Here is a 54,657-nt window from a genome sequence, read left to right as displayed (position 1 = left end):
ACCCCTCAGCATGTTGTTGCCCATTGCTGAATCCGCGGCGGCCATGCCGATCCTTCAAGGAATCGAATGATAGCGGTTGGAATTCCCCGAAGCCATATTGCGACTTCAGTTTGTGACATTTCACGCCGGGGGACGTGATGGAACCGGGAAAGGCTGGCTGCACTCACTATGCGTCGTTGCTTCCGGTCGATGTCCCGCCCTGCAACAGACCCGCTTTTCAAAACGGCCGGTTGTTCGCTACGTGACAGGTCGACGCTATGGGGTCTTCAGCAGATGGCAGCCGGCTTGCCGCTTCTGCGCCAGATATTCATCGACAAGCTGGCGGTAGCGCACCTTGCCGAAGCTCGGAAAATGGCCGCCATGCACGACCGAGACATCGAGGTCGCGCATGCGCAGCAATGTTGCGATGTAGTCGTCGATGTCAGAGTGATAGACATCGTCGATCAGAGGGCCGTCGTAGATGATGTCGCCGGAAAGCAGGATGCCGGTTTTCTTCTCGTGGAGCGCGATGCCGCCCGGCGAATGGCCGGGTGTATGGATGACCTCGAAGGCACGATCGCCGAGATCGACGACATCGCCATGCGCGAGCATCCGGCCGGCGGGTGCGGGCCGGATGCTGTAGCGCGCCGTGTCCCATCCTTGCGGCGTGCCGTCGAACATCTCGTCGGTCGCGTAGGTGCCGGCGGCCGTCCATTCGTTGCGCGGGTCGGCTAGGATTTCTGCCTCGGCCGAGTGTACGCATCGATCCGGAAATTCATGGTGGCAGCCGATATGGTCGAAATGCGTGTGGCTGGCGACGCAGGTGAGTTTTCGCTCCGTCACCAACTGCACGTGGCGCTTGAGGCTGAAATGGCCGAGGCCGGTATCGAACAGAAGATCACGATCGCGGCCACGTACATGCCACATGTTGCAGCGGAAGAACGGCTTGATCCATGGCTCGTGGATCAGCGTGATGCCGTCGCTCATGCGGATGGTCTCGTACCAATTGGGAGCGTCGATGACCGGAAGCGTGCCCATGGTTCAATCCGCCAGAAGGATGATGTCGCCAGCGTTGCACGAAACCGCAACGGTGTCGCCCGCCTGGACGGTCGCCGCGGCCGAGGCCTTGGCGATGAAGTGCAGCGCTGGGTCCTTGGTGGACATCGCCAGCACGCGCTTGAAGCTGCCCTGAAAGACCACGTCATTCACCTTGGCCCCCCCCAGCGCGACAGTGCCTGCCGTGGCACCGAAGACAAGATGCTCCGGCCGGATAGCCAGGGCGACCGCGGTGCCAGCCCGCAACGTGCCGGGCAGTGAAACCGGCCCAGCCTGCGTTGCGATGGTGATGATCCCATTCGCTACCTCTGTTACCTTCCCGGCGAGGATGGTGCTTTCACCCATGAAGGTCGCCGAAAAGCGGGTTGCCGGCCGTGCGTAGACGCGCTCGGGCGGCCCTTCGTCCTCGATGCGCCCGTCATTCATCACCACGCAATGGTCGGCCAGCGCCATGGCCTCTTCCTGGTCGTGGGTGACGTGGATGAAGGCGGTGCCGACGCGCTTCTGGATCGCTTTCAGTTCGTCCTGCATCTGCCGGCGCAGTTTCAGGTCGAGCGCGCCGAGCGGTTCGTCGAGCAGCAGCACCGCCGGCTCGACGACAAGAGCGCGCGCCAGCGCCACGCGCTGCCGCTGGCCGCCGGAGAGTTGGTGCGGCTTCTTGTCGAAGGCCGCCGCCAATCCAACCAGCGCCAGCGCCTCACGCGCACGTGCGGCGCGCGAGGTGCCATCGACGCCCCGCATGCGCAGGCCAAAGCCGACATTGCCGCCGACGCTCATATGCGGGAACAGCGCATAGTCCTGGAACACGGTCGTCGTCGGTCGCTTGGCTGGTGGCACCGAAGTGCAGTCCTCACCGCGGATGAACACCTTGCCTTCACTAGGGCTTACGAAGCCGCCGAGGATCGACAGCAGCGTCGTCTTGCCGGAGCCGGATGGCCCGAGCAGGATGGTGTAGCTGCCGGGTTCGATGGCGAGCGAGACATTTTTCAGCGCCGCATGCTGGCCGAAACGATGCGAGACATCGCGGATATCGACAAGGGGGGCGCTCATGCCGTCTTTCTCCGCAAAAGTGTCAGCTCGAACAGCACCACCAGCACGATGGAGACGGCAAAGACCAGCGAGCCGACGGCGTTGGTCTTGGGATTGAGGCCGGAGCGCAGCAGATTCCAAATTTCCACCGGCAGCGTTGTGTCGAAGCGCGTGAGCAGGAAGGAGATCACGAACTCGTCCCAGGAGAATGTCATCGACAGGAAGACGCCGGCGAAGATGGCGGGCGCCATGACAGGCACGGTGATCAGCAGCAGCACTTTCCATTCCGGTGCACCGAGGTCGCGCGCGGCGCGCTCGATGTTGATCTGGTGATCGCCCATCTGGCTGTAGATGATGGCGAAGCACAGCGGCAGGTTGATCACCACGTGGCCGATTCCGGCCGAAACCAGCGACTTCGGCACGCCGGCCCAGTTGAACAGCACCAGCAGTCCCATGCCGATGATGAGGTAGCTGACCGTCAGCGGCAGTGTGATCAATCCACGTAGCAGGCCGGAGCCGGGCAGGACGAAACGCGCGAAACCCCAGGCGGACAGGAAGCCGAGCGTGACGGAGGCAAATGACGAGATGGACGCCACCAGCAATGAGTTGACCAGCGCCGAGGTCAGACGCGTGTCGGACAGAACGGCGTCGTACCAGCGCAGCGACGGGCCGGTGAAAGGTGGGATCGGAAATGACGTCGCCTGCAGCGAGAACAGCACCAGCACGACCACCGGCAGAAAGATGAAGCCGTAGATTGCAAGGGCGTAGAGCCAGGAAGCGAAGCGGATGAGGGCGCGCATGGTCAGGCCCGCTCGATCTTGAGCCAGCGGGCGCATGCCAGATAGGCGACGGTGACGACCGCCATCAGGATGATCGCCAGCGCCGAGGCCAGCGGAAAGTCGCCGCGTCGGCCGATCTGCATCATCACCAGCTGCGGCATCAGAAGCTCGTTGTTGCCGCCGAGAATCTGCGGCGTGATGTAGTCACCGATGCACAGAACGAAGGTGAGGAACGCGCCGACCATGATGCCGGGCAAGGTCAGCGGCAGGACGACATGCAGGAAGGTACGCACCGGTCCGGCGCCGAGATCGGCGGCCGCCTTGCGGTAGCTCGGGCTGAGCTGCTTGAGGTTGGCGAAAATGGTCAGCGTCAAGAGCATGACGAAGAAATGCACGAAGCCGGTGACGGTGGCGAAGCGTGTATTGGCGAGCTGCAGCGGCTCGGTGATCAGGGCGGAACCGGTGAGCGCGCGGTTGATGACGCCGTTCTGCGCCAGCACCAGCAGCCAGGAATAGGAACGCACGACGTAAGAAGTCCAGAACGGCAGCACGGCCAGCATCAGCGCCAGCCGCTGCCAGCGTTCCGGCACCTGTTCGGCGAGGATCCAGGCGAAGGGATAGGCGAGCAGAACCGAGACCACGGTGACGATCGCTGTCACCTGCAGCGAGTTCACCATCGCCTGCCAGTAGGAGGGGTTGGTGAAGAACTGGCTGTAATTGGACAGGGTGAAGCTGCCGCCCTCATGCACTGTCAGGCTGGAGAGCCCCATGGCGATGAAAGGCAGGACGAAGAACAGCAGCGTCCAGCCAAGCGCCGGTGTGACCAGCGCCCAGGGCAGGGCACGCCCGTTGTTTCCAGCCGAGCTCATGAACTGCAATCGCTCACTTCGCCTGCAGCATTTCGGTCCACATGTCCTGCATCTTCTTGTCGAGATCGGCGTTCGGCGCCGGATAGGCCTGGGCGCGGGCGAGGAATTCCGGCTGCTCGTCGAAGCGCAGGACCTTCTTCTGGTCGTCGGTCAGCGCCGCCTTGGTGTTGGACGGCATGCCCCAGTAGCAGGAAGAGGTGGCAAGGCGCGCCTGGCCTTCCGGGCTCATGATATACTGGATGAATTTCAGCGCCATGTCCTTGTTCTTGGAATCCTTGAACATGGCCAGCGACTGCGACCACAGCACAGCACCTTCCTTCGGGATGGAGAAGTCCAGCGCCGGGTTTTCCTTGGCCAGTCCCGCCGTCACCCATTCGCCACCGCCGACCAGTATGTCGACCTCGCCGGTGGCCAGCGCCGTCTGGCTGGCGGTCACTTCGCCGACCAGCTTGGCATTGGCCTTCATCTTGAGAAGTTCGGCCTTGAGGGCGGGCAGGTCGGCTTCGGTCAGGTCCGCCGTCTTCTTGCCGATGGCAAGTGCGGCCATGCCGATGACCGGCAGATAGTAGTCGTAGATGGCGACCTTGCCCTTGTATTTGTCTGATGTCAGCGATGCCAGCGACTGCATGTCGGCCGGATCGACCTTGGTCTTGTTGTAGCCGATCGTGTTGTAGCCGAATTTTTCGGTGATGCCGTAGCGCTTGCCGCCGACGACGGTGGAACCGTCCATCTTCACCTGTGGAAACATGTCGGCCAGCGGCAGCTTGTCTTCCGGCAGCGGCTCGAACAGGCCCTTTTCGACACCGCGCGGAACATCGATGCTGTCGATCACCATCACGTCCCAATCGCCGGGCTGCGACTGTTCGACGATGGCGAGGCCGGCGCCGGTTCCCTCGAATTCCTTGACGTTGACCTTGACGTTGTTGGCCTGCTCGAAGGGCTGCAGCAGCGCCGGGTCGGAATGATCGCACCAGATCAACGCGTTGAGATCGGCGGCCTGGGCAATGCCGCCGGCCGCCAACAGAAGTGCCGTGGCGGCGCAGGCAGTGCGCAACCGGCTCTTCAGGATGGAGAGCGGATTCATGGATGCGGATTTCATGGACATCGAGTGTTCTCCCTTGCCTTTGTGGCTTCTGGCAAAAAATTGAACCAATTCTAAAATTGAGTCAATTCTGTTTTTGTGGCAAGAGGCTGATATGAGCGGATTGCGGGCAAGGCAAAAGGCGGATCGGCACAGGCGCATCATCGAGGCGGCGGCGGCGCTTTTCCGCGATGCCGGCTATGAAGGCGCCAAGATCGAGGCGATCGCGACGCAGGCCGAGGTCTCGATCGGTACGATCTACAACTACTATCAAAACAAGGGTGACATCCTCGGCGCCATCGTCTCGCTGGAAGTCAACGAGGTGCTCAACGCCGGGCGCGGGGTGGTCGCCAACCCGCCGGCCAATGTCGGCGATGCCCTGGATACGCTGGTCGGCATCTACATCGAACACTCCTTGCACTATCTCAGCAAGGAGATGTGGCGGCAGGCGATGGCGATCTCGACGCAGCTGCCCGACAGCCCCTTCGGCCAGGCCTACACCGCGCTCGACCGGTCGCTGACCGAACAGATCAGCGCGCTGATCGCCCGGCTGCAGGCGCTCGGCCTGGTCCGGCAGGATATCGACGGCCAGGCTCTGGGTGAGTTGATCTTCAACAACATGAACATGATGTTCATCGAGTTCGTGAAGCGTGATGAGGCAAGGATCCCGGAATTGCGGCTTGCGATACGCAGGCAGAACCGGATTCTGGTTGCTGCGATTGCGGTGTGAGGACCGGGACTCCGGATGCGGCGTGCAACTGTTCCGCACGATTTGCCGCCGGAACCGACGCGAACATCCAGTGACAGGTGTGCGCTGAAAAGATATTGACTGTATAGTTAGTCATGTTATCCCTATGCCTGTCGATCGGGTTGGACAGCCGGCTTGCCGGTGAATGTCCGCTTAGAAGCGCGAGGGGAATATCTTGGTAGTCATCCGGACTGCCGTTGCGGCGAAAGGCGTCGCCGCCTGCCTTTTCTTCAGCAGGAAACGGACCCTGGGCTGCATTGCCGTCGGGTCCCAACAATGGGAGCAAGTAAGCATGAACTGGAAACTGACCGCGACGGCCGTCGCGCTGTCGCTGCTGTGCGCGGGTACTGCCCGTGCCGAGGGCGAACTCAACATCTACAATTGGGGCAACTACACCAACCCCGATCTCATCAAGAAGTTCGAGGAGATCTACAAGGTCAAGGTCACCGTTACCGACTATGACTCCAACGACACGGCGCTCGCCAAGGTCCGCCAAGGCGCGTCCGGTTATGACATCGTGGTACCGTCGGCCAGCGTTATGCCGGTCTGGATCAGCGAGGGTTTATTGTTGGAGACTGATCCCAACAAGATGGACAACTTCAAGAACGTCGATCCGAGATGGGTTGACGTGCCGTTCGACCCGGGCCGCAAATACACTGTTCCGTGGCAATGGGGTACGACTGGCGTGTCGGTCAACAAGTCGGTCTATTCCGGCGATATCAACACGTCCGCGATCTTCCTTGATCCGCCGCCAGAGCTCGTCGGCAAGATCAACGTCGTCCCAGAAATGGGGGACATCATGTTCCTGGCCATCGCCTACGAAGGTGGCAAATACTGCACCGACGATATGCAGGTGCTGAAGAAGGTCCACGACAAGCTGGTCGAGGCGAAGGGAAAATGGCTTTCCCTCGACTATGCGGCCGTCGACGGCCTGGGCAGGGGTGACATCGCCGCCGGTGTGAACTGGAACGGCATTTCCCTTCGGCAGCGGCTGCAGAATCCCAAGATTGTCTACGGATATCCGAAGGAAGGTTTTCCGATCTGGATGGACAATGTCGCTGTCCTGAAGGACGCCAAGAATGTCGAGAATGCCAAGCTCTTCCAGAACTTCATCATGGACCCGCAGAACGCCGCGTTGATCTCGGCCTTCGCGCACTACGCCAATGGCATCAAGGGGTCGGAAGCCTTCATGCCCGACGACATGAAGAATGCGCCCGAAGTGAACGTTCCAGCTGAATTCGCTGCCAAGGGCCAGTTCATGCAGGCCTGCCCGCCAAATGTGCAGGCGCTCTACACGAAGATCTGGACCGACCTTCAGAAATAGCCTGGCCCCAGGTTTTCTCCGCGCCGCGACCCGCGGCGCGGCCCCCACTCACTTGAGCAAGAACGCGATCCGGCGATCGCAGGAGACTTTCCATGACCGATCTCGACCTTTGCTACATGCCGGCCAGCGAGGCGCTGCGGCTGTTCAAGGCGAAGAAGCTCTCGCCCGTCGAACTGATGCAGGCCACCATCCGCCGCGCCGAAGCAACGAAGCCGACGATCAACTGCTTCACCTTCACCCATTTTGAAGAGGCATTGGATTTGGCAAAAAAAGCCGAAGCCAAATACGCCAAGGGCGTCAGGGCCGGCGTCCTTGAAGGCCTGCCCATCGGCATCAAGGACGAGAGCTACATCAAGGGCAAGCCGACTTCGCATGGCTCGCTTCTGTCGAAGGATGCCATTGGCGGCCATACGTCGACGATGAACGAGCGGATCATGAAGGCCGGGGGCATCGTGCACGCACGCACGGCGACGCCGGAATTCAGCTGCGCCGGCTACACCTGGTCCAGGCGCTGGGGCGTGACACGCAATCCGTGGAATCCGGAATTCACGCCGGGCGGTTCGTCCGGTGGTGCGGCGGCGACGCTGGCCACCGGTACCTCCTCGATCGCGACCGGTTCGGACATTGGCGGCTCCATCCGCATTCCCGCTTCGGCTTGCGGTCTCGTCGGCTTCAAGCCGCCCTATGGCCGAAACCCCGATGAACCGCCCTTCAATCTCGATTTCTACTGCCACACGGGTCCGCTGGCGCGGAATGTGAAGGACGCGATCCTGCTGCAGAACGTCATGGCTGGACCGAGCCCGCTCGACATCGCCACACTACGGCCCAAGCTGCGCTTGCCGCTCGACTACAAGCCGATCAGTGGCTGGAAGATCGGGTTCTCGATGGATCTCGGCTCCTATGAGGTGGATCCGGAGGTGCGCAAGAACACGCTCGCCGCGTGTGACGTCTTCCGTTCGCTGGGGGCTGCGGTCGAGGAGGTTGATCTTGGCTGGGGCGATGAAGTGCTGAAGGCCGGCATGGCCTATCTGGAGCATCTGTTCGGCGCCTCGCTTGTCCAGATGCTGCGGGAGCACGGCAAGGACATGACGAGCTATGCCCGCAAGTTCGCCGAGGACGGGCAAAAGTCGAAGGCCACGGACTTTGTCGCAACCCTGGAGGTGGCGGCCAGGATGTACCAGACGCTCGGGCCATTGCTGGAAAAATACGATGTGCTGATCTGTCCGACCAACGCGATTCCGGCGGTGGCGGCGGAGTTCGATCACTCCAAGGACACCGTCGAGATCAACGGAAAGCACGTGAACCCATCGCTTGGCTGGGTGATGACGACGCCGTTCAACATGATGAGCCGTTGTCCGGTTCTTTCCATACCGTCGGGCAGGGCCGCTAACGGCGTGCCGACGGGCATCCAGATTGTCGGCCGCACCTATTGTGACGCCGATGTGTTTCAGGCAGCTATGGCTTATGAAACGGCACAGGGCCAATGGTACGGGAGCGCTGAAACACGACCGGTGCTTTGATCGTGTATAGGTAGCACCTGCAACGGAATTTTGCGCGCCGGCTCAAGCCAAGGTGAGCCGGCGAAGTATCCACTGCAGGGTTCGAACAGGACTGGACGAAGATGGCGCAACGCAAGGCAGCCGTGGCACCGGAGACACGCAAGGTCGCAAAGGCCGAGGGCAAGGGTTCGAAACCCGCCCCCGGCCTCAGGGATCGTCGGCGCGAACGCGGCGAAGCGAGCATTCAGCGGATCATCGACGCCACGATCGAGCTCATCGCCGAGGAGGGGCTCGCGACCGTCACAATGCAGCGCATTGCCGAGCATGTCGGCTCATCCAACGCGCTGGTCGTCTTCCACTTCCGCAGCAAGGAGAATCTTTTCAGGGCTGTGTTGCAGTATCTCAGCGATCAATACGACGAACTCTGGGCGAGCCTGGTCCGAGCACCGGACCTTTCACCCGTGCAACGCCTGATGGGCGCGCTCGAATGCGCGCAGAGGTTCTCGCGACTGCATCCCAAATGGGTGTCGGTCTTCGTCGTCTTCTCCAGCGATCGCAAGAGCATGCAAATCTACAACGAAATCGGCATGCCGAATGATCTCGCCTACACTGCCGAAGCGCGTGAATTCCTCGTCGAAATCGCTGATATCGGCGGCTACAGCGACGTCGATACGGACACGCTGGCTGAAAGCCTCAACTACCTCGTTCATGGCGCGTGGTTCTGGGATCACCTGAACCCACCGGAAGGCCGATCCGATGTGCTGCGCAAGACGATGCTGATGCTGCTGCATCAGGCGTTTCCACGGCATTTCGATCTGGCCCCGCGTGGTTGATCACAAGCGTTGATCCGACCCCGCGCCGGTTTGCAAACTTACCAGAAAATGGAATTCGGCTCACGCTTCTTCGAAGTGCAGGATGTATAGTTTTCGCGTCTTCTCGTGAATGGTCCACTCGCCCTGCCAGCCCCTTGGCAGGACGAGCATCTCGCCGGGGCCGACGTCCTGGCTCCTGCCATCGGGACCATGCAATGAGACACGGCCCGACACAATGTGGCAGGTTTCGGAATTCGCCTCGCGCGCGGCCGTGAACCGGCCGGGCGTGCACTCCCAGACGCCGACTTCCAGCGTCCCGTCCGGCGAGGTCCATAATGTCCTCGATGCCTCGACCTGATCGCCACTGATCGAGGTCGGCTTGGCCTCGGGTTCACCGAGATCGATGGAGGCGAGGTGGGCGAAGGTCTGGAAGTCGGTCATGGCGGTCTCCGGCAGGCACTGAAATGCTTGTAGGACTTATTCGCGGATTGGCTGGTGCCACAGCGTCCAATCGGATGGCGCTACGGGCTCAATGTCCTGTGATGCGGTCGGCGATCCCCGCCAGCTTCGATGTGTGGTCGAGGCCCGCCTCCTCGCGTTCGTCGGCGATACGGTACAGTTGGTACATCGAGTGGACACCGATCCAGCGCATGGGCTCCGGTTCCCATTTGCTGACCTTGCGGTTGACCCAGGGCAGGCGGGTCAGTTCGGTGTCGCGGCGCAGGATGAGATCGCGCAGCGTCCGCCCTGAAAGATTGGAACTCGAGACCCCGAGCCCGACATAGCCACCGGCCCAGCCAATGCCGGTCTCGGGATCGAGGCCGGCCGTCGTGCACCAGTCGCGCGGCACGCCAAGCACGCCGCACCAGGCGTGATCGATGCGAAGCCCAGCTGTCTGTGGCAAGCGACTGGTGAGGATCGCATGCAGGCTTTCGATCGTCGCCTGTTGGGTCTGGCCACGCACATCCGTTTTTGAACCGTAGCGATAGGGCACGCCCCGGCCGCCCATGGTGATGCGACCTTCGCGGGTGCGCTGCGCATAGCAATAGGCGTGCGCGGCATCGCCCAGCAGTTCGTGGCCCTTCCAGCCGATCTCGTCCCACAGCGATTGCGGCAGCGGCTCGGTAATGATCTGCGCGCTGTTGAGCGCCAGCCAGAGCCGCTCATTGCCGGGAATGCCGGCCGTGAACCCTTCCGTGGCGCGGATGATGGTGGGCGCGCGCACAGTGCCGCGATTGGTCGTGACCTTGCCCTTTTCGATGCCGGTCACCTCAGTCTGTTCATAGATCGGCACGCCGAGGCGCTCGACGGCCGCGGCCAGGCCGCGCACGAGCTTGGCTGGCTGCACGCGTGCCGTGCCGCGATGAATGAAAGCGCCAAGCACATTCTTGATATTGATGCGGGCTTTGGCTTCCTCCTGACCGATCATGGCGATGCGGTCCCGTGGCACGTTCCAGCCGATCGCGTCCTCGTAGGCAGCCTTGATCCGTTCCAGCTGCGGTTTGTTGGTCGCTACCGTCAGATTGTCGACGCGGCGGATGTCGGCGTCGATGCCTTCGGCCTCGGTCACCGCGATCACTTCATCGACCGTGCCATGCATGGCCGTTTCCATGTCGATGACGGCGCCGCGGGTCGACGTCTTCAGATACTTTTCGCGCGACCAGCTGAAGCCGCCGGACAGCCAGCCGCCATTGCGCCCGGACGCGCCGAAGCCGGCGAATTCCCTTTCGACGATCGCAATGCGGATCGAAGGGGCGGCCTTCTTCAGGTAATAGGCCGTCCACAGGCCGGTATAGCCGGCGCCGACGATGCAGACGTCGGCTTCGAGGTCGCCTGGAAGCGGCGCGCGATAGGCCGGCAAGCCGCCAATGTCGGCATACCAGAACGAGACGTTGCCGTTGACCTTGGCATCCATGTTTAAAATCCTGTGGTGGAAAGAGGGGTCAGGTCATCGTCATGTCGGCGCGGTCGTCGTCGGCAAGAAGCTTTGCATCGACGGTCGACCAGCGCAGATCGACTGTGTCGCCAATGGAGAAAGGCTGGGCTTCCAGGGATGCGCGCACGATGGCGACGGAACCATCGCGAAGGGTCACCTGGTATTTCGAACCGGACCCCAGATAGATCGCTTCGCTGACCTGGGCGGTGAGGCTGTTCTGCCCGTCGGCCACAGGCGCGTTCGCGCTGGCAAGCGCCAGTTTCTCCGGCCGCAGCAGGACCACCGGTTTCTGGCCGCTGGCGAGTTTTCCCCGGGCAACGATCCTCTGGCCGGCAACCGTCAGGCTGGTCTCGCTGCCTGACGTTTCGGCGGCGCCGCGTAAACTGGTCGATTCCCCGATGAATTTCGCCACGAACAAGGTCATTGGCTCATCATAGAGCTGGCGGCCTGTTCCCACCTGCTCGATACGCCCCTGGTTGAACACGGCGATGCGATCAGACAGGACCAGCGCCTCCTCCTGGTCATGCGTGACATAGACGAAGGTGGTGCCGAGTTCGCGATGGATGCGCTTGATCTCCAGCTGCAGCCATTCGCGAAGCTTCTTGTCGAGCGCGCCGAGCGGCTCATCCATCAACAGCAGCGGCGGATCGAAGACAATGGCGCGGGCCAGTGCCACGCGCTGTTGCTGGCCGCCTGAAAGCTCGGCTGGATAACGATGCGCGAAGTCGGCCATCTTGACCATGTCGAGCGCCCGCGCGACGTGGCGGTCGCGCGCTTGCTTGTCCATGCCGCGCAGTGTGAGCGGATAGGCGACGTTCTTGCCGACGGTCATGTGCGGAAACAGCGCATAGTGCTGGAAGACCACGCCAATATTGCGCTTGTGCGCCGGCAGCGCGACGATGCTTTTTCCGCCGACGGCGAGGTCGCCGGAGGTCAGGTCCGTAAAGCCCGCCACGACGTTGAGCGTGGTGGTCTTTCCCGATCCGCTGGGGCCTAGCAGCGTCATGAACTCGCCCGGCTCGATATGCAGGCTGACGTCGTCGAGCGCGGTGAAATTGCCGTAACGCTTGGTGGCGCCTTGAATGTCGATGGCCGCGCCGCGTTCTCTGGTGTTGGACGCAGACATCTCAACTCCTCTTCGATCTAGAGCTGATGATCAGCCCGGCGCTGATGATCAGCGTCGTGGCAATGAAGATGATCGTTCCGACGGCTGTCACCGTGGGGTCGGCGTCACGGGTGATGCTTGTGAAGATCTGGACGGGCAAGGTTTTCAGGTATGGGCTGGTGATGAACAGCGCGACGATGATTTCGTCGAAGGAGGTGACGAAGGCAAACAGCAAGCCGGACAGGATGCCGGGCGCGATCAGTGGCAAGGTCACGGTGCGAAACGTGGTGAAGCGGTTGGCACCGAGACTTGCCGCGGCCGTCTCCAGCCGCACGTCGAAGACTTCGAGGCTTGCCGACACGGCGATGATGACGAAGGGGATCGCCAGCATCGTGTGGGCGATGACGAAGCCGGTGGTGGTGCCGACAAGCTGGTAATCGAGATAGACGGCATAGATGCCGATCGCCAGCACCACGCCAGGTACGATCATCGGCGTGATCAGGATGGCGCGCAGCAGGCCGGCGCCGGAATGCTTCATGCGGCTGAGGCCGAGCGCGGCCAGCGTACCGATCACCGTGGCGGCCACGGCAACGAGGCCCGCGACCCTGAGCGAATTGAAGAAACTCGCCAGCCAATCCGGGTTGGTGAAGAAATTCTCGTACCACTGCCAGGAGAAGCCGGATGGCGGGAAGGCCAGCGACTTCTTCTCGTTGAACGACATCGGGATGATGACCAGCGTCGGCATCACCAGCCAGACGGCGACCAGCAGGCAGAACAGGCCGAGTATGATGCGGAACGGCGTCTTCATGATCTGGACGCCTGTTTGTGGCGCTGGCGCATCAGCGGTGCGGCGAGCGCCAGCAGCACGAAGGTTGCGACCAGCAGCACGACGCCCATGGCGCCGCCTCGACCCCAGTTGAGCAGGCTGAGCACCTGGCTCTGCACCAGCGTCGACAGCATCGTGCTGCGTGGCCCGCCAAGCAGCGCCGGGGTGATGTAGAAGCCGAGCGACAGGATGAAGACGATGATGGCGCCGGCGAAGACGCCGGGCAGCGACAGCGGCAGATAGACCTGCAGGAAGGCGCGCGAGGGGCGCGCGCCCAGGCTGCGCGCCGCCTGCACCAGGCGCAGGTCGATGCCGCGCATGACCGAATAGAGCGGCAGGATCATGAACGGCAGCAGCACCTGTGCCATGCCGATGACGACGCCGGTCTGCGTGCGGATAAGCTTCACGCCATCAAAGCCGAGCAGCCTGATGAGCGAATTGATGATGCCTGAATCCTGCAGCAGGATGACCCAGGCCAAGGTGCGCACGACACCGCTGACCCAGAACGGCACCAGGACGCACAGGATGAGGATAAGCCGCATGCGCGGCCCGACCGCGGTCATGAGATAGGCGTAGGGATAGGCGGCGATCACGCAGACGATTGTGACCCAAGCCGCGATGGAAAAAGTGCGCCACAGGACCGTGACGTTCACGGGTGTGGAGAAGAACCAGACGTAGTTCTGCAGGCCCCAGGCGGGGTCCGAGAAACTGCGCAGCGTGACGGTCAGCAGCGGATAGCCCATGGCAGCGATGAGCAGCAGCAAGGCCGGCATCGCCAGCAGCGAAGGATAGGCGGCAAGCCATGGGCGCCGCCGAGAGGCTGGCGCGCCACCCGCCGGCCGGGGATTTTCACCCCCGGCCGTGGATATCTGTGATGTCTGGCTCACGTCTTTGCCTCGCGGTCCCGACGGCTCAATTGCCGGCCATCAGGGCCGTCCACTTGTCGGAAGCGGCAGCGAAATTGGCGACCCAGAACTTGATGTTCTGCTGATAGCCCTGCTTGGCGTGGTCGGGCGAGTTGGTCAGGAAGGCGGCGACGGAAGGATCCACCTTCGGCTGCGACTCGGTGTTGATGGGCGAATAGGAGGTCTGCTCCGTCAGGATCTCCTGCGACTTCTTGCCGAGATAGGCATTGATCAGCGCGTAGGATGCGTCGGTGTCCTTGGCCCCGACCGGGATGGTCAGCTGATCCATGACGACCAGCCAGTCCTTCCACACCGGCGTGTAGGCAGCGCCGTTCTTGACCGCGGTCATGGCGCGGCCCGTCCACATGATGATCATGTCGGCTTCGCCGGATTCGGCGAGCTGCTGGGATTCAGCACCGGTCTTCCAGAAGATCGTGTCCGGGCCGATTGCCTTGATCTTGGCGATGCCCTTGTCGATATCCGCGGCCGTCATGTTCTGGACCGAGCCGCCATCTGCCAGGATGCCTTGTTCGATAAGGCCGCCGACCGGGCTTCCGCTGCCATCAATGGCGCGTATGCCGGGAAATTTCTTGGTGTCGAAGAAATCCTTCCAGTCCTTCGGCGGATTGTCCTTGTAGGTCGAGTTCTTGTACATCAGAACGGCGCCGTAGTTCATCGCCGGCACGCTGCACTCGCCGACCTGACCCGCCGGGATCTTCGAGATGTCGATCTTGGTCAGGTCGAGTTTCTGGAACAGTTTTCCGCAATGGACGAATGGCGGAAGATCGTCGGTATCGACGACATCCCATGTCACATTGCCGGATTCCACCTGTGCCTGGAGCTTGGCGATTTCCGTCGGGCCGTCATTGAGCAGCTTGACGCCGCTCTTGTCGACGAACTCCTTGAGCGCGGCGACCTGGCCATCCTGGTAGATGCCGCCATAGGACACGAAGGTCAGGGTCTTTCCTTTCAGCGACCCGTCGACGACTGTGCCGGCCGGCGGCGCGCTCTGCGCGTAAACACCTCCGGTCGCCATGGCCGCGAGCACTGTTGCGCCGGCAATCTTCGCAAGCGTTGATCTGTATCCCATATTACTCATCCTTCCCAAACTCGCCTTTTGCTTTAGGCAACCCGGCCGCGAGTGGTTTCCGGGCTACATATTCGTCGAGATCGATGGTGCCGCTGGTTGGCGGTGCGATGATCCAAAGCACTTCGGCAGGCGTGCTGCCGACATTGACGGTCTTGTGCGGCGTCGATGTCGGGTATTCGATGCTGTCGCCCTCATCGAGAACGAAGGTCTCGGCGCCGAGCGTCAGTTCGACCCGCCCGCGCAGGACCAGGAACATCTCATGCGCGTTGCCGTGGGTGTAAGGGGCATCTCCGGTCGAGCCGCCAACGTCGAAATGTCCGCAATAGACCTCGACATCGCGAATCGGACGGCGTGACAGCAGCGTCTTGCGATAGCCCTCGCTGACCGGCAGGGCGGGGCGCTCGGCGCGCGTCAGCACCGCGTGCGGCGTCGCCTTGCGTTCATCGAAAAGGTCGGAGAGGCTGATGCCCAGCGCATTGGCGATCAGCATCAGCGTGCTGGTGTTGGCGCCGGAGAGGCCGCGCTCGAGCTGGCTCAGGAAGCTGGCGGTGGTGCCGACGATGTCGCCGAGCTGGCGCAGCGTGAGGCGTCGTGCGGTGCGATAGAACTTGACGCGATCGCCCAATATCGCGGATCGCCGCGCCTCCATGCTGGGCATGGCGCTGTCGTTGTCGCTGTCATCCTCGGCGATTTTCATGGGGGCCCCGCAGTTCACTTTACAAGCTATTAAGTGAACTGCGGGATGGCAAGCGGATTCGCGCGGGTCACCTCAAACCGACGGTGAGAGGCAGCGGATCGCGCTATCAGGCTTCATCATGCGGGCCGTGAGAATTGCGCATTCGCTGGGCGCAGTTGCGCCCAGCTCGTAGGGACCGCCACTCTGCTCGCGGGAGTGAGGAAGTGAAAAACTCAGTTACGCCGTTGCAAGGTGCGGGAACGGAAGCTTGCCGTGTTCCCGCGGACGCGTGGTGGGATTAGCGATAGCGCCAGCCGCCGTGTACCCGATAGCGATGGCCCCAATAACGGCCGTCGTACCAATAACCGCGACCTGGATAGAACGTGCCTAGGACAGGGCCGGGGACGACCACCACGGGGCCGCGATTTGGGCGGCACCCGCCATACGGCCCACGATGAAATCCGACGCCACAGCCGCCACTTGCTTCAGCTGGAGCCACTGCCGACAGGGCGGCTCCGACGGCAAAGCCGATCAAAATTATCTTTCTCATGATGTCCTCTCTTTGGGTCGCACAACACGTTGTTCGGAAGTGGTGCAAAACCTTAAACGCCGCTCGCCCGGTTTTCCGTCGCGGCGAATTTTGACTTCCGGCAAGGGTGCTGGTGCGTGTGGGATTGGGACGTCAATCGAAGGAGCCGTGAGCGAACACGCCGACAACACCCACGTCTGCAAAAGGTGGATTGTGGGACCCGGCCCATGTCAATTCGTGAAAGCTGGTGCCCCCGGACGGAATCGAACCGCCGACCTTCGGTTTACAAAACCGCTGCTCTACCAGCTGAGCTACAAGGGCACGGCGCACCGGTTAGCATATTTGTCGCGCCAGTAAAGGCAAAAGTCGGTTTTTCACCATCGGCGTGGCGGATGGACCGCCTGCTTGGTCACCCTGAAAACCGCCACCTGACCCCTTATATAGGGGTCAGGTGCAATCGCATGGGCGAGGGTGTCGCATGATCCGTTTTGTCGTCATTGCCATTGTCGTGGTTGCCGTTTGGGCTTTGTTGCTGAAACTCATCAAGGATCTGAAGAGCGCCAACATTGACTGGACCGGTGTAGCCACCATCGTCGGTTTTATCGCGCTGGCTTTCTGGCTTCGCCACGTGACCGGCATGGGCTGAGCACCATAGCAGGCATAGCCTGAACAGGCAGCGCTTGCGGCATTCGGCCGCCGTTTACCGGCCCGGGCGGAGCGATTCGTCCTGCCTTTGAAAATTCCTTCCTGAACCTTTTTCGGTGCCTCGACGACTGATTGTCAGAGGCGAATGGTCGCCTCGATCAAAGGATCCAGGAGATCACCATGTTCAAGCGCAGTTTCGTTTCCGCTCTTATCGCAATCTTCGTTGCAACCGGCGCGCTGGCCGTCACCGTCCAGTCATCGTCGGCCTACGGCATGCACCATCATCATCATCACTACGAGGATTACGGGTATTACCAGGATTACCCGGACTACCCGGATTCCGGATGGTGGTTTTATCATCACCACCATCATCATCACCATCACTACATCATCTATTGAGCATAGGCTGATGGCGTGACTGAAAGACCAGTTCAGGAAAGGGCGGCTTCGGCCGCCCTTTTTTTGCATCTGCATGCCGCCGCGATCATCGTCGACGATTGGCGCCTTATGTCCACGTCCAACCGGCCGATCGTCGTCCCTTCAAAAAATCAAAAAAATCTTCGAACCTTTTCCGTTGCCGCAACGACAGATGATCAAGAGGCGGATGGCTCGCCTCGGTCAACGAAGCAGGGAGATCATCATGTTCAAGCGCACAATCGTTTCCGGCCTCATCGCCACCACTGTCGCCGCCACGATGCTGGCCGGCACCGTCCAGCCGTCGGCTGCTCACTCACACGATCGCGAGATCGGCATCGGCATCGCCGCCGGCGTCGGCGGCTTCATTCTGGGCAGCGCGCTCGCCCAGCCGCGTCCTGTCTACGTCGAGGAAGACGGCGGCTCGTGGCATGTCCGGCGTTGCCTCAATCGCTATGCAAGCTACGATCCCGACTCCGACACCTATATCGGCCGGGACGGCTATTCCCATTACTGCCGGCTCTGAGGGGTGTTTCAAACAGCCAGAAAGAGGGGCTCCTCGCAGCCCCTTTTTTGCGCGACTGCGCTCTTCATGTTGACTTGACCCCGCCGATCATCTTCGTCACGTCGGCCGCGGCATTGCGCACCAGGGGCCCGATCTCGGCCAGTCGCTCCGGTGTCACCCGCACTGTCGGTCCGGAAACGGAGACGCCGCCGATCGGTTCGCCAAATTCGTTGAAGATGGCGGCGGCAACACAGCGCATGCCTGGGTGGCGTTCCTCGTCGTCCACGGACCAGCCGCGCAGCTTGATCCTGCCGAGATCACGGGTGAGGGCGGGGAGATCCGAGAGCGTCTTGTCGGTGAAGCGTTCCAGTCCGGCCTTGCGCAGGATGGCGCCGACGCGTTCCGGCTCGAGATGCGCCAGCACCGCCTTGCCGATGCCCGAGGCATGGAACGGACTGCGGGTGCCCGGCCGGAAGAAGGCGCGGATCGCCTGGTGTGTCTCGACCTGGCTGACGAAGACAACGCAATCATCCTCGGCGACGCCGAGATTGGCGGTCTCACCGGTTTGCTCCATCAGCTCCTGCATGACGACACGCGCGCGGTCGACCAGCTTGCGGCGGCGCAGGAAGGCCGCGCCCATGCGGTAGGTCTCGACGCCGATCGACCAGAGCTGGTCGCTCGAGTCGAACTCGACCATGCCGTGGTTCTCCATTGTCGTCAGCATGCGATAGGCGGTGGAGGCGGCAAGGCCGCTCTGCGCCGCGATCTCGCTCAGCGACAGGCCGCTACCATCAGCGACAATCGCCAGGATGCGCAGCGCCCGGTCAAGCGACTGCACCGAAGCGGCTTCGGCCGGACCATTGAAGGAGCGCGGGCGGCCGCGCTGGCGTTTTTCAGTTGTTTCCATGGACGTCATTCTCGGTGATTTCGTCCAAGACGCAATGAAAAAGTTTTTCACGGATCGTGGTGGCGAGATTCTTGAAAAACAAAAAGTCAAATGAAATCAATTAATAAAGGCCATTTCCTAGAAATGAAAAAATATTCTGAAAAAATTGAAAAATAGTGACGACGCGAGCATCATCAGTCCATCCAACAATGACAATCCCGTGGAGGGCTGGAAAATGGCCAGGATGCGCGCTGTCGATGCCGCGGTTCTCGTTCTCGAAAAGGAAGGCATTTCCTGCGCTTTCGGCGTGCCGGGCGCGGCGATCAATCCCCTCTATTCGGCACTGAAGGCGAGGGGTTCGATCCGCCACGTTCTTGCCCGCCACGTCGAGGGCGCCTCGCATATGGCTGAGGGCTATACCCGTGCCAGGTCGGGCAACATCGGGCTCTGCATCGGCACTTCGGGTCCAGCTGGCACCGACATGATCACCGGGCTCTACTCGGCCGCCGCCGATTCCATTCCGATCCTGTGCATCACCGGCCAGGCGCCGCGCGCCCGGTTGAACAAGGAGGATTTCCAGGCCGTCGACATCGCCGCCATCGCCGCCCCCGTCTCCAAATGGGCGGTCACCGTGATGGAGCCCTACCTGGTGCCGATGGCGCTGCAGAAGGCGTTCCACCTGATGCGCTCGTCGCGACCCGGGCCGGTCCTCATCGATCTCCCGGTCGACGTGCAACTGGCTGAGATCGAATTCGACATCGACGCCTATGAGCCGATGACGCCGTTCAAGCCAGCGATGACACGCAGCCAGGCCGAGAAGGCGCTGGACATGCTGAATGCGGCCGAAAGGCCGTTGATCGTCGCTGGCGGCGGCATCATCAATGCGGATGCTTCCGACCTTCTGATCGAATTCGCAGAGATCACCGGCGTTCCGGTCATCCCGACCTTGATGGGCTGGGGCGCGATCCCCGACGATCACCGGCTGATGGCCGGCATGTGTGGGCTGCAGACCTCGCATCGTTATGGCAATGCCACCATGATCGAGGCCGACTTCGTCTTCGGCATCGGCAACCGCTGGGCCAACCGCCACACCGGCTCGGTCGACGTCTACACCAAGGGGAAAAAGTTCATTCATGTCGACATCGAGCCGACGCAGATCGGCCGTGTGTTCGCGCCCGACCTCGGCGTCGTCTCGGATGCGGGTGCGGCGCTGAAGATGCTGCTCGATGTCGCCACAGAGTGGAAGACGGCAGGCAGGCTACGGGATTGGTCAGGCTGGGCGAAGGAGTGCCAGAGCCGCAAGAAGACGATGAAGCGCAAGACGCATTTCGACCAGGTGCCGCTGAAGCCGCAGCGTGTCTATGAGGAAATGAACAAGGCGTTTGGCCGCGACACCACCTATGTCACCACGATCGGGCTGTCGCAGATCGCCGGCGCGCAGTTCCTGCATGTCTACAAGCCGCGCAACTGGATCAATTGCGGGCAGGCCGGGCCGCTCGGCTGGACGCTGCCGGCAGCGCTCGGCGTTCGCGCCGCTGACCCGGATCGCAACATCGTGGCGCTTTCCGGCGACTATGATTTCCAGTTCATGATCGAGGAACTGGCTGTCGGGGCGCAGCACAAACTGCCTTACATCCATGTGGTCGTGAACAATGCCTATCTCGGCCTGATCCGCCAGGCGCAGCGCGGTTTCTCGATGGATTTCGAAGTCAGCCTTGCCTTCGAGAACATCAACCGGACTGGCGATCCTGAGGCGGGTTATGGCGTCGATCATGTCGCCGTTGCCGAAGCCATGGGCTGCAAGGCTGTCAGGGTGCGCAAGCCGGAGGAATTCGCCGGTGCCTTCAAGGAGGCGCAACGGCTGATGAAGGAACATCAGGTTCCCGTCGTGCTCGAATTCATCCTCGAGCGCGTCACCAACATCTCGATGGGCACTGAAATCGACAAGATCACCGAATTCGAGCAACTTGCCGAAAGCCATGAAGACGCGCCGACGTCGATCGTCATGCTCGACTGATTCAATTTGTGAGGAAGTTCCGCTATGCCACGGTTTTCAGCCAATCTTTCGATGCTCTTTGGCGAGCATGATTTTCTTGATCGTTTTGAGGCCGCTGCCCGCGCGGGCTTCAAGGGTGTCGAATATATCGGTCCGTACGACCATGCGCCCGATGTCGTGTCCGCACGCCTGAAGAAGAACGCGCTGACGCAAGTCCTGTTCAACCTGCCGCCCGGCGATTGGGCCAAGGGCGAGCGCGGCATCGCGGTGCTGCCGGATCGCGTCCCCGAATTCCGCCAAGGCGTCGCCAAGGCGATCACCTATGCGCACGCACTGGGTTGCGAACAGGTCAACTGTCTCGCCGGGATCGCGCCGCAAGGCGTCGAGCCAAAGGTGCTTGGGGACGTCTTCGTCGAGAACCTGGCTTTCGCGGCGGAGAAACTGGAGCAGGCCGGCATCAAGCTTCTGATCGAGCCGATCAATACGCGAGATATTCCGGGCTTCTTCCTGAGCTATTCGGACCAGGCGCTGGCGCTGATCGACCGCGTCGGCTCGAAGAACCTCTTCCTTCAATGCGACATCTACCACATGCAGATCATGGAGGGGGATCTCGCCCGTACCATCGAGGCAAACCTCGGCCGCATCGCGCATATCCAGCTTGCGGACAATCCCGGTCGTCACGAACCGGGTACGGGCGAGATCAACTATCCCTTCCTCTACGACCACATCGACCGCATCGGCTATTCCGGCTGGGTCGGGGCTGAGTACAAGCCCAAGGCCGGGACGGAAGCTGGACTGGGATGGTTCCGGGCGTTGGCCGGGCAGGGAAGTGCTGCGGCCTAGCCAGCCTTCACACAGTCATTTGGAGAAAAACTATGGAAACCATCGGTTTCATCGGCCTAGGCATCATGGGTGCCCCAATGGCGGGCCACCTTCTCGACGCCGGTTACAAGGTCATCACCAGCGACCATCGTTCGAAGCCACCAGTTGACCTTGTTGCCAAGGGGCTGAAGACCGTGACCGGCCATGACGCTGTGGCCAAGGCCGCCGACATGATCATCGCCATGGTGCCGGACACGCCGCAGGTCGCCGACGTGCTGTTCGGTGAGAGCGGCGTTGCCTCTGGTTTGACCAAAGGCAAGCTGGTCATCGACATGAGCTCGATCTCGCCGATCGAGACCAAGGTTTTCGCCAAGAGGATAAACGATCTCGACTGTTCCTATCTGGATGCCCCTGTGTCCGGCGGCGAAGTCGGCGCCAAGGCCGCATCGCTGACCATCATGGTCGGCGGCGAGGAAAAGTCGTTCGAGCGCGCCAGGCCTGTTTTCGAGAAGATAGGCAAGAACATCACGCTGGTCGGGCCGAACGGCGTCGGCCAGACCACCAAGGTCGCCAACCAGATCGTTGTCGCGTTGACCATTGAAGCCGTCGCCGAAGCTCTTGTTTTTGCTTCAAAAGCCGGAGCTGATCCGGCCAAGGTTCGACAGGCGTTGATGGGCGGCCTGGCGGCTTCGCGCATCCTTGAAGTGCATGGCGAGCGCATGGTCAAGCGCACCTTCGCACCAGGCTTCCGCATCGAATTGCACCAGAAGGATCTCAACCTGGCGCTGGAGGGCGCCAAGGCGCTTGGCGTGTCGCTGCCCAACACCTCGACGACGCAGCAGCTGTTTAATTCCTGCGCGGCCAATGGCGGCGCCAAGGAGGATCATTCGGCGCTGGTGCGGGCGCTGGAGCGGATGGCCAATTTCGAAGTCGGCGGCGAAGCAGCTGAAGTCAAAGGCAAAGCGGCATAGGTCAGGAGAGGGCGGTCCAACGTTCCCAAGCCGCCAACTCTTGCCTCGCGAAGAGCGGGTTTCGGCGTTCGTCGCCGGAACCCGCTTCTCGTTTCAATCATGTTGGCGGTAGACGGCCCGTCACTTCCGGCTCAGCCGCGCTGTTTCAGGAATGCCCGCGCCGCATAGAGGCTGACTGCCGCCGCATTCGACACGTTGAGGGAGCGGATCGCGCCGGGCATCTCCAGGCGGGCGAGCGTCGTCACGGTCTCGCGGGTCTTCTGGCGCAGGCCCTTGCCTTCGGCGCCCAACACCAAGGCGATCTTGTCACCCTCGAAGCCGGTTTCAAGTTCCGTGGGGCCGTCCGAATCAAGGCCGATGGTCTGGAAGCCGGCCTCGTGCAATTGCCCAAGCGCGTCAGCCAGGTTCTTCACTTCGATCTGGTCGATATGCTCCAGCGCACCGGAAGCCGATTTCGCCAGCACGCCTGATTCCTGCGGACTGTGGCGTGCCGTGGTGATCAGCGCGCCGGCGCCGAAGGCCACCGCCGAGCGCAGGATCGCGCCGACATTGTGCGGATCGGTGACCTGGTCGAGCACCAGCACCAGTTTGGCATCGCCAAGTGCATCAAGCCGCTTGGGTTTCAATGGCTCGGCCTCGATCAGCACGCCCTGATGCACGGCGTCGGAACCGGTCACCTTGTCGATGTCCCTCGGCTCGACCAGTTCGGCCTTGAAGGGTAGAGCGGCGAGATCCGCTATTTCCAGGCGCTCCAGCGCATTGCGCGTCACCAGCATCTTTCTGATCTTGCGCCGTGGATTGTCCAGTGCCGCCCGCACCGTGTGCAGGCCATAGAGGCGCACCAGCCCGTCCGCCGCGTTCTCGCCCGGCGGCACCGGCTGGCGTGGCCGGAATGCCGGCGCGCCACCGCTCTTCTCGTCGCGATAGGCGCGGCGCAGCTTGGCGTAGTGGGTGTCTTTGGGCGTCTTGGAATTGTTGTCGCTGGTCATGCCGGTTCTATAACCATGTCCGGTGGAAATGGATACAGCCGCACCGGACAACCACCCATCGTGACCCGGATGAAATTTCAATGCGTTTTGCCGGAATGTTGCGGTTGACAGTTTTGGATGGTGCCGCCATAAGGCCCATCGCGGACGACAGCCATGGCGGTCGTGACGCGTACAAGCCTCGTTGCATGGCTCCGGCGGCAGACTGGAGAGGTGCCCGAGTGGTTAAAGGGGACGGACTGTAAATCCGTTGGCTATGCCTACGTTGGTTCAAATCCAACCCTCTCCACCACTGCCGGCCCGGAAGCCCTGAAACGCGAAGCAGGCCTGCTCGCCAGAGCAGCCCTGAAGAACCAAACGGTTCTATTCCTTCCGAAGATTTTACCATCCGACTTGGCGTGTCACGAGGACGCCATTGCGGTGGCGATTCGTATGTCGATGCCGCCCTGCCTCGAAGTCAAACAAGCGCATGGCGACACAGTGCCGTTCCTCGTCGGCCTTGGTTGATACCAATTTGAAAATTGACATCAAAATTCCGCTCGCATCTCCTTCCACTTGCTTGATACGCTGCGCTCAAAACTGAAACCAATCTTAAGTGGTATCAAATGAGGCGTAGGGAACGCGCCGTATCAAAGCTGCTCGAATTGATCGACAGTGCAGCCTTTCCCGAGGCCAGCAGGCTTCCGGCCGAGCGCGATCTTTCCGAACAGCTCGATCTCAGCCGTAGCGCGTTGCGTGAAGGCCTTGAGGTGCTCGAAGCCGAAGGCAAGATCTGGCGTCATGTCGGGCAGGGCACTTTCGTGGGAGCCCGCCCGCGCCGCGTTGCGGGAACGGCACCGTTGGTCGCGCCGCACACCAGCCCGAATGAACTGATGGAAGCGCGAATCCTGGTCGAGCCGTCGCTGGCTCGGCTCGCCGCGACGCGGGCAACGGCGGCCGAGATAGCCGAGCTGCATCATCTGCTCGCCAGGAGCGAAGTGGCCAGGGATGTCGAGACCTGGGAGCTGTGGGACGCACGGCTGCATCGGGCGGTCGCCGAAGCCGCGCACAATGTGTTGCTGCTGTCGATCTACGAGGCCTTCAACGCCATTCGTGCCCAGCCGCAATGGTCGCGGCTACGGCACGAAACACTGACGCAGGAACGCCTCACCATCTATCGCGAGGAACACCGCGCCTATGTCGACGCCATTGCCGGGCGCGATGCGGAAGCCGCGGCCCAGGCGATGCGGCGCCATCTGGAATCCGTGCGTGATGGTCTTTTTGGCAACGCCGGCTGAACTGTCACGACAAGCGAGGACCCATCGATGACATCCGTAACTTCAACAATCCCGGCGCTTGTCGCCGCACACGATCCGGCCTCCCTCGCCGTTCTTGCACCCGGCCGTGCCCCGCTGACTTATGGTGGGCTTGCCGACCGGATCGCGGCCGTCGCGACGGTGTTTCGAAAGGCCGGCATTGTTCCCGGCGACCGCGTGGCGATCGTCATGCCGGATAGCGCCGAACTGGCGACCGTGTTTTTGGCGATTGCCTCGGCGGCTACGGCTGCGCCGCTCAATCCAAGCTATCGCATGGAGGAGTTCGACTATTATCTGAACGACCTTGGCGCCAAGGCCTTGGTGGTGCTGGAAGGGTCCGAGACTCCGGCACGTGCGGCAGCGCTCGCACGCGGCGTGGCGATCGTCGAACTGCGGCCCGTCAATGATGCACCGGCCGGTTCATTTGATCTTGTCGTTGAGCAGGCAGCGGACACGCCGGCAGCTGATGCCAACGCGACGCCCGCGGATATCGCGCTGGTGCTGCACACCTCAGGAACCACCTCAAAACCCAAGATCGTGCCGCTCAGCCACCTCAACCTGACGACCTCGGCGCGCAACATCGCCCGCACATTGTCGTTGACCCAGTCCGATCGCGGGCTGGTGATCATGCCGCTTTTCCATATTCACGGCTTGATCGGAGCGTTGCTGTCGTCGATCTCTGCCGGCGCCAGTGTCTTTTGCGGTGGCGGCTTCAACGCACTGCGGTTCTTCGGCTGGCTGGATGAGTCGACTGCCACCTGGTACAGCGCCGTGCCGTCCATGCATCAGGCGATCCTCGGCCGTGCCGAACGCAACCGCGAAGTGATGGAACGGCACAGGCTGCGGCTCATCCGCTCCTCGTCCGCGCCGATGTCGCCGGTGCTGATCGGCGAACTGGAGCGGACCTTTGCCTGTCCGGTCATCGAATCCTACGGCATGACGGAAGCAGCGCACCAGATGACCAGCAACCCATTGCCGCCATCGCCGCGCAAGCCGGGCTCGGTCGGCATCGCCGCCGGCCCCGAGGTGGCGATCCTCGACGCCTCAGGAAAGCTGGCGGCGCCCGGTCAGCCCGGCGAGATCGTCATCCGTGGGCCGAATGTGACCGGCGGCTACGAGAATCGGCCGGAAGCCAATGCCGAAGCTTTTCGCGATGGCTGGTTTCGCACCGGCGACCTCGGCCATCTGGACGAGCAGGGCTATCTCACTATCAGTGGCCGCCTCAAGGAGATCATCAATCGTGGCGGCGAGAAGATCTCGCCGCGCGAGGTGGACGACATCATTGCCGAACATCCAGCCGTGCTCCAGGCGCTGACCTTCGGCATGCCGAGCGAGAAGCTTGGTGAGGAGGTTGCCGCCGCCGTGGTTTTGCGCGAAGGCGCATCCGCGTCCGAGAGCGAATTGCGCGAATTCGTCGCCGCGAGACTGGCGCCTTTCAAGGTGCCGCGCCGAATCGTGTTCCTGGAAGAGATACCGAAAGGACCGACGGGCAAACTGCAGCGGATCGGCCTTGCGGAACGGCTGGGGATCACGCGATGAGGATCTGTATCTACGGTGCCGGCGCCATTGGCGGCCTGATGGGCGCTCGCCTGGCGAAAGCCGGCCATGAGATGACGCTGATCGCGCGGGGGCCCCATCTGCTGGCGATTCAGGCCAATGGGCTGCGTCTTGTCGAAGGCGACGCTACGTCGACCGTGCAGGTCGCGGCTTATGAGAATCCTGCCGAAGCCGGCGAACAGGATTATGTCGTCGTCGCGCTGAAGGCGCCCGCGGTTGCAGGGATCGTCGACCGCATGCAGCCTTTGCTCGGGCCGACAACCAGCGTGGTGATGGCGGTCAATGGCGTGCCGTGGTGGTACTTTCATGGCCTCGAGGGTCCGTGGCGCGACCATGTGCTGGAATCGGTCGATCCCGGCGGAGTGCAAAAGCGCGGCATTGGCGCCGACCGGGTCATCGGCTGCGTCGTCTACCCGGCGGCGGAAGTCGTTGAGCCCGGCGTGGTCCAGCATGTTTCCGGCGACCGGTTCAGCCTTGGCGAGCCCTCCGGTGTCGCCACCGAACGCGTGAAAGCTTTCAGCAAGGCGCTGATCGGGGCAGGGCTGAAGGCTCCGGTCAAGGCAGACATCCGCACCGAGATCTGGGTGAAGCTGTGGGGCAACGTTGCCTTCAATCCGATCAGTGCGCTGACGGGAGCCACGCTTGCGCGAATCTGCGGCGATGCCGAGACCCGTCGCCTGGCGCTTTCGATCATGACCGAGGCGGAAAAGGTGGCGAACGCGCTCGGCGTGACCATGCCGATCTCGGTGGAGCGTCGCATCGATGGCGCGGCCGCCATCGGCGAGCACAAGACATCGATGCTGCAGGATCTCGAACGTGGCAGGCAGATGGAGATCGATGCCGTGGTAGCCGCCGTTTCGGAACTCGGCCGCATCGTCGGTGTCGAAACGCCGACAATAGACACGGTGCTGGCTCTGGTGCGCCAGCGTGCGAGCATTGCCGGCGCGTACCCCTGATGTAGCCAATGGGCTGGGCGGCCTTGCCGGCCGGCCGGCTCGGCTTCGTTTGCGCTACGAGGCCCGAGCAAGAAATGTCTGGTAGTCGGACTTCGCTTGCAGCAGCCGGAGGATGTTGTTGCGCGATCCACGGATGTGCTCACGTGTCAATTCGACAGCACGTGCGGCATCACCTTCGCAAATCGCCTCGACGATATCGAAGTGCTCGTCGCGAGCGATCTTCCACTCATCGAGCCTCAGCAACTCCATCCAGACGTAGTGCTGGCACTTGTCGAGAATGCCGTTCAATATTCCGCAGAGCATCACATTGCCGCTGATCTCGGCAATGGTGCGGTGGATGTCCATTCCGATTTGCAACTCCTGGAACATGTCCTCCGATTTGCGGTCGGGCAGGGCGGCAAGCCGCTCGCATTCCCTGACCATTTCGCGCAGGCGTTCCTTCTCGGGGTCTGTGATCTTGGCTGTCGCCAACTCGGTCGCATAGCCGTCAAGCAGTTCGCGTATCTCGAACGCTTCGCGGAACATGTGGATGTCGAATTCGGTGACGATGTAGCCCTGACGCGGGCGGCCGATCACCAGCCCGTCCTGCTCCAGCCGGTTCAACGCCTCGCGAACGGGCGTGCGGCTGACCTTCAGCTTCACCGCCAGGTCGTTTTCCGTGACGCGTGCGCCCGGCGGCAATTGTCCGGTGACGATGATCGCCTTCAGCGACCCGTACACGGATTCGCGCAGCGTATTCTTCCCCTTGGCCATACTAAGCGATTTCCAATTCTTGCTCGAGAAACGCCGGCCACCGTCGGCTGCCCGGCATCGTCGGGACAGCGGTGGTCGCCGGCCACTCAACTGTCCGATACAGACGCCAGCTTATGGCTGAAGAACGCGATCTTTCAAGTTGACATTTGTTTTTGCCAGCGATTACATTCAAAATTGTATACAAAATAGAATGCCGAAACAATGGCAATATCCGGGGAACATGACGATGAGAAAATCAAGCCTTGCAAGTGCATTGGCCATGGCTGGCCTGACCGTTGGCGTCGCTTCGGGCGCGCTCGCGGCCGACACGATCACTGTCGCCTCATGGGGCGGCACCTATCAGGAAGCGCAGACCAAAGCCTTCTTCAAGCCGACCGCCGATGCGCTCGGCATCACGATCAAGGAAGACACCACCAACGGGCTGGATGATGTCCGGCTCCAGGTGACCGGCAATGCGGTCAAGTGGGACATCACCGAGCTGGGTGCTGACGAATGTGCCAGGGGTTCCAAGGAAGGCCTGTTCGAGAAGCTCGACTACAGTGTCATCGACAAAAGCGGGATCAATCCGAAGCTGGTGCATGACGATTGGGTGGGCATCTCCTACACGTCCGTGGTCCTGATCTACCGGACAGATGTCTTCGGCGACAAGGGACCGAAGACCTGGGCCGATTTCTGGAATGTCGAGAAGTTTCCGGGCCGCCGTGCGCTGAGCGGCAGCCAGTCGACCGAGACGCTCAGCGTCGCGGCTCTTGCCGAAGGGATTCCCATCGACAAGGTCTATCCCGTGGACGTCGACGGCGCTTTGAAGTCGGTGGACAAGATCCGTGGCCACATCGACGCCTGGTGGACGTCCGGAGCCCAGGCGATGCAACTGGTCAAGGATGGCGAGGTCGACATGGCCAGCATCTGGAACGGACGCGCCGGTACCCTGAAGAAGGAAGGCGCGCCGGTCAGCTTCTCGTTCGATCAGGGCGTTCTCACCGCCGACTGCATGGTCATACCGAAGGGCTCGAAGAACAAGGACATCGCCATGAAGGCGCTGGCCATGTTCGTCAGCCCGCAGCTGCAGGCCAATTTGCCGCTCTATGTCGACAATGGGCCGGTGAATGAGAAGGCTTTTGACACCGGCAAGATCCCCGCGGACAGGATCAAGGACATCAATTCATCGCCCGAGAACGTCAAGAAACAGGTTCTGCAGGATGCCGAATTCTGGCGTGACAACCTCGTGGAAGCCACGGAAAAATTCAACAACCTGATCCAGCAGTAAGGCCGCGTCCGGTCCGACAAGCACGTCCTCGCCGGGGCAATTCTCCGGCGAGAGAAGTCTCTTGCGTTCTCGCACAGCTCATCTCTGAAGGAAGTGTCGATTTTGTCCGCAGCACAGTCCTCGCCACCGATCAGCATCAAGGGAATTGCCAAGCGCTTCGGCAGCGTCCCGGTTCTCAGTGATCTCGATCTCGACGTGGCGCCCGGCGAATTCCTCACGCTGCTTGGTCCGTCCGGGTCAGGCAAGACCACGCTTCTGATGATCCTCGCCGGGTTTGTAAGAGCCAATGCCGGAAGCATCAGGATCGGCGGGGATGAGGTCATCACCATGCCGCCGCACAAGCGCAACATCGGCATGGTGTTCCAGAACTATGCGCTGTTCCCGCATATGAACGTCTTCCACAACATCGCTTTCCCGTTGAAGCAGCGGCGCATCGCGGCAGTGGAAACGGCCGAGCGGGTCGAGAAGGCGCTTGAACTCGTGCAATTGCAGGGCCTTGCCGACCGCCGCGTCGACCAGTTGTCGGGCGGCCAGCGCCAGCGCGTTGCGTTGGCGCGGGCGATCGTGTTCGAGCCACGCATCGTCCTGATGGATGAGCCGCTCTCGGCGCTCGACAAGGGGCTGCGCGAGCATATGCAGATCGAGCTGCGCAGCCTGCATCGCCGGTTGGGCATGACCACTGTCTATGTCACCCACGACCAGCGCGAGGCGATCACCATGTCGGACAGGATCGCCGTCATGAACAAGGGCCGCATCGAGCAATTGGATCAACCCAAGACGCTCTATGCCAAACCTCGCACCCGGTTCGTCGCCGGCTTCATCGGCGACTCTAATTTCATCCCCGTCGACTGCCGGGACGGCGCCGCATGGTACGCTGGACAGAGAATTCATACCGGGTCGCCGGTGCCGCCGTCGGGTCGGCATTGGCTGGTCGCACGCCCGGAATGTGTCAGGCTCGCCGGAGGCGCTTCGGAAACCAGCACGAATGTCTTTGCAGCCACGGTCCGCGACATCGTTTATCAAGGTGACAGTTTCATCTGCTACGTGACGCTGGCCAATGGCGAGCAGGTCGCACTTCGCGACTATTGCCGCAGCGACATTCTGTCGAGGATTCCGCAAGACGGGCAGGCGATCAATCTTCAGATCAACGCCGAAGACACCAGCATCGTGACGAGCGAAGCATGACGACGCTGGCGGACACCGAAGGTCACCTTCGCGGCGCGAACGCCGACGTGCTGAAGGCGGATGCGCGGCGTGAATCACTGGCCTTGCTGGCACTGTGTTCGCCAGGCCTGCTGCTGGTTGGCGTGATCATCGTGTTGCCAATCGGCTGGCTGTTCTGGCTTTCGTTCTTTGACGAAAACGGCATGCTCAGCGGGTCCAACTATGCCCGTTTCGTCGAGCAGAGTTCCTACATCCGGACCTTTGTCACCACCTTCAAGGTGGCTTTCACGGTCACCGGGCTCTGCGTCCTCCTCGGCTACCCGCTTGCCTACATGCTGTCACAGTTGCGGCAGCGCATCGCTTCCGTGTGCCTGATCTTCGTGATCCTGCCGTTCTGGACCTCGGTGCTGGTGCGCACCTATGCCTGGCTGGTGATCCTGCAGCGCAAGGGCCTGGTCAACACCTGGCTCATGAATCTCGGGGTGATCGACCAGCCGCTGTCATTGGCCAACAATTTCACTGGCGTCATCATCGGCATGACGCACATCATGCTGCCTTTCCTTGTCCTGCCGCTCTATGCCTCGATGAAGGCGATCGATTCCGACTATCTGCGGGCCGGGATGAATCTTGGCGCCAGCCCATCGGCGACCTTTCGCCAGATATTCTTTCCGCTGTCGCTTCCCGGTCTGGCTTCGGGCGTGGTCATCGTCTTTGTGCTGTGCCTCGGCTTCTTCGTCACGCCGGCATTGATGGGTGGCGGCAAGGTCATCATGTGGGCGATGCGGATGGAACAGACCACCAGCCTCTATTCCAACTGGGGCGCCGGCAGCGCGCTCGGGGTCATCCTGCTTGCGGTCACACTCGGCCTTCTTGCGCTTCTGCAGAGGTTGTTCGGAGCCCGAGCCACCGGCGTCTGGAGCGCAAGATGAACGAGGACCTTGGTTTGCCGATCTCGCATTGGCGGCGGCTATGGCTGTATGCCTTTGGCGGCCTCGTACTGCTGTTCCTGATCGCGCCCTCGCTGATCATCGTGCCGATGTCATTTTCGGGGTCGACGCTGCTGCAGTTCCCGCCGCAGGAATGGTCGTTGCGCTGGTACGAAGCTTATTTCCAGTCCGTGGAATGGCGTGACGCCACCATCGTCTCGCTCAAGGCCGCGATCCTGACGACGATCGTCGCAACACCGATCGGAGTGGCGGCCGCCTATGCGTTGAATTCGCGGATGCTGCGCATGTCGGGTTTTATCAACGCGCTGATGACGGCCTCCTTGATCGTACCGGTCATCCTCGTGGGCATCGGTACGTTCTTCATCTATGCGCGTGTCGGCCTGAACAACACCATGACCGGGCTGGTGCTGGCCCACACCGTTCAGGCGCTGCCGCTGGTGATGCTGACAGTGCTTTCCGGGTTCAGGTCCTATGACATGAACCAGGAGCGGGTGGCGCGCAGCCTGGGAGCAGGGCGCTTTGCCGCCTTCTGGCAAGTAACGGTGCCGCAGATACGGTTTTCGATCGTCTCAGGCGCGCTGTTCGCCTTCATCACCTCGTTCGATGAGGTTGTCGTCTCGTTCTTCATATCCGGCGGCGAGGTGACGACGCTGACGCGCCGGATGTTCAACGCCTTGCGCGACCAGATCGATCCGACGATCGCCGCGATCTCCACCTGCCTGATCGTGCTCTCGGTCGTGTTGCTGTCGATGGCGCAACTGTTCGGTCGTCGCCGCTAACGCATGTCCGGAAAAATAAAAAACGGGTTTTTCGAAACCAAGCTCATGCAAGACGAATCTCGATGCGAAAGCTTTAGCTTACGCCCAAACTTTATAGCTTCTTCTTATGACAAGGTACTGACCCTCGATGCGTGACTTACAGTTTCCCGGCCGATCTCCAGTCCGCGCCACCGAAGGCATGGCCGCGACATCGCATCCGCTCGCTACGCTTGCCGCCGTGGACATGCTGCGCGCCGGCGGCAATGCGATGGATGCCGCGATCACGGCGGCAGCCGTGCAGGCCGTCGTGGAGCCGCAGTCAACCGGTATCGGCGGCGACTGCTTCGTTCTCTATTGCCCGAATGGAGGGGGCGATGTGCTGGCATTCAACGGCTCGGGCCGCGCTCCCGCGGCCGCGAATGTCGACTGGTATCTCGAAAAAGGCTTCGATCGCATTCCGGCTGGCGGACCGCATTCGGTGACGGTACCCGGCGCCGTGGACGCCTGGTGCCGCCTGTTGGAAGATCATGGCCGCAAAGGCATCGCCGATGCGCTGGCTCCCGCCATCCACTATGCCGAGCACGGCTATGTCGTGCACGACCGTGTCGCCTTCGACTGGGCGGATCCCGAGACGGATCTTTCGGCCGACGAGCACGCCGCACGCATCTTCCTGCCGGGTGGCAGGGCGCCGGTGGCGGGTGATGTGCATCGCCAGCCGGAACTCGCCGCGACGCTGCGCAAGATCGCCAGGGACGGTCGCGCTGGTTTCTATGAAGGCGAGACCGCCGATGATATGGTCTCGAGGTTGCAGGCACTGGGTGGCCTGCACACGCTCGACGATTTCGCGTCGACAAGGGGCGACTATACGACGCCCGTCAGCACCTCCTACCACGGCTACGACATCCATCAGATGCCGCCGAACAATCAGGGCCTTACCGCGCTGTTGATGCTGAACGTGCTGTCCGGTTTCTTGCCGGGCGGGCTCGATCCCAACGGCGCCGAGCGGCTCCACCTGGAGATCGAGGCGGGACGGCTTGCCTATCGCGATCGCGACAATCTGGTTGGCGATCAGGACCATGTGGCGGTCCCCGTGAAAGAACTTTTGTCGCGTGACTATGCGGACCGGCTGCGCGCCGAGATCGACCGCGATCGTGCCATGACGCGTCTGCCGCGTGTTGCGTTGCCCGGCAGCGACACGGTTTACATTTCGGTGGTCGATCGCGACCGCAACGCGGTCAGCTTCATCAACTCGACCTATTTTTCATTTGGCAGCGGCATTGTCGGCCCAAAAACTGGAATCGTCTTGCAGAATCGCGGGACGAGTTTTCGCCTTGATCCCAGGCATCCGAACTGCATCGCTCCCGGCAAGCGGCCGATGCACACCATCATGCCAGGCATGGTCACCAGGAGTGGTCGCGCGCTGATGCCATTCGGGGTGATGGGCGGTGGCTACCAGCCCTTCGGCCATGTCCATCTGCTGACAAACATGTTCGATTTCGGCATGGACCCCCAGGAAGCGATGGACGCGCCGCGCGTGTTCTACAATGACGACATGGTCAGCGCCGAACGCAGCGTCTCTGCTGAAGCCATCGAAGGCCTGCGCCGACGCGGCCACAAGGTCACGGCGCCGTACGAACCGTTGGGTGGCGGCCAACTGGTTCTGATCGACTGGGAGAAGGGTACGCTGACCGGGGCTTCGGATCCGCGCAAGGACGGCATGGCGCTTGGCTACTGACTGCACACGGGCGAGGCTAAGGACAACCACCACCGATCAGGCTGGTGCTTGACGAGACCGTCTCGGGAACCTTTTTTCGACTGGCGATTTTGGATGTATGGTGTGAGTCCGAATGGCCAAGAGGGTATTTGCCGATGACGACGAAATGTTCTGCGATCTTCGCCCTCGCTGTCGGAATAGGCTGCGGCATTTGCGGGTCGGCGGCTGCTGGAGACCGGCATTACGAGCGTCAGGATCAACCCGAACACTATGTTCCCGCCGAAAGGGACGTCATCGACTTCCTGTTCGGTGGCCCGCGTTATTACGACCAGCAATTGGTCACGACGGCTGCCGGAGCCTGCTCATACCATCGTGTCGGGCCCGACGCGAATGCGTTGAACAAGATCAACGACCACCATTGCGGGAAGTAGCGAGCGCTCTCAGCCTCGGCCGCTCTTCTTCATCCGATCGATGATCTCGGCCATCAGCGCCAGGTCGCGGCGTGAATCGGCCAGGTCGGTCAGCGGCTTGGTGCCTTCGGTGATGTGGCGGTGGAAAATCTCCAACTCGTTGGAGAAGGCGTCGCCGTAGAGCGGACCGAAAGTCCTGGTCACCGGGCCAAGCGGACCGGCATCGGTCACCTCCAGCCGGGTTGGCAGGCTGCGGATATAGGGCGTGTCATAGATGATGCGCACACGCCTGGTGTTCGAGCGCACTTCGATCATGGCGTCGAACAGGCCGATATCGTCGACGACCGCATCATAGCAGCAGGCGAAATGGCCGTAGTCGAAGGTGACTGAGGTGTTGGCGCCGCCATTGGTGCGGTGTGCCGCGACCACGCCCACGGGCTCTCCGATCAACCCACGCATCGCCGAAATATGGTGCGAGGACAGAGCGGTCAGACCGCGATAGGCGCGCATCAGGTCGGCCGGCGCATCGACGCCCACCACCTCGCGGATCAGCGCATCGCGCTCCTTTGCGCCACGCGAAAGCAAGTCCGCGTCGATGTCTTTGGGATAGAGGACATTCTGGCTCTTCTTGAGGAAATGCCGGCCTTCCGAGATCAGGTCGAAGATGCGGACATGGGTGATGTCGGCATGATCAGGCAGTTCATCCCTGGCCGCCAGATAGGCCGGCGCGTAGCGGCGCATGTAGCCGACAAAGAGGGTCTTTCCGTAGTTAGGTGTCAGTGCCAGCAACTCGTCGATCTCGCGCACCGTCAGGCAGGCGGGTTTTTCCAGCAGGATATGCTTGTTGGCCTCCATGGCCGCACGCACGAAGCGGCTGTGCGTGTCGTCGGAGGACAGCACGAACACGGCATCAATGTCCGGCGAACGGATCAGGGCTTCCGCGGATTCATAGGCCTTTGCGGTCGCGTATTCGGATGTGCATAGCGCCACGAGGCTTGGCGAGACGTCATGGACGCCAGCGATGACCCAGCGGTCGCGCTGATCGCTCAGCACCGGCAGATGGATCGACTGCGCGACCTCTCCAAGACCTACAAGTCCGACACGGATCACCGCCACGGCATGCTCCCTTTCAACTCAATCGTTCGGTTGGTCAAAACCAACGTTCATTTGGTAAAGATGTCGTTAGGCGCGGCAGTCAAGCCGCGCCGGTGACGAGCGCAACGAGTTCGTTGCCGGTTGTTTCGGATGCGCGCACCGTCGCTGCCATGCGTCCTGCCCGCATCACCCAGATCTGGTCCGAGAGGCGGCGGACCTGATCGAAATTGTGGCTGACCAGGATGACGCTGACGGACTGTTCGCGCAGGCGCCGGATCAGCGCCTCGACATTGGCCGTTTCCTGCACGCCAAGTGCCGCCGTCGGCTCGTCCATCACAACCAGCTTGGCGCCGGAACCGACGGCACGGCAGATTGATATCGCCTGCCGCTGGCCGCCCGACAGGCGCCGCACACGCTGGTTGATCGACGGCACGTTGATCGAAAGGCGCGACAGCATGGAGCGGGCCTCGCGTTTCATCGCCTTGCGATCGAGGAAAGCGAAGGGGCCGATCCGGCGTACGATCTCGCGGTTGAGGAACAGGTTCTGCGCCACCGTCAGTTCGTCGATCAGCGCCAGGTTCTGATGCACGGTTTCGATACCGGCCTTGCGTGCCTCGTCGGGATTGGTGAAAGGTCGCGCTCGGCCGTCGAAGAACAGATTGCCGGCGTCCGGCTGATGCACGCCGACCAGGCTGCGTATCAGGGAGGATTTGCCCGCACCATTGTCGCCAATGACGGCGGTGACTTCGCCGCGACGGGCCTGGAAGGCGACGTCGGTGAAGGCGCGTATGCCACCGAAATGCTTGCTCAGTCCTTCACAGGCGATGATCGCCTCCGAGGACGGGATGTGATTGACGGCGCTCATTTCTGATACCGCATGATCAGCGCCGCCAGCACCACGATGGCGCCCACGGCAAGCGGTTGATAGAAGGCGGACACACTGAGCAGAGTCAGCCCGTTGACCAGTGCCGTAAGCATCAGCGCGCCGATGGCAGGCCCGAGAATGCTGGCGCGGCCGCCGAACAGGCTGACACCACCGAGCACGACGGCGGCCACCGAATTCAGCAGCAGGCTGGTGTTGATCAGCGGCTCGGCCGAACCGATGCGCGCCACCAGGAGAATTGCCGCGATGCCGGCGCAAAGGCCTGAAATCGTGTAGGCGGCGATCTTGACCCGGTTGGTGCGGATGCCAAGCGCGCCCGCACTTTCGGTCTGGCCGCCGGTCGCCAGCAAATGGACGCCAAAGCGGGTGTGATAGAGCGCGATATGCGCCACGATGACGGCGGCGATAGCCACCCAGACCGGATAGCCGAACGGACCGAAGGAACCGGACGCCAGCTTGAGCAGGAAGGTCGAGCCGACCATGGCTGGCTCACCGCCCGACAGGATGAGGCCGAGCCCGGTGATCGCCGAAAGCGTGCCGAGCGTCACCACGAAGTCGGGTATTTTCCCGGCGGTGATGATGACGCCGTTGAGAAACCCGACCGCACTTGTGGCGAGAACCGCAGCCACGCAGGCGAGGAGGATACCCCAGCCCGCGGCGTTGACGAGGCCAAGGATAACGGCGCCCAGCATGACGGAAGCGGCCATGGAAAGATCTATGCCGGATGTCGCCACCACAAAAGTCTGGCCGATCGACAGCACGACCAGGATCGCCGCCGCCAGCAACAGCGCCTGCAGATTGGCGACGCTGAGAAAGACCGGCTGGGCGATGCCGAACACGATGACGAGGCCGACCAGGCCGACGACGGACGCCCAGTCGGCCCAGAAGGAAGGATCGAGGAGGAGAGCCGCAAGGGAGGGACGACTCTCCTCTGCGCCCGCCGAATGGGCGGCGGGCGCGTTGTCTGAAGGAGTGCTCACTTCAACATCTCGCGGAAGGGATCAGGATAGTCGCCACCGGGGCGCGGGAAGTTCTTCAGCGAGGCCTCGGCATTGTCCTTGTTGATCAGCAGCACCGGTGCCGGCACGTTGGCGGGCAGTTCCTTGCCCTTGGCGGCCACGGCGCAGGCCTCGACGCCCATGGCGCCGACGACATAGGGGTACTGTGCGACGGTGGCGGAGAGTTCGCCGGCGGCAATCGATTTCAGCGCATCGACGATGCCGTCGAGGCCGATCACCTTCACTTCCTTGCCAGAGGTCCGCACGGCGCGTTCGACGCCGAGCGCCATGATGTCGTTGGCGGCGAAGAACCCAGTGAGGTCCGGATGCGCGGCGAGGATGTCGGTGGCGGCGGTCAGCGCCTTCTCGCGATCCCAATCGGCGCTGACCATCACCACGACTTCGAGCTTGCCTTCAACGGCCTGCTTGAAGCCCTTGATGCGAGCGTTGCTGCCGACATCGCCGACGATGCCCGCAATGATAGCGACCTTGGAGCCCTTCGGCACCAGCTTCAGCATTTCTTCGCCGGCCAGTGCACCGGCGGCGACATTGTCGGTGCCGATATAGGTCGAGACGGCGAAGCCGGCAGCCTTGGCCTGCTCGGCGTCGATGGTGCTGTCGATGTTGACGATCGGCTTCTTCTTCTGCGCGACCGGCACAAGGGCCTGGACGAGGTTGGAGACGCTGATCGGGTTGACCAGGTAGCAATCGAAATCCTGCATGGCCATGGCGGTCAGGCGGTCGGCCTGTCCAGTGGCGTCGCCCATATTGGCGGCGGCCTGGACGGTGACATTGACGCCGTTGGCCTTTGCCTGCTCTTCGATGCCCTTCTGCATGGTCTGGAAGAATGGGTTGTCGAGGCCCTTGACGATGGCCGCGACTTTCGCGGCGTCTTCGGAGAATGCCGGCCCTGAAGCCATCATCGCAAACAGACTGGCGCTCACCGCCAGACAATTGAACAAGCGCATAGTTCTTCCTCCCGTTGTTGATTGTGTCTCGTTGATCGGTCTCAGGCGAAGGAAAGGCCTGCGCCGGACGTTGCGGTGCGAATCCACCCATTGATGACAGGCGGCCGTCAGGGCAGCGACAGTCATATGATTTGTCGGCTTCGAGCCCATTTCGGGCCTGTTGATGTCAGGCATTTCTCCTCCCAGAGCGCTGGCCAGTGCCTTGCCAGCATTTCCGCATGTTCGAGAAAAATTTAACACGCGTCAAGATTTAAAATGGTGTGCAGTGGTTTTTGATTGTGCTGCAACGCAGCACGTCGGTTGGAGTCATTGGTTCGGAGAGCCGGATTGTGAGCGTGCTGCTCAGTTCGGGCGGAGCGGCGCCAATGCGGGGCCATCCGTTCGAAACAGATGGCAGGCAGCGGGAGAGATTTCGAGGCTGATCGGCTTGTGCAAAGGCGTCGTGTCGCCGCCCTCGGCCTGAACCACCAGTGTCAGTGCTGGCGCGATCTCGACATGCAGGATGGTCAGGCTGCCCAGCCGCTCGGCCAGCATGGCCTGTCCGCGAAACTGTCCTTCGGCAGAGACGCTGAGATGTTCGGGGCGCATGCCAAGCAGGACCTCGTCGCCAGATCTGATTGCGCCGGCCTCGACCGGAACCGTCAGCGCCTGGCCGTCCGGCAACGTCACTGTGACGCCACCGGGACCCGTCGATGCAACCTTCAGCTTCAGCAGATTCATCTTCGGTGAGCCGATGAAGCCGGCGACAAAAATGTTCGCCGGCCTGTTGTAGAGGTCGAGCGGCGAGCCGACCTGCTCGATGTGTCCGCCGTTCAGCACCACGATCTTGTCGGCCATGGTCATCGCTTCGGTCTGGTCATGGGTGACATAGATCATCGTCGCGGCGAGTTGCTCGTGCAGCCGCATCAGTTCGAGCCGCATGCTGACACGTAGCGCCGCATCGAGGTTCGACAGCGGCTCGTCGAACAGGAACACTTTTGGGTTGCGCACGATGGCGCGGCCGATGGCGACGCGCTGGCGCTGGCCGCCAGAAAGCTCCTTCGGCCGGCGTTCGAGAAGATGCGAAAGCTGCAGCACTTCGGCCGCCTCCTTCACCTTGCGTTCCTTCTCGCTGGCGGCAATACCGGCGATCTTCAGCGCAAAGCCCATATTGTCGGCGACCGTCATGTGCGGATAGAGCGCGTAGGACTGAAACACCATGGCCAGCCCGCGTTCAGACGGGTCGATGTCGTTGGAGCGGACGCCATCGATGAGAAGGTCGCCATGCGGAATTTTCTCGAGACCAGCGATCATGCGCAACAGCGTGGACTTGCCGCAGCCTGACGGCCCGACGAACACCACGAATTCCCGGTCCTTGACGTCCAGGTCTATGCCCTTGATGACTTCCACGGACCCGTAGGATTTGCGCACGCCGCGCAGCTTGAGCTCAGCCATGGCTTGCCTCCCTGTCGGCACGTTCGGGCGTGCCGTTGTTGTTCTCATCATGCGTCATCGCCAGCGGCGCACCCGCTTCACCCTTCCAGAGGATCAGGCTGGCCGCGCCGATCAGCCCGGCGCGAGCTCCGAGCTCGGCCCGCACGATCGGTACGTCACGATAGGCAGGCATTGCCCGCTGTCCTACTGTCGTCCGGATCATCGGAGCCAGAAGGTCGAAACCGTTGGCGAGGCCGCCGCCCATCACGATCAGATCCGGCGAATAGAGATGCAGCAGATTGGTGAAACCAATGCCCAGCCACTTCGCTTCCGCCTCCAGCAATTCAAGCGCGCGCACGTCGCCGGCACGCGCGGCATCGACGACATGCTTGGCCGAAACGTCGCCATTGGCTGACAGGCGCCTGAGCAGCGAGCCGTCGCCTGGCGCCGTCAGTGCCGTGGCGCGCCGCCCCAGTGCCGTTCCCGAGGCAACCGCCTCGAAGCAGCCTATGGCGCCGCAAAAGCAGCGCTCGCCTTCACCGGTAATCGTCATGTGGCCGATCTCGGCGGCCAGCCCGCGCCGTCCGTGATAGATGTGACCCTCGGCAACGACGCCGCCACCGATGCCGGTGGAGACGGTGACGAACACCATCGATCCGGTGCCCCGGCCGGCGCCGAAGCGCCATTCGCCAAGCGCTGCCGCATTGGCATCGTTTTCGAGGCGCACCGGCAGGCCGAAATGGCTGCCGAGAATGTCGATCAGCGGCACATCGTGCCAGCCCGCCAGCGTCGGCGGGGCAATGACAATTCCGGCCTTGGGATCGAGCGGACCCGGCGCGCCGACGCCAATGCCGACCACCTCCGCCTGCGGCCGCTGTGCCAGAATATCGGCCGCCAGCGTTATGATCTGGCCGATCACCGCCTCCGATCCTGCCACGGCCATCGTTGGCGCCGAGGCATGGGCTACGACGTGGCCGCCGCTCTCGACCAGCGCGCCGCGCAGCTCGGTTCCGCCAAGATCGAAGGCGAGGGCGACCTTGTTGGCCATCAGGCGGCGACCTTCAGCCCATGCAGCCATGCCATGCGCTGGGCAAGGTCGGGGTCGCCGAATGCCAGTGAGCCCAGCACCACGGTCTCGGCGCCGGCGGCGCGCAGACGCGGCACGGTCTCATGGCGGATGCCACCATCCGCCGCCAGGATGATGTCAGCCTCGCGGCCGGCCTTTCTCATCAGGGCGCGTGCCTCGATCAGGCGAGGGCAGGCCTGTTCCGAAAGGCTCTGGCCCTTGACGCCGATGGAGGTGCCAAGAAGCGTCACGAAGGCCACTTCCGGCAGGAAGGGCGTTATCGCGGCAACTGGTGTTTCCAGCCTGAGCACGACGCCGGCCTCGGCGCCGAGCTCATGCGCCAGCCGCACGGCGCGCAGGCCCGCTTCCGCGTTCTCGGCATGGACGCTGACAAGGTCGGCGCCGGCCTCGATGAACTGGCGCGTCTGCTCCTCGACGATTTCCGCTTCGACCATCAGATGGACATGGATCGGCCTCGCTGTCAGCTTGGCGATGCGTGCCACCAGGTCCGGAAAGAACAGGAAGCCGGGGGTGAAGCGGGCGTCGGCCACGTCGATGTGGTGCAGATCGACGAAGGGATCGATGCGATTGAGGTCGCGTTCCATATTGGCGAGATCGGCTGACCAAAGCGAAAACTCGCCGAGCAGCCGGTTGCGCGGCAAGGCGGCGATGGCGGCGCGGCCGGACAGGGATTTGGTCGTCATGACGGAAGAAGGCTCCGAATGTTGAGGTGAGCGTGCAGGAAGGCGGTGATTTGCGCGTGGAGTTCAGAAAAATGCCGGCTGCCGTCGAGCGACTTCGGAAACACCTCCGCGACCACCGCACCGGGAATGGCGGTGGCCAGCGTGTTGGCGGCCGACAGTGGATGTACCTCATCCAGGGCATTGCCGATGACCAATACCGGCATGGCGACAGCGGCGGCATCGTCAACGGAAACGCTTGGTCCATCGGCAGCGATATCCGCCAGGACCTCTGCGAACTGCGCGGCATCGGGCCGGTCGAAATAGCCCAGCAGCGAGGCTAGATTGTCGGGCGCCTCACGCTTGAACCGGGCCGCCGTTTGCGACTCCACGAAGATCGCTTTTGCCCTTTCAGGTCCATGATCCAGGATGAGGCTTGCGACCTCCGCGATCGGCAGCATATTCGCCGGCGCGCGGTCGAAGGTCCAGGCCGGCCTTACGAGCACGAGGCCGGTCACGCGATCCGGATGGCGGCAGGCAAGGCGCATGGCAATCGCCGCGCCCATGGAGATGCCGCCGGCAACGAAGCGCCGCAGCCCCGCCTCATCGGCGGCGGCAAGAACGTCGTTAGCGAACATGTCGAAGGAAAACGGGCGGCCTTTGCCAAGAGTGGACGCGCCGTGCCCACGGCATTCCAGCGTGATGCGCCGGAAGCCCGCGTCGGCGGGAAATGACTGGGCGACCTGCGCCTCGCCGCCGCCCAGGCCGTGCTGGAAGACGATCGCAGGCCCGTCGCCATTGTCCGACATCGAGAGCGCGGCGCCGTCGCGGAGAAGGGTGGCCACGGCTGCCATCAGAGCAGCCCCTTGAGGAAGCGGGCCACGCCGGGCGCTTCGGCAGCCGAGAGCCCGTGCGTGACCAGCGGCCCGTCGAAACCCGTTGCCTTGAGTCGGGAGACGAAATCCGCAAAGTCGACAACGCCCTGGCCAGCGGTGGCAAAGCGGCCGTCGACGAAACGGTCCTTGGCATGGGCCATGGCGACGTGGCCGGCCGTGCGTTCGATTGCTTCGGCGACGATGACGCGTGCCTGCTGGGCGTTCGCCTGTTCGAACAGGTTCGCCGGATCGAGAACGACGCGCAGCCGCTTCGAGCTCATCTCGGTGATGAGACGCATCGCATCGTCGGCTGACGTGACGATGTTGGCTTGCTCCGGCTCGATGCCGAGATCGACGCCGTGGCGCTCGGCGAACTCCAGCGCCTTTGCCATTTCAGCAGCCATATCGGCCCAAGCCGAAGCATCTCCATTATCGGGATGCTGAGCCCACTGGTCATCGGCATTGCGCGTCCCCGTGCAAAGCGTGACGAGAGGAATGGAAAGTGCTGCTGCCGCCTCGATGATCACGGCAAGCCGGCGCAAGCCATCGTCGCGCACCGCCTTGTCCGGATGCGCCATGTTGTAGGTGCCCGAAAGCGCCACCAGAGAGACGCCTGAACCAGCCGAAGCGGCGGCAATCGAGCTGATGGCGTTGTCCGGAACGACATTCGGCATGGACGGTAGGCCGGCACAGGCAAGGTTGAACTGGGTGACGGCAAACCCGGCGTCGCGGACCGCTGCCAGCACGCCGGCCGGTTCGTTTCCCGAAAACGTCTTGGCGAACACCCCGATCTGCATCAGACCGCTCCCGTCACGGAGGCGATCTCGACGCGCTGCCCGGTCTCGACCGAGCGCGCGATCGCCACCATGGCTCGGATCGAGGCGAGCCCGTCCTCGACGTCGGCACCACGCAGTGGCGCGCCGTCAAGCACGGTGGCGGCGAGGCCTTCGATCTGCCGCCTGAAGAAATGACCGTCGGCGCCAAGCGGCTTTCGCGACGTCGCATCCTTCTCGTGAAAAATGTCGACTTCGCTTGCCCGGAAATACCAGGGGTTGAAGGTTTTTGCGATCACCGAGCCGTTTTCGCCGTAGAGCTGAAAACCTTCGTGCCAGTCCATGCGCACGGCCACTGTGAGATCGAGATGACCGAGCGCCCCATTGGCGAACTCCGTTTCGACGAACCAGCAATAGGCGCCGAACCGCTCATTGAGGCGGGCGCGGACAGCAACGATCTCGCCGCACAGGAAGCGTGCCGTGTCGACAAGGTGAGACCCATGCGCCAACATGAAGTATTGCCGGAGATTGGCCTTGGGATTGCCGGCCGGCTTGCGCGCCAGCTTGCTGGTGACGGGCAGCGGCTGGATCGCGTCGGTGTTGGTGTAGCGGTGGGTGGAGTCGCAATACCAGGCCTTCAGCGCCAGGATCTCGCCCATCTCGTGGCGGACGAAATCTCGGGCAGCCTCGAGCGCGGGATCGAAGCGCTTCATGTGGCCGACCTGCAGCACCTTGCCGGAACGCTTGACCGCATCGGCCAGCTTCTCGCCTTCCTCGACCGAGACGCCGATCGGCTTTTCGCACAGCACGTGTTTGCCGGCTTCCAGCGCCTTGATCGACATCGGGACGTGGTAGGCGTCGGAAGTAGCGACGATAACCGCCTCCAGTTCCGGGTCGGCCAGCATGGCATCGTAGTCGCCATACATCTTCTGCGGTTCGTAGGTTGCGCCCATCCGTGCCAGCAGGTCGGGCGCGGCATCACAGATCGCATAGAGATCGGCATTGCCTGCTTTCACGCAAGATTCGAGATGGGCGAATTGCGCGATCGGGCCGCAGCCGAGCACACCGACACGAAGACGACGTTCCTGTTTCCGGATCATGGTTTCGTCCTCACGCGCCGTAGTTACGCATGGTCTGGCGGTTGGTCTTGACCGCGGCGGCCGGATCGGCGGCGGCGGCCTCGGATTCCTCTTCCAGCACCAGCCAGCCGTTGAAGCGTGGCGCAGCACTTGCGATATCGATCACCGTCTGGGTGTCGCAGATGCCCTTGCCCAGCATCGCCCATGTGCCGGTGGCATCGACGTCCTTCAGGTGCACATAGCGGATGCGGTCACGATAGGTGGTGAGCGTGTCCGCCATGTCGGCGTGGCCGCGCAGGATGTGGCCGGTGTCCGGCACCCAGCCGACGAGCGAGGGGTCGATCAGCGAGAAGATCCGGTCGTAGTCGGCGCGGTCGAACAGCAGCGTGTTGTGGTGGGAGCTGGGATGAACGGCGACATCGACGCCGGCCTTGCGCCCGAGCTCGCCGGCCTTGTTGTAGAATTCGGCCGCGATGGCGAACTTGTCGTTGCGCGGGCCATCGGACACGACCGTGGCCGAGCCGATCGAGACGAGCGCGCCAGGAAATGCGGACGCGAATTCGATCCAGCGCTGCGCGGCTTCGAGATCGGCGTCGATCCTGTCCTTCCGCGTGAAGCCGCTGCTGGAGCCGAAGGCGAAGGAGACGAGGGTGAGGCCGGACGACTTCAGCGCGGCGGCGAATTCCGAGGGTCTGTCGGCATAGCGGCCGATCATCGTGTCGGTGATCTCGATGCCGGCGTAGCCGCCACCGGCGATTGCCTTCAGGAGATCGTCGGGACCGCCGGCAAAGCGGTCTCCGAGCATCTCCCAGGTAAAGGTCTGGCAACCGACTTTCAGGTCTTTCTTGGTCATGCTTTCATTCCTTGATGCCGCCCTGCGTCAGCCCTTCGATGATGTGCCGCTGGAAGAAGAGCACCAGCACGATCAACGGAACGGTGACGACTGCCGAAGCTGCGGCGATATCGCCCCAGGGCACGTAGTAGAGGTTGGTGAAATTGGCGATGCCGACAGGAATCGTCTGGTGGTCGATGTTTGAGGTGAAGGCCAGCGCGAACAGGAATTCGTTCCAGGCGGTGATGAAGGCGAGCAGGCCGGTGGTCACCAGGCTGGGCAGCGACATCGGCAGGATGATGTGCCAGAGCAGGCCGGGAATGCTGACGCCGTCCATGCGCGCCGCCTCGTCGATCTCGCGCGGCAGCGTTTCGAAATAGCCGAACAGCACCCAGGTGACGAGCGGCAGCCCGAGCGCCAGATAGGTGATGATCAGCGCCGTGTAGGTGTCGAGCAGCCCAAGATTGCTCGCCACTAGATAGAGTGGCCCGACCAGTGCGATCTGCGGAAACATCGACACCGAGAGGATGACCATCAGGATGCCAAAGCGGCCCTTTATGTTGAGCCGCGACAGCGCGAAGGCCGCCAGCGATCCGACGAAGAGACAGAGGAACGTCGTGGCCAGCGAGACCACCAGCGAGTTCCAGACGTATCGGTGCAGCTGCTTCTCGACGAAGGCGTTGTAATAGTGTTCGAGCGTGAACGGCGAGGGGATCAGCGACGGCGAGCCCGAGGTCAGCGCCTTGTCGAGCTGGAACGACGTCGAGAACTGCCACAGGAACGGGCCGGCCGACCAGATCAGGATCAGCAGGGCGCCGAGATAGATGGCGATGCTTTGCAGAGGTGAGCGCGTGTCGTTCATTGCGCTCTCCTGATCTGCCTGACGAGATAGAGGCAGAATACCAGTGCGATAATGCCTTCGGTGACGAACATGGCTGTCGAAACCGCCGCGCCATAGCCAAACTGCAATGTCGAGAAGAGCACCTTGTAGGACAAGGTGGATAGCGTCTCGGTGGAGTCGGCGGGTCCGCCGCCGGTCAGCACATAGACAAGGTCGAATACGCGAAAGGCATCCAGCGCGCGAAACAGGCCGGCGATCAGCAATGTCGGCATCAGCAGCGGCAGGCGGATGTACCAGAAGGTGATCCACCCCTTGGCGCCATCCATGCGCGCCGCCTCGATCAGCGAATTGGGCACGGTCTGCAGGCCGGTCAGAAGCAGCAACGCCATGAATGGTGTGGTCTTCCAGACATCGGCGATGATGATGGTCGTCATCGCTGTTTGCGTTGAGCCATACCAATTGACGTTCTGCTCGATCAGCCCGGCGTGTAGCAGGATATAATTGATGATGCCGTTCTGGCCGTCGAACAGCCAGCCGAACATTTTTGAGGTGACGACAGTGGGCATTGCCCAGGGAACCAGCATCGCGGCGCGAACCAGGCCGCGTCCCTTGAAGGCCTCGCAAAGAATCAGCGCCATGCCGAGCCCGATCACGGTCTCCAATGTCGTCGACGCCAGGGTGAACCACATGGTGTGCCACCATGCATTCCAGAACTGCGCGTCGCCCCACAGCTGCACATAGTTGGCGAAGCCGGTGAAGTCCTGATCCTGCGTGATCAGCGAGGTGTTGGTGAGCGAGAGGTAAAGCCCGTTGACGATCGGATAGAAGGAGACCGACGCCAGCGACACGAATGCCGGCGTCAGCAGGAGCAGGGCCCAGAGGGCGCCCGGAAGCGCCTTGCCAAGCCTCCGCGGCCGGCCGGTGCCAGAAACATCAACCGCCGCGGACATGGGTTCAGCCGACAATCTTGTTGATCTGCGCGGCCAGCGCGTCCATCTCGGCCTGGACGTTGCCAGAGACCAGCGCCTTGGAGATACCCGACTGCAAGGCAAGCGTCACCTTGGCGTATTCGGGCGTGATCGGCCGCGCCGTGGCGCCGGTGAAGACCTTTTCCAGGCTTGCCATGAACGGCTGTTCCGTCTTGATCTTCTCGTCCTGGAACAGAGCGGGGCGTGTCGGCGCCAGGCCGAAGTTCAGAGCGATGCGATGCTGGGTCTCGCTTGACGACAGCCAGGTGAGCAACTCGATCGCGGCTTCACGATGCTTGGAGTTGGCGTTGACGCCGAGCTGATAGCCGCCGAGGCAGGCCGAGCTCTTGCCACCCGGGAACGAAGGCAGCGGCGCGACGCCAACCTTGTCGACGACCTGAGATGCCTTGGCATCCTGGGCGATCGGGTAGACGTAGGACCAGTTGCGCATGAACATCGCCTTGCCCGAGGTGAACGGTTGGCGCGACGGCTCTTCGTCCCAGGACAACACATCCTGCGGGCTGATCTTGGTCGTGGCAATGGTGTCGTGGAGGAACTGGATCGCTTCCACCGCGCCCTTCTGGTTGATCAGCGACGACTTGCCGTCGGGCGCGAGGATGGCACCGTTGTTGGAGGTGATGATCTCGACCGCGTCGCAGACCAGAACCTCGGCCTGCTTGCCCTGCCAGAGATAGCCAAAATCGATATCGCCGGCCTTCTGTGCGGCGGCGGCGATCGTGGCCATGTCCGCCCAGTTCTCCGGCACCTTGCCACCATGCTTCTCCAGCACGTCCTTGCGGTAATAGAACATGCCCGAATCCATGAACCAGGGCAGGGCGGTGAGCTTGCCGCCATAGGTGCAGGCGTTGAGGGTTCCCTCAAAGTAAGCGCTGCGCTTGTCGACCGGGAAGTATTCGTCGAGCGGCAGTGCCCAGCCGGCGGCGGCAAAGCCGGCGATCCAGATCACGTCCTGGCTGAACACGTCGGGCGTGCCGTTGCGGCGGGCCAACTGCTGGACAAGGCCCTGATACACCTCGGTGGAGGAGCTTGGTGGCGGGAGTTCGATGTTCTTGACGAGAATGCGATCCTGCGATTCGTTAAAGGCCTTGATCAGATCGCCAAAGGTCTCCTTGCCGAAGAAGGCAGCGCTCGCAAAACTGATTTCGGCGCGTGACTGGGCGCGAGCCTTGCGGACTCCCAGTCCTGTGCTCATGCCAAGTGTTGCCGCGCCCAAGAGGCCGGCGCTTCCAATGAGAAACTGCCTGCGGTCAGCAATCGTGACGTGAGCAGCAGGCTTCGAGCCGGAGACCGGCCCTTTTTTCATGTCAGTCATTTTCTCCTCCTTGGGCTGGCAGCCTCCCGATATTGTGTGCCAGCATGTTCGTATGTTCTATAAAAATTTTACGCGCGTCAACATTTAAAATGCTGTATAGCGGCTTTCGAACAAGGCCCGCTGCTGGCGCAAGGGCTCGGACAAGGCATCAGGACGTTTGGGAGGTAGAATAGAAATGCCCGCGAATTCAAAGGACAAGCTCGGCATCGGCGTCATCGGCTGCGGCAACATATCTATGACCTATCTGCGCAATGCGGCGCTCTTCGCCGGTGTGGAATTGCGGGCATGCGCCGACATTTCCACGGAACTGGCAGCCCTGCGCGCCAGCGAATATGGCATCCGTGCCGTCAGCGTGGATGCGCTTCTGGCTGATCCCGAGATCGACCTCGTCCTCAACCTCACCATACCGTCGGCGCATTTCGACGTTTCGGTTTCAGCGCTTTCCGCCGGAAAACACGTTTTCACCGAAAAGCCGCTGGCGACATCAGCCAGCGACGGACGCCGCCTTGTCGCCGAGGCCGCTGAGCGCGGTCTGCTGCTGGGTTCGGCCCCGGACACATTCCTTGGTGCCGCCGGCCGGCGCGCGCGCCGGCTTATGGAGGAGGGCGCCATCGGTCGGGCTGTCACCGGCACCGCCTTCATGATGGGGCGCGGCATGGAACATTGGCATCCCAATCCGCAATTCTATTACCAGCCTGGCGGCGGGCCGGTCTTCGACATGGGCCCTTACTATCTGACGATGCTCGTCAACCTGCTTGGGCCGGTGGCCCGCGTCATGGCGATGGCGACGCGCGGCCAGGAGGAGCGGCTGATCACCGCCGAAGGTCCGTTCAAGGACACCACCTTCAAGGTTGGCACGCCGACGAATATCCTGTCGCTGCTGGAATTCCGCTCCGGCGCCACCGTGACCTTCGGCGCGTCATGGGATGTCTTCAGGCACTCCAATCATCCGATCGAGCTTCATGGCACGGAAGGTTCGCTCAGACTGCCTGACCCCGATACGTTCGGCGGCACGATCTCGCTGTCGGAGCGTGGCGCTGACTGGGCTGATTTCCAGAGCGAGAGCGAGCTCTACGGCGCTCTGAACTGGCCCTACGCCGCGCCCGATCGCGCCAATTACCGGATGCTCGGCGTTGCCGATCTGGCGCGCGCGCTGAAGACTGGTAGAAAGCCGCGCGCGTCCGGCGATCTCGCCCTTCATGTGCTGGAGATCATGGAGGCCATTCTTGCCTCGGGCGAAAGCCGCGAATCGGTCGCCGTCAACGGAACGGTCGATCAGCCGCGGCTTCTCCAGGAAGACGAGGCGGCAAGCCTGCGTGCGTAAGCAGGAGCGGCTTTCCATGACGAAGTCCCCTTTATCCCTGCTCGACGCCGAGGCCCGGCATGTGCTCGACCTCGGCCGGCAGGCGCCCGCGCGGCCGTTCGAGGCCGGCACGCCGGAAGAGGCGCGCCGGGCCTATGAAGAGGGATTTCCCGAATTTCAGGGCGAGCGCGAACCGGTCGCCTCGCTTGTCGAGCGCACGATCGCGGGGCCCGGAGGGCCGTTGACGCTCAGGATCTACCACGGGCAGGGAGTGCCTTCGGCCCTAGCCCCGGCACTGCTCTATCTGCATGGCGGTGGCTGGGTCATCGGCAATCTCGATTCGCATGACGAGATTTGCCGCTGGTTTGCCAACATCGCCGGCTGCGTGGTGGTCTCTCCGGATTACCGGCTGGCGCCCGAACACAAATTCCCGGCCGCGATCGAGGATTGCCAGGCGTCGCTATCCTTCATGCGGATACATGCTGATGATCTCGGCATCGATGCTCTGCGGATCGCCGTCGCCGGCGACAGCGCCGGCGGCAATCTCGCCACGGTGCTGTGTCTTCTCTGCCGCGAAGAAAAGGCCGCGCCAACGGCGCAGTTGCTGTTTTATCCGAACACAGACGCTTCGCAGGAAGCCGGCAGTTATCACCGCTTTGCCGAGGGCTTCGGCCTGACGGCGTCGTCGATGGCCTGGTTTCGCGATCACTACATTCGCGATCTCTCTGATATCAGGGATTGGCGCGTTTCGCCGCTGAAGGCTGTCAGTCTTGCCGGCACGGCGCCGGCTTTTGTCGCGATCGCCGGTCACGACATCCTTGCCGATGAAGGCGAGGCTTATGCGAAACGTCTGGCGGCGGCCGAGGTGCCAATTATCGTCAGGCGCTGGCCCGGCCAGATCCACGGCTTCGTTTCGATGGGCCACCATGGCCCGGCGGCGCGCGAGGCAGTGAATGCGGCGGTTGCCGCATGGTGCGGCTTCGATCCGGCTTTCGGGCGTCAGGCCGACTGACGCATGACCAGTGTCGAGTCGAGATTGACCTTCGGCGAGACAGCCGCCCCATCCTCGTTCAGCAAGGCCAGCAGCGTTTCCACGCTGCGCCCGGCCATCGAGGCAAAATCCTGGGCCATGGTGGTCAGCGCCGGGCATGTGTAGCGGCTCAGCGGATGGTCGTCATGCGCCGCGACGCGCAGGTCACAATCGCTTTTGCGCCCGACCTTGAGGCCATGGGAGTAGGCGGCCGCCATCACGCCGAAAGCGAGACGGTCGTTGTTGCACAGAATGGTCTTGCCAGGCAGGCCGCCATTGCCGAGCATTTTCTCCATCTGTTCGTAGCCGATCCGCTCGAAGTCCCAGGTGTAGTCATCGGTGTTGCCGATGACGATGGGCTCCTGTCCGAGCCGCTTCATGGAGCTCATATAGCTGTTCAGCCGCTCCGGGGAATTGTGGTTGACGTGCGGAATATCGAAATAGATCGGCGCGTCGCCGGAGCGGCAGAGATAGTCGACGATGGTCGAGACGCTCTGGCTGTTGTTGTTGCCGACGAACGGCGTTCCGCCTTCGAGATAAGTGTCGAAATAGACGACCGGTATGGCCTGCGTCAGCTTCTCCAACGTCCGGTGATCCGAGCGCACACCGAGTGGCGCGATCAGGGCACCGGAAACCTTGAGCGACAGGATGGTTCGCGTCGCCTCGACTTCGAGTTCGCGCGAGCCATGCGAGGAGATCACGATCGGCCAGTAGCCTTCGTCGCGCAGCCTGAGTTCGATGCGGCTGACCATCTCCGAGTAGAAGGGGTCGACGACCGTCGGCACCATGATGCCGATGCTGCGGGTGCGCTTGCGGTTCAGGTTGCGGGCAAACAGATTGGGCTGGTAATCGGACGAGCGCAGCGCAACCTCGATCCGTTGCCTCGTGGCAGGCTTGATGGAGGTCGGATCATCGAAATATTTTGACAGCGTTGGCCGGGAGACGCCGCAGGAACGGGCAAACTCCTCCATCGTCTTGTGCGTCATCGGCATTCGATCCCTCGCATCATGGACATCCGTTTCCTGGCTGTCCCTTAGCGCTGCCCCGCCAGCTACATACGTCGCGCCAGCGCGCAACCGCAAGGCGAAATTTTACAGATAACTTTGTCACTTTTAATGCGTATCAGTAAATTATTACATACGTAAATTTATTAATTGACGCAGAAAATTGAAAGGCCGAACGTCAACATCGCCAGCGGGAGCGTCCGATAGTGCTGATTGCCGGCATCTCGTGCTTGACGCGCCAAGAAGGTTCGGGATGTCGGATCGAGCCTGCTTGACCTTCGCAACATCGTCGACTAGCTAGGTGGCCATACGCGGGTATGGTGAAATGGTATCACAAGAGCCTTCCAAGCTCCCGGTGCGGGTTCGATTCCCGCTACCCGCTCCAAAGTTTCACGCAAGGAATTCGTTTCGGTTCGACGCTGTTTGATCAGCATTCGACTGACGCTGGTGGTTGTGAAAATGGCGCGCTGAGCCTTCTGGCCCTCATGATTTTCCAGGCGGATTAGGCAGTTACGCGAACCGCTCGAATGCGCGAACCGCTCAAATGCGCGAACCGCTCAAGGGTTCGCGCATGACACAAGCACATCCACTCTTCGAAAGCCGAAACTTTCGATCAATAATAAGCAAATTCAACAGGTCAGGGCGCCTTTTGCATCTCGTAGGGGAGGCGCAGTCTCAGCTGTTGAACAGGGAAGCCACCTGATGCTGTGGCGGCACCTGTCCGCCCGGTGTCAGCTTGTCGACGACCCCTGGCAACGCAGCGGACAATTGCTTGAGCAGTTCCTGCTCGTCCATTCCGGTCCGCTGTGCGATTTCGCGAATGACTTGCGGGCCCAGCGCGCTGCCCAGGTCGTTGGGGTTGATCGGCTGGTTCTGTCCGGTGCCGACCCATGAGTCGGCGACATTGCCGTGACCGGCGTCCGTCAGCTTGCCGAGGAGACCGCCCAGCCCGCCAAGCAGGCCGCCGTCGGCGGATGTTGTTCCGGCCGGTTCGGGGCTTTGCGGCTGTGCCGGCTGTTCGGCGCTTCTGCCGCTCAGCATCTTTCCAACCATCAGCGCGCCGAGCGCGATCATCAGCGGTTTGGCGATATTGCCGCCGGGAACGGCGTTGTCAAAAAGTCCCATAGTGGATCCTCCATCTGAACCAAGCCCAGCCCATCGTCAACAATGGCGCATTCAGGCGGAATTTCAAGCTGGCTTGAGCTTTTGACAATCATGTGAAAATCTCTCGCCAGGGGGATCGGAGAGGAAAAAAAATGGGTATCATCAGCTGGATCATTCTCGGCATCGTCGCCGGTTTCATTGGCAGCAAGATCGTCAACAAGACAGGCCAGGGCATGATAATGGATATCGTGCTCGGCATCGTCGGCGCCATTGTCGGCGGCCTGATCTTCAGCGCTTTCGGTGCGTCGGGCGTTACTGGCCTCAACATCTACAGCTTGATTGTCGCGGTCGTGGGTGCGGTGGTTGTGCTCTGGGCCTACCACCAGTTCACCGGAAGCCGGACACTTTAGACGCAGGGCAGGTCCACCTCGGATATTCGACAGTCGCCGGCCGCATTCGTTTGGCCGGCAACTGAGCTATTGGCGACCAACACTCCATCCGCCGAACGGTAGCTAGGCGACGATGGTCAGTCGGCGCTTGCGCTGATCCAGCGTGACGATGGTCAGGCCGCTGCCGACAACCAGCAGGATGCCGCAGACCGCCAGCGCATTGGGGAATTGGCCAAACACCAACAGGCCCGAAATGACCGCCCAGACGGTGAAGCAGTAGTAGAACGGCGCCACCGCGCTCGTCGACCCGACGCGGTAGGCCATGAAGATGAAGAAGTGGCCGAAGATCAGGAAAAACCCGGCGCCGGCCATCAACAGCAGATGGCGCATCTCTGGCATGACCCTGCGCTCGGAAACCAGATGCGCGGCGCCCGCGCCAACCAGCATCACGACCACGGCAGAAATCGCCACGATCATCCCCGGGACTTCAGCGGGGACCCGCCTGCCGGCGAGATCGCGCGCGGCCGACAGCGCCGCGTTGCCCAGCGCCAGCAAGGCATACACCGAAATGCCCTCCATGGTCGGTTGCGCCACCATCAGCGCGCCGATGAAGCCGAGCCCGATCAGCGCCATGCGTTGCCCGCCGATCCGGTCGCCAAACAGGATAGAGGAGCCGACAAGCATCAACAGCGGCGTGATCTGGCCGAGCGCGGTGGAATCGGCGATCTGCATGTTGGCCAGCGCCACCACGTAGCAAAGGATCGCCGCCAGCTCGAGCAGGTTCCTGCGCAGCACGCGCTTGTCGAATATCAGCGGGATCTGTTTGCCGTAGCCCAGCAGGAACAAGAGCGGGAAGCCCCAGAGCGTTGCCGCCGCTCCGCGCAGAAACAAGACTTCGTAGGACGGCAGCCCTGCCGTGGCGAGCTTCATCATCGTGTCGTTGACTAGGTACGACCCGGTCGCAACGATCATGAACAGGGGGCCGCGAATGGTGCTCGGGATGGAATGCATCGCGCCAGAAAATCAGAGCCGGGCTGCTGCCGCAATGGGTCAAATATCGGTTGCGGGTCCTGCTGAAAGACTATCTGGGTAACCCCTTTGCAGCCGTTTGATTTCGGCGCGCGCGTTCCTATATCCGCATCACATCCCGAAATCGGATCCCAGGTTCAGGCCGAGTGAGACAGCGCCCCGCCAAAAGACGCTTGTGTTTTTTGGCCTTTGTCGCTAATCGCCCCGCATTCGACTGAACTGAAGGTCCAGGCCGTCCAAGGAAAGAGACTATGGCAAAAGGTAAATTCGAGCGTAATAAGCCTCATGTGAACATTGGCACGATTGGCCACGTCGATCATGGCAAGACGTCGCTGACGGCTGCGATCACCAAGTATTTTGGCGAGTACAAGCGCTATGACCAGATCGATGCGGCGCCCGAAGAGAAGGCCCGCGGCATCACCATCTCGACGGCGCATGTCGAATACGAGACGGCTGCCCGCCACTATGCCCACGTCGACTGCCCCGGCCACGCCGACTATGTGAAGAACATGATCACCGGTGCCGCGCAGATGGACGGCGCGATCCTGGTTGTGTCGGCCGCCGACGGCCCGATGCCGCAGACCCGCGAGCACATCCTGCTGGCCCGTCAGGTCGGCGTGCCGTCGATCGTGGTGTTCCTGAACAAGGTCGACCAGGTTGACGACGCCGAGCTGCTCGAACTGGTCGAGCTCGAGGTTCGCGAGC

57 protein-coding genes and 3 tRNA genes (2 of these 60 cut by a window edge) are annotated in these 54,657 nt (G+C 62.1%); 25 read left to right on the top strand and 35 right to left on the bottom strand.

Annotation, left to right across the window (positions count from 1 at the left end; genetic code table 11):
* The 6 genes from glf to ABVQ20_RS08435 all read right to left on the bottom strand — a co-directional run.
* On the bottom strand, window positions 1-45 hold the 5' portion of the coding sequence (glf, locus tag ABVQ20_RS08460; protein WP_354459059.1) for a UDP-galactopyranose mutase. The gene continues 1,161 nt to the left of window position 1, outside the view; 45 of the gene's 1,206 nt are visible here — the first part of the coding sequence; its start codon is at window positions 43-45; its stop codon lies off the left edge, out of view.
* A 210-nt stretch (window positions 46-255) separates the two neighbouring features.
* Window positions 256-1,017: an MBL fold metallo-hydrolase gene (locus tag ABVQ20_RS08455; protein ID WP_354459058.1), complete on the bottom strand. Its 762-nt coding sequence runs from the start codon at window positions 1,015-1,017 to the stop codon at window positions 256-258.
* Between the two features lie 3 nt (window positions 1,018-1,020).
* On the bottom strand, window positions 1,021-2,085 hold the full coding sequence (locus ABVQ20_RS08450; RefSeq protein WP_354459057.1) for an ABC transporter ATP-binding protein: 1,065 nt from the start codon (window positions 2,083-2,085) through the stop codon (window positions 1,021-1,023).
* Window positions 2,082-2,864 (bottom strand): ABC transporter permease, encoded by a 783-nt coding sequence (locus ABVQ20_RS08445; protein WP_354459056.1) that lies wholly within the window; start codon window positions 2,862-2,864, stop codon window positions 2,082-2,084. Before ABVQ20_RS08445 ends, ABVQ20_RS08450 begins: the two co-directional genes overlap by 4 nt.
* A gap of 2 nt (window positions 2,865-2,866) precedes the next feature.
* Complete coding sequence (locus tag ABVQ20_RS08440; protein ID WP_354459055.1) at window positions 2,867-3,712, bottom strand: ABC transporter permease; 846 nt, start codon at window positions 3,710-3,712, stop codon at window positions 2,867-2,869.
* A gap of 13 nt (window positions 3,713-3,725) precedes the next feature.
* Window positions 3,726-4,817 (bottom strand): polyamine ABC transporter substrate-binding protein, encoded by a 1,092-nt coding sequence (locus ABVQ20_RS08435; RefSeq protein ID WP_354459054.1) that lies wholly within the window; start codon window positions 4,815-4,817, stop codon window positions 3,726-3,728.
* A gap of 91 nt (window positions 4,818-4,908) precedes the next feature.
* On the opposite strand from ABVQ20_RS08435, the gene ABVQ20_RS08430 reads away from it, so the two are divergent.
* From ABVQ20_RS08430 to ABVQ20_RS08415, 4 genes are all read left to right on the top strand, one after another.
* Complete coding sequence (locus ABVQ20_RS08430) at window positions 4,909-5,523, top strand: TetR/AcrR family transcriptional regulator (protein WP_354459053.1); 615 nt, start codon at window positions 4,909-4,911, stop codon at window positions 5,521-5,523.
* A gap of 310 nt (window positions 5,524-5,833) precedes the next feature.
* Entirely contained in the window at window positions 5,834-6,865 is a 1,032-nt protein-coding gene (locus ABVQ20_RS08425) for an extracellular solute-binding protein (RefSeq protein WP_354459052.1), read from the top strand.
* Window positions 6,866-6,957: 92 nt separating this feature from the next.
* Complete coding sequence (locus ABVQ20_RS08420) at window positions 6,958-8,385, top strand: amidase (RefSeq protein ID WP_354459051.1); 1,428 nt, start codon at window positions 6,958-6,960, stop codon at window positions 8,383-8,385.
* Between the two features lie 101 nt (window positions 8,386-8,486).
* The gene (locus ABVQ20_RS08415) at window positions 8,487-9,197 is read left to right on the top strand and encodes a TetR/AcrR family transcriptional regulator (protein ID WP_354459050.1); all 711 of its coding nucleotides are present in this window, start codon (window positions 8,487-8,489) and stop codon (window positions 9,195-9,197) included.
* Between the two features lie 60 nt (window positions 9,198-9,257).
* Here the strand turns inward: ABVQ20_RS08415 and ABVQ20_RS08410 are convergent, their stop codons facing one another.
* The 9 genes from ABVQ20_RS08410 to ABVQ20_RS08375 form a co-directional block, all read right to left on the bottom strand.
* Window positions 9,258-9,617: a cupin domain-containing protein gene (locus tag ABVQ20_RS08410; RefSeq protein ID WP_354459049.1), complete on the bottom strand. Its 360-nt coding sequence runs from the start codon at window positions 9,615-9,617 to the stop codon at window positions 9,258-9,260.
* 88 nt (window positions 9,618-9,705) lie between these two features.
* Window positions 9,706-11,091 (bottom strand): NAD(P)/FAD-dependent oxidoreductase, encoded by a 1,386-nt coding sequence (locus ABVQ20_RS08405; RefSeq protein ID WP_354459048.1) that lies wholly within the window; start codon window positions 11,089-11,091, stop codon window positions 9,706-9,708.
* 28 nt (window positions 11,092-11,119) lie between these two features.
* The gene (locus tag ABVQ20_RS08400) at window positions 11,120-12,238 is read right to left on the bottom strand and encodes an ABC transporter ATP-binding protein (RefSeq protein ID WP_354459047.1); all 1,119 of its coding nucleotides are present in this window, start codon (window positions 12,236-12,238) and stop codon (window positions 11,120-11,122) included.
* A gap of 1 nt (window position 12,239) precedes the next feature.
* On the bottom strand, window positions 12,240-13,025 hold the full coding sequence (locus tag ABVQ20_RS08395) for an ABC transporter permease (protein WP_354459046.1): 786 nt from the start codon (window positions 13,023-13,025) through the stop codon (window positions 12,240-12,242).
* Window positions 13,022-13,930, bottom strand: a complete 909-nt coding sequence (locus ABVQ20_RS08390) for an ABC transporter permease (RefSeq protein WP_354459045.1) — start codon at window positions 13,928-13,930, stop codon at window positions 13,022-13,024. The genes ABVQ20_RS08395 and ABVQ20_RS08390 overlap by 4 nt, the downstream gene beginning before the upstream one ends.
* Before the next feature lie 25 nt (window positions 13,931-13,955).
* The gene (locus ABVQ20_RS08385; RefSeq protein WP_435528330.1) at window positions 13,956-15,038 is read right to left on the bottom strand and encodes an extracellular solute-binding protein; all 1,083 of its coding nucleotides are present in this window, start codon (window positions 15,036-15,038) and stop codon (window positions 13,956-13,958) included.
* 1 nt (window position 15,039) lies between these two features.
* Window positions 15,040-15,735 (bottom strand): helix-turn-helix domain-containing protein, encoded by a 696-nt coding sequence (locus ABVQ20_RS08380; protein ID WP_354459044.1) that lies wholly within the window; start codon window positions 15,733-15,735, stop codon window positions 15,040-15,042.
* Between the two features lie 277 nt (window positions 15,736-16,012).
* Complete coding sequence (locus ABVQ20_RS40480) at window positions 16,013-16,264, bottom strand: GCG_CRPN prefix-to-repeats domain-containing protein (RefSeq protein WP_435528329.1); 252 nt, start codon at window positions 16,262-16,264, stop codon at window positions 16,013-16,015.
* Between the two features lie 224 nt (window positions 16,265-16,488).
* Window positions 16,489-16,564: transfer RNA gene (locus ABVQ20_RS08375), tRNA-Thr, on the bottom strand.
* Window positions 16,565-16,721: 157 nt separating this feature from the next.
* Here ABVQ20_RS08375 and ABVQ20_RS08370 point away from each other — a divergent pair.
* The 3 genes from ABVQ20_RS08370 to ABVQ20_RS08360 all read left to right on the top strand — a co-directional run bounded on the left by ABVQ20_RS08370 (window position 16,722) and on the right by ABVQ20_RS08360 (window position 17,828).
* Window positions 16,722-16,889: a hypothetical protein gene (locus ABVQ20_RS08370; protein ID WP_354459043.1), complete on the top strand. Its 168-nt coding sequence runs from the start codon at window positions 16,722-16,724 to the stop codon at window positions 16,887-16,889.
* 179 nt (window positions 16,890-17,068) lie between these two features.
* Window positions 17,069-17,287, top strand: a complete 219-nt coding sequence (locus tag ABVQ20_RS08365) for a hypothetical protein (RefSeq protein ID WP_354459042.1) — start codon at window positions 17,069-17,071, stop codon at window positions 17,285-17,287.
* 241 nt (window positions 17,288-17,528) lie between these two features.
* Window positions 17,529-17,828, top strand: coding sequence for a BA14K family protein (locus ABVQ20_RS08360; protein WP_354459041.1), 300 nt, complete (start codon window positions 17,529-17,531; stop codon window positions 17,826-17,828).
* 64 nt (window positions 17,829-17,892) lie between these two features.
* On the opposite strand, the gene bhcR is transcribed toward ABVQ20_RS08360, so the two are convergent.
* Window positions 17,893-18,714 (bottom strand): HTH-type transcriptional regulator BhcR, encoded by an 822-nt coding sequence (gene bhcR / locus ABVQ20_RS08355; protein ID WP_354459040.1) that lies wholly within the window; start codon window positions 18,712-18,714, stop codon window positions 17,893-17,895.
* 214 nt (window positions 18,715-18,928) lie between these two features.
* Here bhcR and gcl point away from each other — a divergent pair, with 214 nt between their 5' ends.
* The 3 genes from gcl to ABVQ20_RS08340 are packed head-to-tail and all read left to right on the top strand — an operon-like array spanning window position 18,929 to window position 22,482.
* On the top strand, window positions 18,929-20,710 hold the full coding sequence (gcl, locus tag ABVQ20_RS08350) for a glyoxylate carboligase (protein ID WP_354459039.1): 1,782 nt from the start codon (window positions 18,929-18,931) through the stop codon (window positions 20,708-20,710).
* A 24-nt stretch (window positions 20,711-20,734) separates the two neighbouring features.
* A complete protein-coding gene (gene otnI, locus ABVQ20_RS08345; protein ID WP_354459038.1) occupies window positions 20,735-21,532 on the top strand; it encodes a 2-oxo-tetronate isomerase in 798 nt (265 codons plus the stop codon).
* Window positions 21,533-21,564: 32 nt separating this feature from the next.
* Window positions 21,565-22,482 carry a 2-hydroxy-3-oxopropionate reductase gene (locus tag ABVQ20_RS08340; protein ID WP_354459037.1) on the top strand — a complete coding sequence of 306 codons (918 nt, stop codon included), beginning with the start codon at window positions 21,565-21,567 and terminating at the stop codon, window positions 22,480-22,482.
* Window positions 22,483-22,613: 131 nt separating this feature from the next.
* Here ABVQ20_RS08340 and ABVQ20_RS08335 read toward each other — a convergent pair whose 3' ends face one another.
* Entirely contained in the window at window positions 22,614-23,471 is an 858-nt protein-coding gene (locus tag ABVQ20_RS08335; protein WP_354459036.1) for a TrmH family RNA methyltransferase, read from the bottom strand.
* Between the two features lie 204 nt (window positions 23,472-23,675).
* On the opposite strand from ABVQ20_RS08335, the gene ABVQ20_RS08330 reads away from it, so the two are divergent.
* The 4 genes from ABVQ20_RS08330 (at window position 23,676) to ABVQ20_RS08315 (ending at window position 27,276) form a co-directional block, all read left to right on the top strand.
* Window positions 23,676-23,760 (top strand) — tRNA-Tyr (locus ABVQ20_RS08330).
* Between the two features lie 313 nt (window positions 23,761-24,073).
* Window positions 24,074-24,745 (top strand): FadR/GntR family transcriptional regulator, encoded by a 672-nt coding sequence (locus ABVQ20_RS08325; RefSeq protein WP_354459035.1) that lies wholly within the window; start codon window positions 24,074-24,076, stop codon window positions 24,743-24,745.
* A 27-nt stretch (window positions 24,746-24,772) separates the two neighbouring features.
* Window positions 24,773-26,302, top strand: coding sequence for an acyl--CoA ligase (locus ABVQ20_RS08320; RefSeq protein ID WP_354459034.1), 1,530 nt, complete (start codon window positions 24,773-24,775; stop codon window positions 26,300-26,302).
* Window positions 26,299-27,276 carry a 2-dehydropantoate 2-reductase gene (locus tag ABVQ20_RS08315; protein ID WP_354459033.1) on the top strand — a complete coding sequence of 326 codons (978 nt, stop codon included), beginning with the start codon at window positions 26,299-26,301 and terminating at the stop codon, window positions 27,274-27,276. Before ABVQ20_RS08320 ends, ABVQ20_RS08315 begins: the two co-directional genes overlap by 4 nt.
* Window positions 27,277-27,330: 54 nt before the next feature.
* On the opposite strand, the gene ABVQ20_RS08310 is transcribed toward ABVQ20_RS08315, so the two are convergent.
* On the bottom strand, window positions 27,331-28,029 hold the full coding sequence (locus ABVQ20_RS08310) for a GntR family transcriptional regulator (RefSeq protein ID WP_354459032.1): 699 nt from the start codon (window positions 28,027-28,029) through the stop codon (window positions 27,331-27,333).
* 226 nt (window positions 28,030-28,255) lie between these two features.
* Between ABVQ20_RS08310 and ABVQ20_RS08305 the strand changes: the two genes are divergently transcribed.
* From ABVQ20_RS08305 to ABVQ20_RS08280, 6 genes are all read left to right on the top strand, one after another.
* Window positions 28,256-29,296 (top strand): ABC transporter substrate-binding protein, encoded by a 1,041-nt coding sequence (locus ABVQ20_RS08305; RefSeq protein WP_435528328.1) that lies wholly within the window; start codon window positions 28,256-28,258, stop codon window positions 29,294-29,296.
* 102 nt (window positions 29,297-29,398) lie between these two features.
* Window positions 29,399-30,481 carry an ABC transporter ATP-binding protein gene (locus tag ABVQ20_RS08300; protein WP_354459030.1) on the top strand — a complete coding sequence of 361 codons (1,083 nt, stop codon included), beginning with the start codon at window positions 29,399-29,401 and terminating at the stop codon, window positions 30,479-30,481.
* Window positions 30,478-31,389, top strand: a complete 912-nt coding sequence (locus tag ABVQ20_RS08295; protein WP_354459029.1) for an ABC transporter permease — start codon at window positions 30,478-30,480, stop codon at window positions 31,387-31,389. The genes ABVQ20_RS08300 and ABVQ20_RS08295 overlap by 4 nt, the downstream gene beginning before the upstream one ends.
* Window positions 31,386-32,186, top strand: coding sequence for an ABC transporter permease (locus ABVQ20_RS08290; protein WP_354459028.1), 801 nt, complete (start codon window positions 31,386-31,388; stop codon window positions 32,184-32,186). Before ABVQ20_RS08295 ends, ABVQ20_RS08290 begins: the two co-directional genes overlap by 4 nt.
* 127 nt (window positions 32,187-32,313) lie before the next feature.
* The gene (gene ggt, locus ABVQ20_RS08285) at window positions 32,314-33,900 is read left to right on the top strand and encodes a gamma-glutamyltransferase (RefSeq protein ID WP_354459027.1); all 1,587 of its coding nucleotides are present in this window, start codon (window positions 32,314-32,316) and stop codon (window positions 33,898-33,900) included.
* 44 nt (window positions 33,901-33,944) lie between these two features.
* On the top strand, window positions 33,945-34,310 hold the full coding sequence (locus tag ABVQ20_RS08280) for a hypothetical protein (RefSeq protein WP_354459026.1): 366 nt from the start codon (window positions 33,945-33,947) through the stop codon (window positions 34,308-34,310).
* Between the two features lie 9 nt (window positions 34,311-34,319).
* Here ABVQ20_RS08280 and ABVQ20_RS08275 read toward each other — a convergent pair whose 3' ends face one another.
* From ABVQ20_RS08275 to ABVQ20_RS08210, 14 genes are all read right to left on the bottom strand, one after another.
* Entirely contained in the window at window positions 34,320-35,405 is a 1,086-nt protein-coding gene (locus ABVQ20_RS08275; protein WP_354459025.1) for a Gfo/Idh/MocA family protein, read from the bottom strand.
* A 79-nt stretch (window positions 35,406-35,484) separates the two neighbouring features.
* Window positions 35,485-36,249, bottom strand: a complete 765-nt coding sequence (locus ABVQ20_RS08270) for an ATP-binding cassette domain-containing protein (protein ID WP_354459024.1) — start codon at window positions 36,247-36,249, stop codon at window positions 35,485-35,487.
* Window positions 36,246-37,247 carry an ABC transporter permease gene (locus ABVQ20_RS08265; RefSeq protein WP_354459023.1) on the bottom strand — a complete coding sequence of 334 codons (1,002 nt, stop codon included), beginning with the start codon at window positions 37,245-37,247 and terminating at the stop codon, window positions 36,246-36,248. The genes ABVQ20_RS08270 and ABVQ20_RS08265 overlap by 4 nt, the downstream gene beginning before the upstream one ends.
* Window positions 37,244-38,233 (bottom strand): sugar ABC transporter substrate-binding protein, encoded by a 990-nt coding sequence (locus tag ABVQ20_RS08260; protein ID WP_354459022.1) that lies wholly within the window; start codon window positions 38,231-38,233, stop codon window positions 37,244-37,246. Before ABVQ20_RS08260 ends, ABVQ20_RS08265 begins: the two co-directional genes overlap by 4 nt.
* Before the next feature lie 342 nt (window positions 38,234-38,575).
* Complete coding sequence (locus tag ABVQ20_RS08255) at window positions 38,576-39,667, bottom strand: ABC transporter ATP-binding protein (protein ID WP_354459021.1); 1,092 nt, start codon at window positions 39,665-39,667, stop codon at window positions 38,576-38,578.
* Entirely contained in the window at window positions 39,660-40,694 is a 1,035-nt protein-coding gene (locus ABVQ20_RS08250) for an ROK family protein (protein WP_354459020.1), read from the bottom strand. Before ABVQ20_RS08250 ends, ABVQ20_RS08255 begins: the two co-directional genes overlap by 8 nt.
* Window positions 40,694-41,416, bottom strand: a complete 723-nt coding sequence (locus ABVQ20_RS08245) for a ribulose-phosphate 3-epimerase (RefSeq protein ID WP_354459019.1) — start codon at window positions 41,414-41,416, stop codon at window positions 40,694-40,696. Before ABVQ20_RS08245 ends, ABVQ20_RS08250 begins: the two co-directional genes overlap by 1 nt.
* Complete coding sequence (locus tag ABVQ20_RS08240; protein ID WP_354459018.1) at window positions 41,413-42,246, bottom strand: alpha/beta fold hydrolase; 834 nt, start codon at window positions 42,244-42,246, stop codon at window positions 41,413-41,415. Before ABVQ20_RS08240 ends, ABVQ20_RS08245 begins: the two co-directional genes overlap by 4 nt.
* A complete protein-coding gene (locus tag ABVQ20_RS08235) occupies window positions 42,246-43,064 on the bottom strand; it encodes a sugar phosphate isomerase/epimerase family protein (RefSeq protein ID WP_354459017.1) in 819 nt (272 codons plus the stop codon). Before ABVQ20_RS08235 ends, ABVQ20_RS08240 begins: the two co-directional genes overlap by 1 nt.
* A complete protein-coding gene (locus tag ABVQ20_RS08230) occupies window positions 43,064-44,140 on the bottom strand; it encodes a Gfo/Idh/MocA family protein (RefSeq protein WP_354459016.1) in 1,077 nt (358 codons plus the stop codon). Before ABVQ20_RS08230 ends, ABVQ20_RS08235 begins: the two co-directional genes overlap by 1 nt.
* A 10-nt stretch (window positions 44,141-44,150) precedes the next feature.
* The gene (locus tag ABVQ20_RS08225; RefSeq protein ID WP_354459015.1) at window positions 44,151-44,972 is read right to left on the bottom strand and encodes a sugar phosphate isomerase/epimerase family protein; all 822 of its coding nucleotides are present in this window, start codon (window positions 44,970-44,972) and stop codon (window positions 44,151-44,153) included.
* 4 nt (window positions 44,973-44,976) lie between these two features.
* Window positions 44,977-45,813, bottom strand: coding sequence for a carbohydrate ABC transporter permease (locus ABVQ20_RS08220; protein ID WP_354459014.1), 837 nt, complete (start codon window positions 45,811-45,813; stop codon window positions 44,977-44,979).
* Window positions 45,810-46,742 carry a carbohydrate ABC transporter permease gene (locus tag ABVQ20_RS08215; protein ID WP_354459013.1) on the bottom strand — a complete coding sequence of 311 codons (933 nt, stop codon included), beginning with the start codon at window positions 46,740-46,742 and terminating at the stop codon, window positions 45,810-45,812. Before ABVQ20_RS08215 ends, ABVQ20_RS08220 begins: the two co-directional genes overlap by 4 nt.
* Before the next feature lie 4 nt (window positions 46,743-46,746).
* Entirely contained in the window at window positions 46,747-48,093 is a 1,347-nt protein-coding gene (locus ABVQ20_RS08210; RefSeq protein WP_354459012.1) for an ABC transporter substrate-binding protein, read from the bottom strand.
* A gap of 175 nt (window positions 48,094-48,268) precedes the next feature.
* On the opposite strand from ABVQ20_RS08210, the gene ABVQ20_RS08205 reads away from it, so the two are divergent.
* Together ABVQ20_RS08205 and ABVQ20_RS08200 are read left to right on the top strand one after the other, a co-directional pair.
* Window positions 48,269-49,417 carry a Gfo/Idh/MocA family protein gene (locus ABVQ20_RS08205; RefSeq protein ID WP_354459011.1) on the top strand — a complete coding sequence of 383 codons (1,149 nt, stop codon included), beginning with the start codon at window positions 48,269-48,271 and terminating at the stop codon, window positions 49,415-49,417.
* Window positions 49,418-49,433: 16 nt separating this feature from the next.
* Window positions 49,434-50,408, top strand: a complete 975-nt coding sequence (locus tag ABVQ20_RS08200) for an alpha/beta hydrolase (protein WP_354459010.1) — start codon at window positions 49,434-49,436, stop codon at window positions 50,406-50,408.
* Here the strand turns inward: ABVQ20_RS08200 and ABVQ20_RS08195 are convergent.
* Entirely contained in the window at window positions 50,396-51,418 is a 1,023-nt protein-coding gene (locus tag ABVQ20_RS08195; RefSeq protein WP_354459009.1) for a LacI family DNA-binding transcriptional regulator, read from the bottom strand. The genes ABVQ20_RS08200 and ABVQ20_RS08195 overlap by 13 nt on opposite strands.
* Window positions 51,419-51,741: 323 nt before the next feature.
* On the opposite strand from ABVQ20_RS08195, the gene ABVQ20_RS08190 reads away from it, so the two are divergent.
* Window positions 51,742-51,815: transfer RNA gene (locus ABVQ20_RS08190), tRNA-Gly, on the top strand.
* Between the two features lie 290 nt (window positions 51,816-52,105).
* Here the strand turns inward: ABVQ20_RS08190 and ABVQ20_RS08185 are convergent.
* A complete protein-coding gene (locus ABVQ20_RS08185) occupies window positions 52,106-52,555 on the bottom strand; it encodes a YidB family protein (protein ID WP_354459008.1) in 450 nt (149 codons plus the stop codon).
* A gap of 131 nt (window positions 52,556-52,686) precedes the next feature.
* Between ABVQ20_RS08185 and ABVQ20_RS08180 the strand changes: the two genes are divergently transcribed.
* Window positions 52,687-52,944, top strand: a complete 258-nt coding sequence (locus ABVQ20_RS08180) for a GlsB/YeaQ/YmgE family stress response membrane protein (RefSeq protein ID WP_354459007.1) — start codon at window positions 52,687-52,689, stop codon at window positions 52,942-52,944.
* A gap of 102 nt (window positions 52,945-53,046) precedes the next feature.
* Here the strand turns inward: ABVQ20_RS08180 and ABVQ20_RS08175 are convergent, their stop codons facing one another.
* A complete protein-coding gene (locus tag ABVQ20_RS08175; RefSeq protein WP_354459006.1) occupies window positions 53,047-53,934 on the bottom strand; it encodes a DMT family transporter in 888 nt (295 codons plus the stop codon).
* Between the two features lie 269 nt (window positions 53,935-54,203).
* Between ABVQ20_RS08175 and tuf the strand changes: the two genes are divergently transcribed.
* Window positions 54,204-54,657, top strand: partial view of an elongation factor Tu gene (gene tuf, locus ABVQ20_RS08170; protein WP_023723394.1) — the start only. Its footprint extends 722 nt past the window's final position; the window shows 454 of its 1,176 coding nt (coding positions 1-454); the start codon lies at window positions 54,204-54,206; the stop codon falls past the right edge of the window.

The organism is Mesorhizobium shangrilense (assembly GCF_040537815.1).
In the GTDB taxonomy this organism is placed as follows: Bacteria; Pseudomonadota; Alphaproteobacteria; order Rhizobiales; family Rhizobiaceae; genus Mesorhizobium; species Mesorhizobium shangrilense.
This window is presented reverse-complemented; position numbering and strand designations above follow the sequence as displayed.

Bases quoted from the DNA above. Each gene is read 5' to 3' on its own strand.
- ABVQ20_RS08320 (WP_354459034.1), top strand. From the start codon at position 24,773: ATGACATCCGTAACTTCAACAATCCCGGCGCTTGTCGCCGCACACGAT.
- ABVQ20_RS08415 (WP_354459050.1), top strand. From the start codon at position 8,487: ATGGCGCAACGCAAGGCAGCCGTGGCACCGGAGACACGCAAGGTCGCA.
- ABVQ20_RS08380 (WP_354459044.1), bottom strand. From the start codon at position 15,735: ATGAAAATCGCCGAGGATGACAGCGACAACGACAGCGCCATGCCCAGC.
- ABVQ20_RS08295 (WP_354459029.1), top strand. From the start codon at position 30,478: ATGACGACGCTGGCGGACACCGAAGGTCACCTTCGCGGCGCGAACGCC.
- ABVQ20_RS08290 (WP_354459028.1), top strand. From the start codon at position 31,386: ATGAACGAGGACCTTGGTTTGCCGATCTCGCATTGGCGGCGGCTATGG.
- ABVQ20_RS08215 (WP_354459013.1), bottom strand. From the start codon at position 46,742: ATGTCCGCGGCGGTTGATGTTTCTGGCACCGGCCGGCCGCGGAGGCTT.
- gcl (WP_354459039.1), top strand. From the start codon at position 18,929: ATGGCCAGGATGCGCGCTGTCGATGCCGCGGTTCTCGTTCTCGAAAAG.
- ABVQ20_RS08400 (WP_354459047.1), bottom strand. From the start codon at position 12,238: ATGTCTGCGTCCAACACCAGAGAACGCGGCGCGGCCATCGACATTCAA.
- ABVQ20_RS08270 (WP_354459024.1), bottom strand. From the start codon at position 36,249: ATGAGCGCCGTCAATCACATCCCGTCCTCGGAGGCGATCATCGCCTGT.
- bhcR (WP_354459040.1), bottom strand. From the start codon at position 18,714: ATGGAAACAACTGAAAAACGCCAGCGCGGCCGCCCGCGCTCCTTCAAT.
- ABVQ20_RS08245 (WP_354459019.1), bottom strand. From the start codon at position 41,416: ATGACGACCAAATCCCTGTCCGGCCGCGCCGCCATCGCCGCCTTGCCG.
- ABVQ20_RS08360 (WP_354459041.1), top strand. From the start codon at position 17,529: ATGTTCAAGCGCACAATCGTTTCCGGCCTCATCGCCACCACTGTCGCC.
- ABVQ20_RS08430 (WP_354459053.1), top strand. From the start codon at position 4,909: ATGAGCGGATTGCGGGCAAGGCAAAAGGCGGATCGGCACAGGCGCATC.
- ABVQ20_RS08395 (WP_354459046.1), bottom strand. From the start codon at position 13,025: ATGAAGACGCCGTTCCGCATCATACTCGGCCTGTTCTGCCTGCTGGTC.
- ABVQ20_RS08310 (WP_354459032.1), bottom strand. From the start codon at position 28,029: ATGGCCAAGGGGAAGAATACGCTGCGCGAATCCGTGTACGGGTCGCTG.
- ABVQ20_RS08445 (WP_354459056.1), bottom strand. From the start codon at position 2,864: ATGCGCGCCCTCATCCGCTTCGCTTCCTGGCTCTACGCCCTTGCAATC.
- ABVQ20_RS08195 (WP_354459009.1), bottom strand. From the start codon at position 51,418: ATGCCGATGACGCACAAGACGATGGAGGAGTTTGCCCGTTCCTGCGGC.
- ABVQ20_RS08200 (WP_354459010.1), top strand. From the start codon at position 49,434: ATGACGAAGTCCCCTTTATCCCTGCTCGACGCCGAGGCCCGGCATGTG.
- ABVQ20_RS08240 (WP_354459018.1), bottom strand. From the start codon at position 42,246: ATGGCAGCCGTGGCCACCCTTCTCCGCGACGGCGCCGCGCTCTCGATG.
- ABVQ20_RS08365 (WP_354459042.1), top strand. From the start codon at position 17,069: ATGTTCAAGCGCAGTTTCGTTTCCGCTCTTATCGCAATCTTCGTTGCA.
- ABVQ20_RS08335 (WP_354459036.1), bottom strand. From the start codon at position 23,471: ATGACCAGCGACAACAATTCCAAGACGCCCAAAGACACCCACTACGCC.
- ABVQ20_RS08405 (WP_354459048.1), bottom strand. From the start codon at position 11,091: ATGGATGCCAAGGTCAACGGCAACGTCTCGTTCTGGTATGCCGACATT.
- ABVQ20_RS08450 (WP_354459057.1), bottom strand. From the start codon at position 2,085: ATGAGCGCCCCCCTTGTCGATATCCGCGATGTCTCGCATCGTTTCGGC.
- ABVQ20_RS08225 (WP_354459015.1), bottom strand. From the start codon at position 44,972: ATGACCAAGAAAGACCTGAAAGTCGGTTGCCAGACCTTTACCTGGGAG.
- ABVQ20_RS08210 (WP_354459012.1), bottom strand. From the start codon at position 48,093: ATGACTGACATGAAAAAAGGGCCGGTCTCCGGCTCGAAGCCTGCTGCT.
- ABVQ20_RS08305 (WP_435528328.1), top strand. From the start codon at position 28,256: ATGAGAAAATCAAGCCTTGCAAGTGCATTGGCCATGGCTGGCCTGACC.
- ABVQ20_RS08260 (WP_354459022.1), bottom strand. From the start codon at position 38,233: ATGCGCTTGTTCAATTGTCTGGCGGTGAGCGCCAGTCTGTTTGCGATG.
- ABVQ20_RS08255 (WP_354459021.1), bottom strand. From the start codon at position 39,667: ATGGCTGAGCTCAAGCTGCGCGGCGTGCGCAAATCCTACGGGTCCGTG.
- otnI (WP_354459038.1), top strand. From the start codon at position 20,735: ATGCCACGGTTTTCAGCCAATCTTTCGATGCTCTTTGGCGAGCATGAT.
- ABVQ20_RS08435 (WP_354459054.1), bottom strand. From the start codon at position 4,817: ATGTCCATGAAATCCGCATCCATGAATCCGCTCTCCATCCTGAAGAGC.
- ABVQ20_RS08325 (WP_354459035.1), top strand. From the start codon at position 24,074: ATGAGGCGTAGGGAACGCGCCGTATCAAAGCTGCTCGAATTGATCGAC.
- ABVQ20_RS08425 (WP_354459052.1), top strand. From the start codon at position 5,834: ATGAACTGGAAACTGACCGCGACGGCCGTCGCGCTGTCGCTGCTGTGC.
- ABVQ20_RS08185 (WP_354459008.1), bottom strand. From the start codon at position 52,555: ATGGGACTTTTTGACAACGCCGTTCCCGGCGGCAATATCGCCAAACCG.
- ABVQ20_RS08455 (WP_354459058.1), bottom strand. From the start codon at position 1,017: ATGGGCACGCTTCCGGTCATCGACGCTCCCAATTGGTACGAGACCATC.
- ABVQ20_RS08230 (WP_354459016.1), bottom strand. From the start codon at position 44,140: ATGATCCGGAAACAGGAACGTCGTCTTCGTGTCGGTGTGCTCGGCTGC.
- ABVQ20_RS08410 (WP_354459049.1), bottom strand. From the start codon at position 9,617: ATGACCGACTTCCAGACCTTCGCCCACCTCGCCTCCATCGATCTCGGT.
- ABVQ20_RS08385 (WP_435528330.1), bottom strand. From the start codon at position 15,038: ATGGGATACAGATCAACGCTTGCGAAGATTGCCGGCGCAACAGTGCTC.
- ABVQ20_RS08370 (WP_354459043.1), top strand. From the start codon at position 16,722: ATGATCCGTTTTGTCGTCATTGCCATTGTCGTGGTTGCCGTTTGGGCT.
- ABVQ20_RS08220 (WP_354459014.1), bottom strand. From the start codon at position 45,813: ATGAACGACACGCGCTCACCTCTGCAAAGCATCGCCATCTATCTCGGC.
- ABVQ20_RS40480 (WP_435528329.1), bottom strand. From the start codon at position 16,264: ATGAGAAAGATAATTTTGATCGGCTTTGCCGTCGGAGCCGCCCTGTCG.
- ABVQ20_RS08235 (WP_354459017.1), bottom strand. From the start codon at position 43,064: ATGCAGATCGGGGTGTTCGCCAAGACGTTTTCGGGAAACGAACCGGCC.
- ABVQ20_RS08250 (WP_354459020.1), bottom strand. From the start codon at position 40,694: ATGGCCAACAAGGTCGCCCTCGCCTTCGATCTTGGCGGAACCGAGCTG.
- ABVQ20_RS08205 (WP_354459011.1), top strand. From the start codon at position 48,269: ATGCCCGCGAATTCAAAGGACAAGCTCGGCATCGGCGTCATCGGCTGC.
- ABVQ20_RS08420 (WP_354459051.1), top strand. From the start codon at position 6,958: ATGACCGATCTCGACCTTTGCTACATGCCGGCCAGCGAGGCGCTGCGG.
- ABVQ20_RS08180 (WP_354459007.1), top strand. From the start codon at position 52,687: ATGGGTATCATCAGCTGGATCATTCTCGGCATCGTCGCCGGTTTCATT.
- ABVQ20_RS08175 (WP_354459006.1), bottom strand. From the start codon at position 53,934: ATGCATTCCATCCCGAGCACCATTCGCGGCCCCCTGTTCATGATCGTT.
- ABVQ20_RS08440 (WP_354459055.1), bottom strand. From the start codon at position 3,712: ATGAGCTCGGCTGGAAACAACGGGCGTGCCCTGCCCTGGGCGCTGGTC.
- ABVQ20_RS08315 (WP_354459033.1), top strand. From the start codon at position 26,299: ATGAGGATCTGTATCTACGGTGCCGGCGCCATTGGCGGCCTGATGGGC.
- ggt (WP_354459027.1), top strand. From the start codon at position 32,314: ATGCGTGACTTACAGTTTCCCGGCCGATCTCCAGTCCGCGCCACCGAA.
- ABVQ20_RS08340 (WP_354459037.1), top strand. From the start codon at position 21,565: ATGGAAACCATCGGTTTCATCGGCCTAGGCATCATGGGTGCCCCAATG.